The following is a 50,906-nucleotide window of genomic DNA, read 5'->3' on the forward strand; positions in this document are numbered from 1 at the left end:
TGCTAATGCACGCAGCACTCAGCGTCGGCACCTGCTCGCAATCCACCTACTCCATATCGGCGCGCCCCAAACCGATCCAGCGAAGCGCGTCGGCGCGCTTCCCCAATTTGGCGAGCACATCCCGCGGCAGGCGGTCGAGCGTGCATAGCTCCTTCGCGCGCATTCCGACACGGCAGTCTCTTTCAAAAAAGTGAACCGCATAGACGTAGAACCGCTGCAGAAACGTGCCGATTGCTGTAACATAGCCGACATCACCTTGGCTCACGAGGAGTTCACCCAGAGCCATACCGTTGTATGTACCATCGTTGCGGATCACAGTGCGTGCAATCACTCGCTCGCCAACTGCGAAGCGCGGTGGAAAAGCAAGTTCGACTGCATCGTCGCTCTCAACGTCCTTCACTCCCCGCTCATTTAAATGCGGCGATGCACGCTTCACGACACCCCCCGTGGCAATGCATTACCTCCGTGTTCGATCGCGCTGGCATCGATGCGCGAGACGCTCGACTTTCCTGCGCCATCGCGCGCACGCGCCGCGACGCCCAATGCTTGCTTACCCTTGTTAAATGCAAGGCCACACCTGTCTTGTGTTTCGACGAAGTCGACGGTAAAGCCTTCGAGCAACAGCTGACTTTCTGCCGGCAAGAAAATCCGCAGTCCATTGATCTCCGCAGTCTCATCACCGGGCTGCGCATCGGCGGCGGCGCTAAGTTCGGCTTCGTATCCGGAGCAACCGCCGGGGTTCACGCAAATACGGACGCCCGCACCGGATGGCAGGCCGGAAAAGCGCACGATACGGTGCAAGAACTTTTCGGCGGCAGGTGTCATTGCAAAATTTGGCAACATGATATAGACGTCGTCGAATTGAAAAATCGCGGTTACACTGCGCAAAGCACGCGGAACCGCGGCGCTAGGCCGGCACGATGCAGCCATCCACAGGGCACGCCGCCATGCATTGCGGACTATCGAATTGCCCTTCACACACGGTACATTTCTTCGGATCGATTGCGAAGATGCCGCCTCTCTCGCTGATGGCGACGTTTGGGCACTGCGGCTCGCAAGCCGAACAGCCAGTGCAAGCGGACGCAATGATCTTTAGTGGCATACCAAGTACTCCTCATGATGGTTTTCTGTTAGCCGAGTACGTCAGGGTGACTGTGCGACCTGCCGCTCAAACAGGGGCGTCTTCACCTGCCCTCGTCAATCCAATCTGTGGGATCGCCGCGCCGACGCGGTCCGCGTGGATAATTTGGCCAGTCGCGAGACGGCCGCAATAGTCGGTGAACCATGCAAGCGCGGACTTTTCGATTGTTTCGTGGGCGTACGTATCCACGGGTTCGATTCCCGCTTCTAACAGCGAGTTCCGTGGACACAAGCCAATCTTTGCAACCAGCACAGCATGGCAATCATTGATCGCGTCGATAATCGGCACCAAGTCATCCTCATCGCCATCGCCGCCGCGGCAATAGGCGCCCACGCGGCGGTGCGCGACAAGCACGGCTCCAGCAGCGCTGACCTGAAAAATATGGAACTCGGAAACATGGCCGAAATGTGCGTTGACCAGCCCGCCACCCTTCGTCGCAACGGCAATCCGCACCTCAACATCACCTAGCACCTGGCTCGCTCGTGACAAGCTTGGCGTCTTATGTTTCATTTTGCGCTCTATATCGCATTCGGCCTCCATGTGTGGGCGTGTACGGCCATGATCAAGCTTGTCTGCAGCGTCCATGTGCTCAATTCTTGCGAGCGAAAACTCCTGATGGCGGTCTTCGCCCAGAAGGCCTACGGCATCTGCACGGCATTGCCGGCAATGGCGCATTAGCGCCGCGCCGCCCATGCAGGCCTCCTGCACGTCTTTCAGCTCGCGAGCGGTAGGCTCGCGCTGGCCGCGGCCGCCGAAATATGTCCCGTGCGCAGGATCCGAGATCAGCGGCATGATGTTGTGCAAAAATGCACCTCGCCTCTTTACTTCACGATTCACTTCGACCAAGTGTTCGTCGTTGATGCCGGGGATCAGTACCGAGTTGATCTTCGTAAGTACGCCACGAGCGCTCAACATATCGAGTCCTAGCATCTGCCTCTCGTGCAGGATTCGCGCGGCCTCTTCGCCCGTAACTCTTCTGTGATCCCAAAAGATCCATGGATAGATCTTTGTGCCGATGAAAGGGTCGACCATGTTAATAGTAACCGTCACATGATCAATGCCGTGATCGCAAATTTCGCCGACATAGTCCGGCAGCAAAAGCCCGTTCGTCGAAAGACATAGCTTAATGTTCGGCGTGAGTTCGCGAAGCATACGAAAGGTGTCGAACGTTTTCTTCGGATTGGCCAGTGCATCCCCCGGGCCCGCGATACCGACGACAGACAATTGCGGAATCCTCGAGGCGACGGTCATCACCTTTTTCACGGCCTGATCCGGCGTGAGTTTCTCTGATACCACACCGGGCCGCGACTCGTTCGAGCAATCGTACTTTCGGTTGCAGTAGTTGCATTGAATATTGCAGGCGGGCGCCACCGCAACATGCATGCGCGCATAATGGCGGTGAGCTTCTTCCGAATAACACGGGTGATCTCGAATCTTCTCCCGCACCTCCGCGCTCATCTTTTCTGTTGCTTCGGTCGAACAGAAAGTTGAACCGGCCGATGCGCCATTTGAATCGAAGCTGCCGTATCGGGCCATTGCATCCGCGGCCGACATCGATGGCATGGTGGATGTGGTCCTGGCGCCGTCGGCCGAGGTCAGAGCGCCGGCATTCGCGCAATCGTGCATGGATATCTCTCCGCAATGAACAGTGTGGGCGCCTTTTCTTCCAGCAGAATCCATGCCATCGTGAGAGCCACAATGTGCGAGTGGACGACATCCCAGAAGGCCTAATCGTCGAGCGCCGATTCCTGAAGCCAAGAGCAGCGCGGTGCTCCATCGGCATCAAAGGGGGATCAAGCCGCGCTGGCGCGGTGCCCCTGTCTTGGTCACCTGAATTACTCGCGAGAATTACTCGCGAGAAAAGCGACCGCTTGCGCGTTCATTGATACGCCGATCGGCCGAATTTAAGCGCGACCACACTGTTAGAAACGGGACATTCCCGACGCGACTTTCACACCACGAACCCGGATTCCCGACATGATGCCTTTCGGGTTCAAATAGAACCGCCCTCCGCCCGTAGCGTCCAATTGGCACGATGCTTGCATCCCTTTCGACACCTCTCGGGAGACTTGACATGCATGTTCCGATTATCAATGACACGACGCTGCGCGATGGTGAGCAGACTGCAGGTGTCGCATTTCGCGTCGAGGAAAAATGCGCGATCGCAAGCGCGCTGTCGCAGGCCGGCGTGCCGGAGCTCGAAATCGGGATTCCCGCAATGGGCGATGACGAAATGGCGTGCATAGCGGAAATTGCAGGGTTAAATCTCGACTCGCGCATAATCGTTTGGGGACGCCTCACCGAAGGTGACCTCGCGGCGGCATTAAGTTGCAATGCTGATATCGTTCATCTCTCCATCCCTGTTTCGGACATTCATCTGCAGCACAAGCTTCGGCAGTCGCGTACGTGGGTTCTGAATCAAATTGCCCGCATCGTCGACATCGCAGTCGGCTCTCACGCAACGATTTCTCTCGGTCTGGAAGACGCCTCGCGCGCGGACCCTTCGTTTTTGATCGACGTCGCTCAATGCGCAGAGCGGCACGGGGTCCAACGCTTGCGTTTTGCTGACACGGTCGGTGTGCTGGATCCTTTTAAGACATACTACGCGATTGCAGCTCTGCGCGTTGCCGTGGACCTCGAGATCGAAATCCACGCGCACGACGATCTCGGGCTGGCCACAGCCAACACGTTAGCGGCCCTTGCGGCAGGCGCAACACATGCTAGCACCACCGTTAACGGTCTTGGCGAGCGAGCCGGAAACGCGGCGCTAGAGGAAGTCGTGATGGGAGCGCGTCACCTTCTGCGACGAGATACGGGCGTCGACACTAAAGCGCTGCCCGGTATTTCGTCGCTGGTCGAGCATGCGTCGGGCCGAGCCGTCTCCTTTGGAAAAAGCATCGTTGGTAGAGGCGTTTTTACTCACGAAGCGGGAATTCACACGGATGGCCTTGCCAAACACGTCGCAACCTACGAAGGATTCGATCCTGCAGAGGTGGGCCGGCAACGGTCTACCGTACTCGGCAAACATTCTGGGTCTCAAGGCGTGCGTGACGCATATGACGCTTTGGGCCTGAAGGTATCGGAGCGGCTTGTGCCGTTACTGCTCCCTCGCATCCGTGCCTTCGCCTCGCGACATAAGCAGCCGCCTGGCGCAATCGATCTCCGTCGCTTTTTGAGTGAGGCACGGAGCACGCGAGTCAGAGCGTCCTGAAGGCGGCTCATAGCGAGAAACAGACTTAGGAGGAGCAAACCCATAGAAGGACGTATCCGAAACTTCGCCCACTTTGATCTATGGAGGATTTCCGCGTCTCTTTTGCGCTGCCCTTGACATAAGAGTAGTGAAGTTGAGCCGCCTGCACATCACGAAACCTTTTTTCGGTACATCGAACACCCAGGACGACCCGCCGCCCCCCCGCGACGGCTGACCTATCATGGTTTGCTGCCAAAGGCCTGCGACGACTTCGTTGTATCTACGCCCCCTGAACAACGAGTGCTTAAAGCCTTCAGAAGGCGCCGACCGGCATGTCGTCTTCCTCAAAAACCTGTGCGCGTCGCTGTCCGCACGCAGCGGCGTCTGATCAGGAGAACCTCAATGCATATTGTCGTTTGCATCAAACAAGTACCGGATTCTGCCCAGATTCGGGTTCACCCTGTGACCAACACCATCATGCGGCAAGGCGTGCCTGCAATCGTCAACCCTTACGATCTCTTCTCACTAGAAGAAGCGTTGCGGCTAAAAGACCGCTTCGGCGCGTGGGTCACGATACTTTCTATGGGGCCGCCACAGGCAGAGGAGGCACTGCGCAGATGCATCAGCTACGGTGCTGACGACGCCGTGCTTATCACCGACCGGTCGTTCGCCGGCGCCGACACGCTCGCCACTTCTTATGCACTGGCTGCCGCGATCCGCCAGATCGCTAATGAACGCTCAGTGGATATGATCTTCACGGGCAAACAAACGATCGACGGTGATACCGCCCAGGTCGGCCCGGGCATCGCGACGCGCATGGGCATCCAACTGCTTACCTACGTGTCGCGGATTCTCGAGATCGACCTCGGCCGACGCACGATTATGGTCGAACGCCGCGCTGAAGGGGGCGTTCAGGTACTCGAGACTGCGTTGCCATGCCTTGTTACGATGCTTGAAAACACGAACGACCTGCGTTTCGCGACACTGCCCAGAATGATCCATGCCGCCGGCTTTCCCGTACGTAAGTGGAACCGCGAGCATGCCGGAATCGATGACATCAGCAAGATCGGGCTGAAGGGATCACATACCGTCGTACGTAAGGTGTTCGGCGCGACGCCGCGTGAAGAAGACGCCGAGATGATCGAATTCGACGAGTCGAGTCTCCACGAAGCGGCGGCTCAACTGGTGCATAAGATCTTTACTCGTCATCCGACGCTGGAGGCAGACCTGCGGCTCACGGAGAGGAATGCATGAATTCTCCTGTTGCTTCGAAAAGAAAACCGGCTGAGACGATCACACGGGCTAACGGCTGCAACGTGGAACTTCCCGACAGTATGAAAGACTATCGGGGCGTGTGGGTCTTTATCGAGCACGACCGTGGCCGTGCGCACAGCGTATCGTGGGAACTGGTCGGTGAGGGCCGAAAGCTCGCCGACAAACTCGGCAGCACCGTCGCTGTAGCGGTGCTCGGCGGTACTGAAGAGCCACTCGAGCAGTTTGCCGCTGAGGCATTCACCTTGGGTGCGGACAAAGCCTATGTCATCCACGATCCGGTATTACGCGGCTATCGCAATGAACCGTTCACGAAAGGCCTGTCAGATCTGGTCGGCAAGTACTGCCCCGAGATACTGTTGCTCGGGGCGACTTCAATGGGACGAGATCTCGCGGGCTCTGTCGCAACACGACTTCTGACTGGCCTTACAGCCGACTGCACTGAGCTAAATATCGATCCAGCGTCGCGCGCACTAGCTGCGACGCGGCCGACATTCGGCGGCTCGCTGCTCTGCACGATCATGACGCTCGCGTCCCGCCCCCAGATGGCGACTGTGCGCCCACGAGTCATGCCCATGCCGCCGGCGCAGCAAGGCCGCAGTGGCGAGATCGTTCAGGAAACGCTTGGAATGATCGAGGCCAATATTGTAACTAAATTGCTTGACTTCATCCCCGACGTGACGAGCGAACAAATCAACCTCGCCTACGCGGACGTGATCGTGAGCGGCGGCAAGGGGCTCAAGAGTCGTGAAAACTTCCAGCTGCTATTCGAGCTGGCGCGAGTGCTCGGTGGCGAAGTCGGCGCGAGCCGCCCGTGCGTTCAGGCGGGTTGGGTCCGAGCCGAACGCCAGATCGGACAGACCGGCAAAACCGTCAGGCCCAAGCTTTATATCGCCGCGGGAATCTCCGGTGCGATCCAGCATCGGGTCGGAATGGAAAGCTCCGACGTCATCGTCGCAATCAACACCGACGCGAACGCACCGATTTTTGATTACGCACACTACGGCGTTATCGGGGACGCAATGCGCGTAGTACCAGCACTAACACAGGCCTTTAAGCAACACCTGACGCCTCAGGGGCTAGACTCGTAAGGAAAACCGAGATGATAACTTCCCCCAAATTCGATGCAATTGTGGTCGGAGCTGGACCAGCAGGCAACGCCGCAGCCTACGTTATGGCGAAAGGCGGGCTGAAAGTGCTTCAGATTGAACGTGGCGAGTATCCCGGAAGCAAAAACGTTCAGGGCGCCATTCTTTACGCCAATGCACTGGAACAGATCATTCCGAACTTCCGCGACGATGCCCCTCTCGAGCGCCACATCATCGAGCAGCGCCTATGGATGCTTGACGAAACCTCGTTTGTGGGTACGCACGCACGCAGCGAGGACTACAACAATCCCCCACATAACCGCTACACGATCATACGGGCACAGTTCGACAAGTGGTTTTCATCGAAAGTTCGCGAAGCAGGCGCTTTGCTGATCTGCGAGACCACGGTGAATCGCCTGATTATGGACGGAGACCAGGTTATCGGCGTGCAATGCGACCGCGAACACGGTGATGTCTATGCGGACATCGTGGTCCTTGCGGACGGCGTCAATTCGACATTGGCACGTAAGGCAGGCTTTCACAGCGAAATCAAGGCGAGCAATGTCGCGTTGGCTGTGAAGGAGATTCTTTTTATGCCTGAGGAAACAATTTGCCAGCGTTTTAACGTTGCCGATAACGAAGGAGTGGTCATTGAGATGGTCGGGCGGATAACCGACGGCATGGCTGGAACCGGCTTCCTGTACACTAACAAGGAGTCGCTGACAATCGGCGTCGGCTGTATGCTGAGCGACTTCAAGAACAACTCGAACCGTACAAGCCCGTATGTGTTGCTTGAAAAAATGAAGCGTCATCCGTCCATCGCCCCGCTCATCGCCGGCGGGGAAATGAAGGAGTACTGTGCGCATCTGATCCCCGAAGGGGGTTTCAATGCAATCCCGGAAGTGTACGGCAATGGCTGGATGATCGTCGGCGATTCCGGTGGATTCGTCAATTCCGCACATCGTGAAGGTTCTAATCTTGCCATGACGACAGGACGCCTCGCCGCGGAAACCGCGATAGCCGCAAAATCCACCCGAAACCACAGCTATCGGGCTAGCGCCCTCTCCGGCTACAAGGCCGCGCTCGACAACAGCTTCGTGATGAAGGACCTATTCAAGTACCGAGACATGCCGAAGATCTTGCATCGCAATCCACAGTTTTTTACCACATATCCAGATCTGGTCTCTAAAGCGGCCCGAACGATGATTACGGTCGACGGCGTCGACAAGCAGACCAAGAAGGGGGAGGTCATCGCGAGTTTTCGAAAAAATCGCTCACTAACGGGCTTGATGGGCGACGCATACAAACTCTGGAGGGCCTTCCGATGACCAAAATTACTGTGAACATCGACGAGAAGCTATTCCAAAACCGTTACCGCGTTGACGTCGGCCGACCACACGTCCACATAAAAAATCCTGAGACGTGCATTAATGAATGTAGAGATAAAAGCTGTACGTTCGTCTGCCCGGCTTCCTGTTATCGGAATGAGAACAACGGCGCCGTGACACTAATTACCGACGGCTGCCTTGAATGCGGTAGCTGTCGCATTCTATGCACGGAACACCACAACCTTTCTTGGGAGTACCCGAGGGGTGGCCACGGAATCCAGTTCAAGTTCGGATAGACGAATACAACGTCGTCATTTTGGCTTCTGCCTTCCGCACGAAAGGTCAGAAGCCTTATCGTTTCGGAGCAAGTCAATGAATCTCCTTACTGGAATTGAGTCGACAGATCTGTTTGGCGGTGCCGTGCCTCATTCCGTGTTGCGCTTGATCGAGGACACACGCGGCGGCCGCTGTGACGATGTGACCGCTGCATTGTGGACCGCCGTTCTTTCTCACCCGCGCTGCCTGCCACCCTACTATCTGCTATACAAGTTTCATGCGAACCGGGGCGAACTTGGCGAGGCGAAGGAAGTTGCAACCAAGGCTTTGACAGCTGCAGCCAGGGAAGCGTCAATTGACGTTGACTGGAGCGCGGTACAGCCAGGCGACACCGATTTCACGATTCCTGGACCGGCACGCTTTTGGCTCTTCACGCTGAAGGCGCTGGCCTTCATCAGCGTTCGCCGGTGTGAACGCGAGGTTGCCCTAAAGCTCCTTGCCAAGCTGCGCCGGCTGGACCCGACCGACTGCGTCGGCTTCAACGTGGTGGAAGCCCTTCTTGCGCATTCCGGACGCCGATAAGCCCTTCCGGTAGGCCATCCGTGTCCCTCGCGTGAAGCCATACCGCCTACCCGCTTGAGCCGACCAAATTGCACTGCTTTGATTGTGCATTGCTAACACGGAGCTCACGTGACCTCAGCGTGTAGAGCTGATGCCATGCAAAGGAGCCACGCAGCAAGGCGTCCGTGATTGATCTTGCTACTCGAAGAAGGGGCCTCGCGCGCGGCATCGTGACCGAATTGCAATACGATTCGCGCGTTTTATCACAGCAAACACAGTTCGACAGTGAGCGCCCGGCCGGCCTATGCGGCAGACATCCTGCCGATGTGCGCCGCGACCTTGAAGCGGGAACGCTCGACTATGCTGCGGCGTAAGCCGGCCGACGGTTCGCTGCCGCATATCTGGTTGAAGCACGCCGCATCAACTCGAGCCAATTGGGCCCAACGATCCTGTGACCAAGGCCGCCGAATCGGGCTGTGCGTGAGAGCGTGTATCACTTTTGTAAAGAGCTACAGAGTGGACAGCTGTACGCACGCAGAGTACGATGAACTGCAAGCTGCCACGTTTTCGGCGACCATTCTGTATCTGGCCAGTCGGCCGAAGCGATTGGCTACGCTCAAATTCCGCTCAAAGCCAGCAGCACGAACTTTTCTTTGCGTCCGGCAGATCGATGACTCGGGACTCGATGGCGTCGTCGAGTCCCGCCCGCGCAGGCTCTCTTCGCCGGTATCTCCCTGATCCGTAAAGGCTGTGGCCGCTGCCTGTAGCCGGACTGCTGTGGTCGCCGGGCTCCACACGCACGCCAGCGAGGCGCAGCACACGGACCAGCTACCCGTGCCTAATCTCGACACGATCACCGCGCGTTCCTGGCTATCTGGTTCCGGTGAACGCCGAACCGCTGAGCCAGTACGACAAGTGCGCCTTCGCATCGAACCGGAGGCATGCCTACCTTTTCCTTGGGCCGCTGATGAATGCGCAAGCCATCTTGTCATCGCACTGGTTTTCCCCCACCATTCGTGAAGCTCAATAATCAGTCGATCCCCTCCCCCACATGAACTCCCGGGCCATCCCCCACGCGGGGCCACCAATAGAGGTACAGACTCGTAAAAGTGTTCTTCGGGTCCACCCACGTGCATTCCTTATCCGAGGCAGCGGCAGCCAGCGCCGCCGCACCTACCAGCGCAGCGGCCATCACCGCACCGCGGAGCACCACCTTTAACCTTTTCATAACTGTTTCCTGTTCGGCTAACGTTAAAATTGCTAACCACTTTCGATTTATATCATTCACCGTACTGTCAACCACAAACTGCGCCGCCCTTCGTGCAACCGCCAGAAGAGGGCATCAAATATACCTGACTTAATCCGATCCGCTGACCCGCACATTTATTCCAGACCAAAGCAACTGGAATATTCCGAACACTCCCCGCAGCTTGATGCCCGACAGAGGTTCAACCCCTCGCTCCCGCAAACTTCCCTGTAGAGAAATTTCTTCCACTTCATGCCGTAAACGTTCCTTTCAGCAAGCGTCGGAAACCAGTAATTGAGCAGCGCTGACAATTCGCCGCGCGAAGAAAGGCGCAACTCCTGCCACAAGTGTTTGCTGCCTGCGCAAGCGGATGCCAGCGTGTGCGAGATGCAATGGATCTCGGTCGTTGTGCCTGCCGCCGGATTGGCGTGCGCCTTTAACAACACTACAAGAGCAATGTCGTCATAAGACGGTCGTCTTTGTTTGTCCGCAGCGGACGCGCCAAAGTAAAGACCTAGCGAACTCTCGGCATCGGGAAACCAGCGAGCAAGCAGCCAGTGTGTCTCTTCGGCGTCCAGTCCGGGGATAGGCAATCTCTCCGTACCGCCTTCGTCGACCGCCGCTGCGAGAACGCCGGCGACCGCAAGCACCGTCAAGTCATCGGGGTCTGTCGCATGGCGCATCAACGCCGCGTAGTAATCCATAAAGACTCCTCGCTTTCTCACACTTCAGCTGTAGCATGTGTGTAGCACCCTTTCGGACATATCTTCGCACATGCCGTGCAGCCAACGCAGAGACCACGATGTGCAATTGTCATGACCTTCTTTTCATGCTCTCCCTCGTCTTCATCATCGCCTTCATTCAGTGGAACATGCTCGCCCTCCTCATCGACGCCTAACAGTTGAAGTACGCCGCGAGAACACACCCTGAAGCATCGCCCGCAACCGATGCATTTTTGTTCATCGAGTGAATCTACGAAGTGAGGCACCCAGACCTCTCCGCTTGGGAGTACCACACTAAACAGATGGCTCATCTCGAGCTCCGGAAGTTGAATCGCGAGCCGAAACTGCGGTCTGACGCGCCCGCATCAGCGCGGCATGCGCGTCGTGACAGCGTTGCGCGACCACCATTATCTGCTCCCAACCCGTTGGCAGATCTTCTGACAGATCATGCAGATCCATCTTGGCCTGCATGGCCAACGCGTTGAGTTTTTTAAGGCGCGTCTTAAGTTCCCTCGGATCATTAGTCATCCTGTCCTCCTTATCGGACGACGCATTGGAAGCGTCACTGGCAACAAGAACCGCCCATACTACGGAGATCGGTTTTAGCCAGGGGGCAACTCATCGTCGCCTGCAAAGTCGTACGATCTGCCACGTTCCCTGGTGAGAATCTTGCGCAACCACGGAGGCGGCGTTCCATTCAGAACCCCGCGCAGCTTGATCAGAATGTCTTCGATCGGCAACGGCTGCGGCACTTTCACTGGATGGACCTTAAGCGCTACTACGCGCGCAGCCGCAGTACCGCCTATGGCCGCGACATACAACATCGCGCAGTCGCGGATCACTTCGAGCTTCGGCGCAAGTTTCTCATCATCGCCGTCCGGCACCTGCTTCTCGCCGAAATCAAAAACCTGTAAAAGCGTATGCCCTTCCGTCGTCACGTCGTAGACTGCAATGCTTTTCGCCCAGCCAAAATGAGCGTCGATGTGCACTTTGTCCTGTGTCGCAAATGCGATCTTCATGCGCTAGCCACCTCATCACGTTCAAGTTACGGCATATAACATCCTTCTCTTAAACCTAACCCTGAATCGAAACATCAAGGCCGCCCGATGATTGCGGCAGTTTCCAGTCGCCGGGATGAGGTTGCGAGATCCTCTCGATCATGACGTTGGCGATCTCGAAAATAAGATTCATCGTGCCGCGATAACCTATCTGGCAACGATGGGCGTTCCCCACGCGGTCAAATACCGGAAAGCCCGCGCGCATGAGCGGCTTTCCGAGGCGAGCGGCCATCTGCCTGCCGTGCGAATGCGTGATCAGCAGGTCGCAATTACTCGCGCCTCGTTCCATGTCCTCCAAGTCCCCCAATATGACTTCGCTTGCCGGCAAGAGCGCATGCGATGCCGAAGCAGTGGTACTAATGCAAACAGATAGTTCCGCACCCATTTCACGGAGCAGCGAACCGATCGAAAGCAGCAGGTCAGGCTCTGCACCGATCGCCGCCTTGAGACCACCAGTATAAAAATGGCTGTCCAGCATCGCATCCAGTACTTGGCTGCGCTGCCGGAGATATCGCGCCGGGACTGCACGCCCCGAAAGTTGTGCAAGGCGATGCAAGAACCGGTCGTTCGGCTCCAGCCCCGTTAGTCGCTCGAAGATCTCGAATGGCACGCCGGCAATCGCTTCGACCATCTCGGCGGCGTCGCGCGTTTGCTCACCTACGCCAATTGTGAATGACGACGCCCCCGCGGCACGGATCTGATCAACCGTCGTTCCGCCTAGCGTCGTGCCACGCCACACAGAATCAAGGTGGCCGTCGAGGGACCCGGAAACATCTGGAAGCACGATCGGCTCCAGCCCGAATGCGCAAATAATCTCGCGAAGCTCGTCGATGTCGCCGGGCGATAGATGACTGCCCGGCACTAGATTGATCTGCTGACGTACCGTCGGCAACGGCTTCACCAGCGTCTCGACGATCGCGGTTACAGCGCGCCTGTAGCCGTCCTCGAAGGCGCCCACATAGTCCGGTGTCGAAACGAGGACAAGTTCAGTATCGTCGAGTTCACGCTTGCGTTTTCGCACCATCGCAAGATGCCCCTCTATATCTTCGCCGTTCGTCTCAGTCAGGCCCGTCGTGCAGAGCACAATCATCTTAGGCGCCGCGCGCTTGCGAATGTTCATCAGCGCTGTCTCTACGTTCTCGTATCCGCCGAGAATCGCGGTGACCTCGCTCATCGCCGTTGTTTGCAGCGGAATGGCTTCTTTGAAATGGCGCACCAGTAGCACGAGCGCGAACGACGTACAGCCCTGCGAGCCGTGCATTACCGGCATACATGCGTCAAGCCCCATGGCTGCGTAGGTCGCGCCGAGCGGTTGACTCAACTTTAACGGATTAACGGTACAGGCTTTTTGTGACTCGACGACTATCGCCATGATATTTGCCCCACTGTGAAAATCAACTCGATACCGCCGCGCGGAAGTTACAATCGTAGTCCTCGCCGTCTGCTCCCTGACGAACCGGATCGCTGTGCCCGGAAAACCCAAGAATCCCCTCGCGATGCGCTACGCCTTCGTCGTTCCACGGCGCAGGAATACGCACCTGCTGCCAGACCGGGTTATGGATTGCACGGTCGATCTCCTGCATCAATTTGACAATGCCGTCGTAGCCAGCGTATGGATGGTGTCGCTCCTGATTCACATCGAGCCACGGCATGCGCGCCTTCAGCGCAACAAACTGCGAGCGCCCGCCGGACAGCATGATGTCGGCCTTCGCATCCCGGAGCATGTTGTACATCTCGCGTGCCGTCAAATTGTCGATCATGCGTGTGTCATCGCCCATCAGGTCCTTGATTCTTTCCTTGTCTCCCTCCGTGCTCTTCTTCACACTAGTGCCGACGATCTCGAGCCCCGCCTCTTGCAACGCCGCGACCACTGACCATGACTTAACGCCGCCGGTGATGAGCAGCACACGTTTGCCACTGAGCCGCTGCCTGTACGGAGCAACACGCTCCCATACACGGGCCTCTTCAGCCTTGACAAGGTGCTCGGTGCGCACGATGAGATCCTCGGGTGCTCCCTGCTCCACCAGTAGCCTCGCAACCCGGCGCAACGCGTCGCTCATGTCGCCAATCCCATAGAACGAACCCTCGAGGTATGGAATACCGTAGCGCTTCTGCATTTTTGTCGCGATGTTGAGCATGGACTTGGAGCACACCACCATGTTGACCTTCGCGCAGTGCGCGCTCGCGATCTCGTTATAGCGGCCGTCTCCCGAAATGCAGGACAGGATCCGGATGCCGAGCGCCTCGAACAACGGCTTTATCTGCCACAACTCGCCCGAGAGGTTATATTCACCGATAAGATTGATATCGAATGGCGTCTTGTACGCCGGCTCGCGCGTGCCGATCACGTAATCGAGGATCGCCTCCCCTGCGAGCTTGTTGCCTAAGTTTTTGGATCCGGCGAAGCCGGGCGCATTTACCGGTATGATGGGCTTACCGAACTTTTCCGACGCGTGCTTGCATACCGCGTCTATGTCGTCGCCGATCAATGCAGTCACGCACGTCTGATAGACAAACACGGCGGGCGGATCGTATTTTTCGAAGATTTCACGCAGACTCCTGAAAAGCCGTCTCTCGCCGCCATAAATTACATCGAGTTCGTTGATATCGGTTGTGAATGCAGTGCGGTAGAGGGTCGGCCCAGACGATGCCGAATGGCGGTTGTCCCAAGAGTTGCCTTCACATGCAATAGGCCCGTGCACCAGGTGTGCGACGTCGACCACGGGCTGCAATGCGACTCGCGCGCCGTCGAATGCGCATCCGCCAGCGGCCGCCCCCGGCGCAACCTGCTTCGAACAGCCTTGCTTGCGCTCCTTTTCGCTCTTCGCCAGGTTCTTTGCGCAACCCGGTTCGTTGAAGAACTCAACAGCCCTCGTCTTTAGCAACATCGTGGAGTCCCGACAATAGAGTCCACGACCACAGGCAAATTGCGTACCACCATCGAAGCCCAAGTTAGCGGTCATAGCGGCGCTATGCCGAAGCAGGATTTGTCGTCCTTGTTACCTGCGTTGAAGAAGTTGAACCAATCGCTACAGTGATGCGACAGGCAAGAGGCTGCCGGTGGTCTTCTCGCCCAGTCTCTCCAAATTCATGCGCGCAACCGCCGCGGCCGTCAGAAGCGGCGCAGTTTGATGCCGTGCTTACGCAGCGCGTAGCCGATCTGTCGCGGCGTGATATGCAGGAGTCGTGCGGCCTTCGCTTGTACCCACCCACAGCGCTCCATTGCCCACACAAGCTGTTCCCGCTCGCTCCCCGGCATGTCGTTACCGCTTGGCGTCTCGAAGCTACCCCCCTTCCATTCACCGGCACTTACGTTCGCCATGGCATTCGGCATTTCATTGTTTGGAGCGTCCAACGAGCGGCTAGGACGAACAGCGTCTTCTCGTTCGATGTAATGCAATTCCTTGCTAAGGCACCGGCCTCTCTCACACAGGAAGGAAAAACGATCGATCGTGTCATCATCCACCATTGTCGCGGTACGCTCAACGCAATTTTCCAGCTCGCGCACATTACCTGGCCAGTAGCAGCTGGACAGAACCCGAAGCGCTTGCTCACTGAAATGCAGAGACCGACGATTGTCGCGGTTAAAACGATCCAGAAAGTGCTGTGCCATTGCCGGAATGTCCTCACGGCGTTCGCGCAGCGGCGGCAAAAGGACGCTCACGACGTTGATGCGGTAGTAGAGATCCGCACGAAATTCCCCCGCCTTCACCATTTGTTCCAAGTTGCGGTTCGTGGCAACGATCAGCCTAACATCGACTTTTACCGGGGTGGTGCCGCCCACCCGCTCGAACTCGCGTTCCTGCAAAACGCGCAACAATTTGGCTTGGAACGACGGCGAGATGTCGCCGATCTCATCGAGGAAAAGTGTCCCGCCATGTGCAAGTTCGAATCGCCCTTTGCGTTGAAATTGCGCACCCGTAAACGCTCCCTTCTCATGACCGAACAATTCGCTTTCTAGCAGTGTTTCTGTGAGCGCTGCACAGTTCACTGAGATGAACGGCTGGTCCTTGCGCGGGGATAACCGATAAATCGCGCGCGCGATCAACTCCTTTCCAGTTCCGCTCTCGCCGCGCAAAAGCACAGTCGTGCGCGTACGTGCTACTTGATGAACTTGTGAAAAGACGCGTTGCATGGGTGCAGATTCCCCGAGCACATTGTCGATGTGATACAAAGGCCGGTCAGCGTTGACCTCTCGTCTCGTCTCCTGTCGCGCGGTTTGGTGCATCTGACCCGACGCACGATCGAGCAGAATTGCCTGCCCCATCGGCGCCGCGACGACCTTCATGAGTTGGAGGTCGCTAGCGAAGGCGCGCTGTCCGTCAGTATTCTCACAGAACGCAACAAGTACGCCGAGCGGCCGCCCTTCGTACCTGATCGGCGCCCCGAGCAGTGCGACATGCTCCCCTTCCAATTCGTCGAAGATTTCGATGCTGTCCACGAAGAGTGGTTCGTCACGCAATTTCGCCACCACACCGGCCGAATCGTTCGTGTGTATTCGCCCCAGCACCCCGTCATGAGGCAGGAAACGAAGACGTTCACGCCAGTCCGCTGACAACCCCGTGCCACACACGCCGCCCAGATGGCCGTCTGGTTCAGCGACCGCAATAAACGCGGAGCGCCATCCACACGCATATGACAAGTAACGCAAAGATCTCTCCAACGTCCTTTCGGTATCTCTGGACGAGGTCAACGTCTTTACTACTTCGTAGACCACATCAAAACTGAGATGGCTCTCATTGAGATCAATATGTGACATAGATCTGAACTCCGGAAATTGCACGTCAGCGCCGCGGGACCCGAGTCCCAACAAAATGGATGGCGGCGCTACGTTTGCCGCAAGCCACGGTAAATTCCTGCCGCAACGGGCACGAAAGCCGACAAATGAGACAAAGACGACACAATCGCAGTCGCGGTGTCGGAGATGCGACAAAAGACACGATGCATCTTTGTGCGCAGATGGGATACTACCGAAAAAAGACGTAGGTTTTACGACAAAATTAGGTTTACGCTGCAGACTATTTTTAAATGTACGAGTCGTACTTGATTTATGACGAAGTAGCATGACTACGCGTGAATTAGAGTTTACGTCGCGTAGCTTAATGCTCGACTCAAAAGACAGGACGTTTTATCGTCTGCATCTCCATTTGACGCGCCGATGTTCGGCCCTTCGACGCGTTTTGCCTCAGACGCCCATCAGTTGGAACCAGGTAGTGGCAAGCCTGCTGACGCTCCGTCGTGCGCACCGTCTCCGACAGTACTCAGTTGCAGCGAACGGAAGAGAAAACGCTGAAGTGCGTTGACCGCAGACGAGCGGTCTTCTAAACGCCCAGGACTAAAGAGACCGAATTCCGCCACCGGCGGCAACGGCAACCCTACTGCGCGGGGATCGATCGCACGCATCGTATCGCGGCGCACCTGCCAGTCCAGAAGTAGCGCGACGCCGAGCCCGGCCTCAACGGCTGACTGAACCGCAGAGAGGCTCGTGCTTTTGCAGGCCACGCGCCAAGGGATACCTGCCTCAAGCAACGTGGCAAAATAACTCTCCTGCCACCGGCATGCACCGCCGAATGCAACAATCGGCAGCGGGCCGTCTCCGAGATCGGCATTGCGCGTGCGCGCGGTCGCCCAGCGAAGAGGATGTCGCCAGGTGACGAGCGGTTCCACGGGGATCAGGGCGGGATCACCAATCGCGAAATCCAGCGTGTTGCTAATGAGCCGCTGCGATAGGACCGGACTCGCATCAACGACAATCTCCAAGGCCACATCAGGAAACAATGTCGAAAATTGCCGCAATGCATGGCGGAGGTGACTCATGGCGATGTCCTCGGGAATTCCGATCTTCACGGTACCCGCAACTTCACCCGAAGTAAGGGCGGAACGGGCCGCAAGGCCGATTTCGAGCAACTTGTGTGCATAGGGCAACAGAACGCTGCCCGCAGAGGTCGGCTTCACGCCGCGCGGTGAACGTTCAAGGAGGCGCTGACCGACTTCGTCTTCGAGCCGCCGAAGGGCCATGCTGACGGCAGCCTGTGTACGATGGAGCTCCATGGCAGCATTGCTCACACTGCCGGCTTCCACTACTGTCACGAACGTACGCAGTAGCGTGCTGTCGAGATCGCGAATCATCAATTTCCCTCATGCAAACATAAACATTATCAGCTTATACCACGCATACAGCTGCGGTTAGTATCCTTCCGTCGCCCACATAGAGAGTACGGGTGCGCAAAAAAACGAATGAGAATGAGGCCTAGATACGGGTTGCCAAAAGCATTCGCTGTGTTTAAGGAAACGATTTGGTCAGTTGTCGGTTGACAGAAATCATTTCGATGCGATGGGGTTTGCCAAAGCGCACCGCTCTGCAAAGAGCGACCCAATTTCGGGCCACCCAAGCGCGGGGGCCTTCAACGCATACTCGTCGCACGACGACCGGTGCACAGTTCAGAGGCCAATCGTGGAGATTTTCGCAATCCGAGAGAGCCACCATGGCCTCGTAGGACAAGCAGTTCGTGTCTCCGGTTCATTCGCCGCCGACTCGCAACCCAGCGCGCCGCGTTCGCTCGTTCTCATCTTACCCGGAGATCACATGAATACACCCAACGATCGGGTTCGCTTCGAAGAGCTTGCCCAGTACACCATGGACCAGATCCTCGCGGTTTCGCCGGAAACCGCTGCCTTCCACAGAGGCGACTGGATCGACAGTGAGTACTATCGCCGCCATCTCGTCGAAACCGTGTTACGCATCCGCCTCAACAACGAGGTAGGCGCATTCGCGCTATACAAAATCGGCTGCAAGGATAACTCGCTCGCGCAGATGCTCGCGCAGCACCTCGCGCAAGAATATGGGCAAGAATGCCATCTACTGCATGACATCGAGAGGTTCGGCCTTACCGCAGCGAGCGTGGACAGCATTAGACCATTCAATAGCACCGACAAGCTAATCGGATATCTCTACCTAAGCATCGTCCGCGATGGCCCGCTCCCTACGATGCTCTGGAACTGGTTGCAGGCGTGGTATTCGGGCCGCTATAACAAGGTCATCGCGGAATCAGCCGCGCGCGCATTCGGGCACGATCACGTAAAAGGTACGCTCAGCCACATTGAGTATGCCGAATCGCGCAGCCTCGAAGACTCCACATGGATCGCTCTGAGACTGGCGATCGGCGGCTCGGGCGGAATGGGGAAAGCAGAAATCTATTTGAACAACATTGTCGGAATGATTCACGAGTATTTTGAAGAGTTGCGTGTCGCGACCCTGCCCGGGCCGGAGACCGGCACTGAACAGGCAGCATTCAAATGACCGCCATCATCGTGATTGAGCCGCAGTCGTCCGGTGCCGCACTTGTCGCCTCAGCTGTGCGCCTTGGCATGGCCACCCACGTGTTTTTGGCCAACCGCGATGCCCGCTCCCTGTCATGCGAACTGCAGGCCGCTATGGTGCCGTACACGGTGGTAGACACTGACTCCCCGAACGCCGTGGCGGTCGCCGCATGCGCCATCGGCGTCGATGCGATCGTACCCGGTTGCGAATGCGCAACAGGCGTCGCAGCTGAATCGGCGGCGCTCCTCGGTCTTCCACATTTGCAGCCGGAAGCGGCCGCACTCACGCGCGACAAATACCGCAGCCGCATGCATCTCGCCGCCGCCGGACTGGCGGTTCCTGTGTTCGCCCTCATCGCACATCGTCGCGACGTCATGACAGCCGCTTTACACGTAGGCTTTCCGGCCGTCCTTAAGCCTGTCCGCGGCGGCGGCATGCCTGCGACGTACGTCAACTCTCTTTCCCAATTGCAACTTGCGGTCAAGTGCGCCATGCATCACGGCGTTGTTGCTATCGGCCCTAAGGCCGGCAACGCGTTGCTCCTTGAACAGTATCTCGAGGGCCCAGAGTACTACCTCGAAGGCTACGTCAGTAGGAAGCACGGACCCCGCGTCGTCGCCGTAACCGAAAATCTCTCGGGCGCAAAGCAGAACTTCGCAAAAATGGGCCACTATGTCGAAGCCTCATTGGCATCGGACCAGGGAGCCGCGCTCGTCGCTTACGTCGAGCGCGCCGCCGCGCAGATTGGACTGACCCTCGGTGTTTTCCACGCCAAAGTGCGTATAACGCGCGACGGTCCGGTGCTGATCAAGATCGCGGCCTGCCTCCGAGGTGATCGCACCTATCAGCTGATCGAACTCAGCAGGTCAATCTCTCTGGCGGAAATAGCGATACGCAGCCACCTCGGCGATCCTGAGCCAGCCCCCGACGCCGATGCAAAACCTGCCGTGTGTGTTAGCGGCGTACGGTTCTTCGCACCGGTAGGCGACGCGCCCGCCGTCGAACGCGTTCGCGCCATACCGGATTTCCAGGAGGTGGAGGTCCATTCCCATATCGGCGGCACAGTGCCACAACGACCGGCGACGAGCGGCCGTCTCGGGCATGTGTTGTTCACCGCGCCCGATCGCCCGACACTTGATTTGCGGCTTGCCGAAGCGCTGAGAACGCTCGGATCCCGTCGCGCATATAACGATATTTGAGCGGTTTGCACCTCATGACAACCAACTACCCCGCCCCGCGTAGCCGTATAGTCGTGCTTCACCGTTGGTCCGACGGCTTCGCAGCCTACCATCGCTACATCGATCATGCGGCGAATAACGTCGCTTATATCTGCACGCCGAACGGCGCGGCCGCGCTCGACGCCTCTCAAACCGCGCACGTCGAAGAGCTATCTGACATCCTTGACGAAGATGCACTGCATAAGGCCATGAGCTCCTGTCATGAGGCGCTCGGCGGCATCGACAGGCTGATCGCATTGTCCGAATTCGATCTTCTGAAGGCCGCTCGACTCCGCAATTCGTTCAATATTCCCGGCGATCTTCCCGATACCGTCGTGCGCTTTCGCGACAAGGCCGCTATGAAGCATACCGTTGCTGCCGCGGGCCTGCGGGTGCCGCGCGTTGCAGCGTTGGAAGATGTGGCTTTTGCGAATGTGAATTCGCCACCTGTGATGCGCTTTCCGATCATTGTAAAGCCACGTACCGCCGCAGCAAGCCTAGGCGTACGGCGCATCGACACGCGTGCCAGGTTGGATATGCTGTGGCCGACACTACCGCTAGTTGAGTACGAGTGCGAGGAGTACATCGAAGGGTCCGTCTATCACGTTGACGGCTTCATGCGCGACGGCACATGGGTAATTGTGCGCGTGTCCCGCTACATCAACACCCGTCTTCAGTTTGCACAAGGAAAACCCCTTGGCTCGGTGATGCTCGACCCGGGACCGCTCAATGATGCGGTGCTTGAATTCGCGGCCGCATGCCTGCGAGCGCTCGCCCTGAGTAACGGACCGTTTCATCTTGAGATAATCGGAGCTTGCGACGGATTCTATTTTCTGGAAGTCGGTGCCCGTGTCGGCAGTGGGGAAATCCCCTTTCTTTTCCATGAATTGTACGGCGTCGACCTCTTCGACCTCTGGGTCACCCACCAATCAGGTGACGAGGCGCGGTTCGCCGCACGGGCGCAGGCGGCGTCAATCGCGTCAACCTCGTCCACACGCGGGGGATTCCTGATGTTGCCAGAGCCAGTCGGCAAGATATTCCTCGACGCACAATTACCGCACGCTATCCCGGGGCTTTACGAAGCTGTCTTCCCGGCGAGACGTCACGTATTCAACGGTTCCAGCCGCACTGGCAACATCCTCGCACGCTTCCGCTATCGCGGCGCATCTGAGGAAGAAATCGACAAGGCAATTCGTGCGACGTTGCGCGATTTTCGCTACACGCTGGCGGAGAACGCGGCGCTCACCGACTAGCCGTACACGTGACGCGTCACGCTAAGTAAGACTTTTCGCCTCCTCCAGCAATAGCTCGCGCATCCAGATACTTGCAGGATCACCGTTATGCAGCGCAGGCCATTGGATCGCCTCAGTGAAAGTGGAAAGCGGAAGCGGTACTTCGGCGATCCGCAGAGCAGAGGCCTCCCCGAGATGCCTGGCCAGCCTCAGAGGGATCGTCGCAACGCGACCAGTACCCGATAGCACGGACGGAATAAGGTGAAAGGTCGGAACGACGACCTCTTCACGCCGTTTGAGACCGAGGTCCAGTAGGAAAAACTCTTCGATTGAAGGCCTGCGTGCCCGCCCGAACCTCACCGTCACATGTCCCAGTGACATGTACCGGTCGAGCGAAATCTGCTCCGACAACTGCTTGTTGGCAGGACAGCCGACACACACCAGTTTCTCATCGAAGAGCGGCGCTTTCGGGTGAGTATCCCGCAGGAATAGATCAGGCAGAATCAAGAAATCGGCGTCGCCACGCCGCAGCAAATCCCCAGGCTCGTCGTCTGGGAAAAGCAGTTCGAAACTGACCGCCGGAGCCTCGCGTGCAACGCGCTTAATGACCTTCTGGAAATAGACGAGCGTCATGAAATCAGAGAGGCAGACCCTGAACCGGCGATCCGATTTTGCCGGCTGGAAAACGTCGCGCGAGATGATGGAAAGCTGGATATGCGATAGAGCCTCCCGCACCGGTCCGGCAAGCTCTACCGCTCGTGATGTGGGCACGAATTCTCGCCCTCTCATCACAAAGAGGTCGTCGCGAAAATAGTCTCGTAACCGCGACACCGCGGCGCTCATGGCAGGTTGGCTCAAATTGATATCGCGTGCCGCAAGCGTGACGTTACGCTTAGCCATCAATGCGTCCAACGCGACGAGAAGATTCAGATCGAGGCCTTTGAAACGCATCTTTAATTATCCGCTTTGTGGATGACACATATCGAAACAATCGATTGTACAAATTAATTGAGGCACCGCAAAGTTACGGCAATTCAGCTTGACATGCAAGTCATAAATATGACCAATCCCGTCGTTCTACTGAACAAGGCTCGACATCAATTCCCAGATATTGATCTGCTACGTGGCATTTCGCGGTTGCGACTGGGGCTGGTCCCTGGGTAAACGGTGACTCATCCAAAGATGAGTGAAAGACTATGAGAAGACTCTGCGATTGTGAAATGCCGCAATTTATTTCGGAAGTGCTAAACGTGCGTGACCGTAAGGGTGAGTGTCGTAAGGTTTACCTTACCTTTGACGACGGACCACACCCGATATGGACGCCGAAAGTACTAGATCTGCTGGCGTGGCACCAAGTACCGGCGACCTTCTGTGTAGTCGGTGCCTACGCGGCTGAGTATCCGGAACTGATCCAGCGCATGGTTTCGGAAGGCCACGATGTCGCGAATCACAGTCTTTCCCATCGGGACTTGTCGAAATGCGAGCCGGATCAGATACGGCACGAAATAGCAGAAGCGAACTCGCTTATCCAGCGTGCTTGCCCAGCGGCAGCCGTGCGATACATGCGAGCGCCGTATGGAAAATGGACGGACGAAGTTATAGCCGAATCCATGAAAGCGGGACTAATGTCACTCCACTGGTCGGTAGATCCACGAGACTGGTCGAGTCCGGGAGCCGAAGCGATTGTCGATTCCGTACTGACATCGGTGCTGCCCGGCTCGATCGTACTGCTGCACGACGGGTCTCCTCCCGACGAGTGCGACTTACATGATCACGATGCTTCGCGCGAGCAGACTGTCATCGCACTATCACGCCTGATTCCACGTTTGAAGGAAATGGGCTTCGTTATCAGTTCGCTTCCGTAAGTTAAACGGAATATCCCGCTTAATGGGAATCTCTGACCCCGAGCTGATCGGCAAGTAGACGAGATGCTCCATTAGAAACGTCTCACCAATAGATTCAGGTATGCGCGCCGTCTGCGCGCTGGCGATCACGGCTAGGACTAAGGAAATGCTGACCCCGATGCAGGCATTGGCTGATCTGACTTTCAGCCGACGCCGATGGTAGTGTTCTGGACGACCTCGGTACTATGAGGTGCGTCAATGGACATTTTTCTTGTACGCCAAACAGCGTCTTTCCAAACTCTATAGGCACGAGAACACTTGCCCCTCGAATCGTGCGTGACCCTGTAAGGTATTTCCGCGCCTGACTCCCGCGCCATCGCTCACGTCAGGCCTGTACTGAGAATCCCAACGTCTCCTGGCACACTGACCCCGATGAACATTCCTGCCGCAATCAACACGACATCTGTCCTATTATATGCGTCACTTTCGGCCATCTATAAAAGCGCGCAGGTACTTCACACTCTTCCGACTAGCGGCCCACCTTCATGCGTCAACGTAGTCAACACCGAGTATTTGCCTGACATCGACGTCATCGTCCCGTGCTTTAACGAAAACCCCGAAACGCTGCGAGCGTGTCTCGACTCGATTGGCGCCCAGAACTACGCGGGCGCCATCAGGGTTCACGTGGTCGATGATGGATCCGCCAACCGCGATGCGTTGAACGTCGTGTATCGCGAGCACGAGCATGATCCTAGATTCAACTTCCTCCTTCTTCCAGAGAATGTGGGAAAGCGTAAAGCGCAAATCGCCGCAATACGTTCTTCGTCCTCGGAACTCATACTTAACGTAGACTCGGACACCACTCTGGCGCCGGACGCAGTAAAGAAACTCGTGCTGACAATGAGCGACGCAACGGTCGGCGCGGCCATGGGCCAGTTGATAGCCAGCAATCGCAGCGACACGTGGCTGACCCGCCTGATCGATATGGAATACTGGCTTGCGTGCAACGAGGAGCGCGCAGCTCAGGCGCGCTTTGGTGCTGTGATGTGCTGCTGCGGACCGTGTGCGATATACCGGCGCACAGCGCTTCTCCTGCTGCTGGACCAGTACGAAACTCAAATGTTTAGGGGCAAGCGCAGCGACTTCGGCGAAGACCGCCATCTGACAATTCTCATGCTCGCGGCGGGCTATCGAACGGAGTACGTTCGAGATGCAGTGGCCGCTACGGTGGTTCCGGATACGCTGCGACCGTACCTCCGGCAGCAATTGCGCTGGGCGCGCAGCACCTATCGCGACACGCTGCTGGCGCTTCGCCTTTTGCCTCGTCTTGATCGCTACCTGACTCTTGATGTGATAGCGCAGAACATTGGCTCTCTGTTGCTCGCCATTTCAATGATTTCAGGCTTTCTGCAAATCGTGCTCACAGCCACAGCTCCGTGGCAGGCGTGCTTCGTCATTGCTTCAATGACGATGGTCCGCTGCTCCGTTGCTGCCATCCGCGCTCGCGAGCTTCGATTTCTCGGATTCTCGGTGCACACACTCATAAACCTTTTACTCCTGCTTCCTGTGAAAGCATATGCTCTTTGTACTCTGGATAACAGTGAGTGGCTTTCTCGCAGTTCTCCCGTCCAAGACCAAGGTGAGCACCATGTTCACAAGAGCTAGTAATGCGTAGCCTCCCGCGCTCGCCACGGAATCTTCCTCAAACGCTGATGGTCTGTATCCAATTCTGGCTCTATGTCTAATGCAACGATCACGTTCACCCACGTGAAGAAATCCTACGGCGGCAAGCTCGCCGTCGACGGATTGTCCTTCCGCGTAGAGCCCGGCGAGTGCTTCGGTCTGCTCGGGCCTAATGGTGCCGGCAAAAGCACTACCACTCGAATGATACTGGGTATGGCACTGCCTGACGCAGGCGAGATTACCGTCCTGGGAGAACCGGTGCCGGCGCGGGCACGCCTGGCGCGCAGGCGGATTGGTGTCGTTCCGCAGTTCGACAACCTAGAACCAGGATTTAGTGTGAGCGAGAACCTGGAGGTCTTCGGGCGCTACTTTGGGATGAGCAGAGGCGAAATCGATGCGGTGGTCCCATCCCTGCTGGATTTCGCACATCTCGCGGACAGGGCTCACGCACGCGTGACCGAGTTATCGGGCGGTATGAAGCGCCGCCTAACCATTGCACGCGCGCTCATCAACGATCCGCAACTTCTTGTCATGGATGAACCAGCGACTGGACTAGATCCGCATGCGCGCCACCTCATCTGGGATCGTTTGCGCTGCTTACTCGCGCGCGGCAAAACAATTCTTCTGACTACGCATTTCATGGAAGAGGCAGAGCGCTTGTGCGATCGGCTATGTGTAATCGACGGAGGACGCAGCATTGCCGAGGGTGCGCCTGATGCATTAATCGAAGAGCAGATTGGAAGTCACGTTCTCGAGATATACGGCGGCAAGCCTCATGAACTCAAGGCGCTGCTGATTCCGTTTGCGCAGCGTACGGAGGTAAGCGGTGATGCACTGTTCTGCTACACGGCCGATCCGCAACTGGTATGCACGCGACTGCGCGAGCATACGGGTCTGCGTATTGTGCAGCGTCCGGCGAATCTGGAGGACGTTTTTCTTCGGCTGACCGGACGCGAAATGAAGGATTGAATAATGCGCGAAGTGTTTATGATTGCCCTGCCCGGAAACGCCTGGAACTGGCGCACAGTATGGCGGCGTAACTATCTGGCGTGGAGAAAAGCGGCGCTTATCTCCCTTCTCGGCAACTTGGCCGACCCGATGATGTACCTCTTTGGTCTCGGCTTCGGCGTCGGAATAATGATAGGTCACATCGACGGCACTCCTTACGTTGCGTTCCTGGCTGCCGGAATGGTTGCGACAAGCGCCATGACCGCGGCGACTTTCGAAACGATTTACGCTGCCTTCGCTCGCATGCACGTTCAGCGCATGTGGGAAGCCGTGCTCTGCACCCAACTCACCATTGGGGATGTCATTCTTGGCGAACTGGCATGGGCCGCTACAAAGGCCCTTCTCGCGGGCTCCGCCGTGATGGTGGTTGCGGCGATGCTCGGTTACGCACGGCTTTCGAGCATCGTATCTGTGATCCCTATCGTTTTTCTAACTGGCCTCGCTTTCGCGAGCGTAGCAATGGTACTCGTCGCGATCGCACCGAGTTATGACTATTTTGTCTTCTACCAGACGCTTGTGCTTACTCCCATGTTGTTCCTGAGTGGCGTCGTCTTCCCTGTGGGCCAACTGCCTCGGGCGCTTCAATTCCTTGCACAGTTCCTGCCGCTTGCCCACTCCGTCGAATTGATCCGCCCGACGATGCTTGTACGTCCGGTCGGCGGCATGGGGCTGCATCTGGCCGTGCTTTGTGTCTACACAATACTGCCGTTTTTCCTGTCGGCGACACTGGTCCGCCGCCGCCTGATGTCTTGATGCTGACGACGTTCCGCCTCAGCAGCAGTCTTGTGATAAGCATCGGAATGGGCTACATCCGAACCGCCGCTTTCAACCTAATGAAATTCACGCCATGACCCACTTCATGCCGACAACTCAGCCATTCGTGATTCTCGGGATGCCCAGAACCGGCACCCACTATCTGGAAGAACTGCTGAATGCTCATCCAAACGTCTTGAGCAACGGCGAATTGCTCAACACCTACGACACCAATTGGCCTGACAACCGGCTGAAGTACAGCAATCGCGAAATTCTCGAACTGGCTTATCTCCGCTATCCGGTCCGAAAGGGAAAGGCGCACGCCACGCATATCGGTTGTAAGATCAATCAACCGCAGTTTCTGGAACGCACCGGATTCTTTGATCAATTGGCACAGTGGCCGCGCCTGAAAGCGATGCTTGTGGTCCGTAGGAATACGCTGGAATCGCTGCGATCGCTGGTGCAAGCGAGACAAAGTGGTGAATGGCTCAAGTACGGGTCGGACAATGGGTCGGCTCCGCCCCCGCAAGTCGCGTTGACTATTGAATTATGCGAAGCCTACTTCAAAGCTGCAGACGATTTTCATCGTCAAGTCGTCGACTCTTTTGCGCCAGAGAATCTTCTTTCAATAGAGTATGAAAACCTCCTCCATGACCCCGCCGAATGCATGGAGGCGGTGCAGACATTCCTTGGAATTTCCGTGCACCCTTGCTCTCCAAGGACGGCTCTTCAAAGGCAGGAAGTCCGACCTCTGGAGCAGACCGTACTCAACTTCGACGAGTTGAAAGGTCACTTCAGTGGTGGGCAATATGAGAGATTTTTTGAAAAAACGAGAGATGGACTTTCTCGGGATCGCATGATCCATGGAGGCCCGGGTTCATTTCCTTAGAATTAGCACAAAAGCTACCCATCTAGCCATTCTGCCATCTAAAGGGTAATTTTACGATCTTTGCGAACATCCCGAATGCGACGCTTCCGCCTTCTTGGTAAACGCACGCCACGGGTTGCGCGTGAACGCAACTGAAAAAGGTGACTTTCCATGTCCTCAAAGGTGCAGTGGAAACTGTGCTGGGAAAATGAGCTCCAGCTTTCCGATCATCTCGAATTGGCCCAGTTCTTCCGGACAACGTATGGTCCAACCGGATCGTTCAACGCAAAGCCATTCGACGGCGGTCGAAGTTGGGCCGGGGCGAGGCCCGAACTCCGCGCCATTGCCTACGATTCGCAAGGTGTAGCGGCGCACATGGGTTCGTTGCGCCGCTTCATCAAGGTTGGCACAACCGACGTGCTGGTGGCGGAACTGGGTTTGTATGGAGTGCGGCCAGACCTCGAGGGGCTCGGAATCAGCCAATCAATTCGCGCGATGTATCCTGTATTGCAGGAGCTTCGCGTGCCATTCGCATTCGGCACCGTCCGCTATGCCTTGAAGAACCACGTCACAAGGTTATGTCGACATGGAATTGGAACGGTCGTGTCTGGGGTTCGCGTCCGTTCAACGCTCCCCAACGTTCACCTCGATTTGCCGGCAACACGTGTAGAGGATGTACTGGCAGTGATTATGCCGATTGATAGAGCTATGAGTGAGTGGCCGCACGGGACCGAAATCGAACGCAATGGCCCTGAGCTATGACTCTCCTGCATCTGCACCGGACACACGACCAGCGGCTCAATCTGAGCCTGCAATGACATGTGAACGCGCACTCCTCAGGTAAACAAAATTGAAAAACGTAGCGAATTTCGACTTGTTGCGTCGGGAGTTGGATGCGGACGACCCGTGGCAACTGGACACTAATCCGTTCGAGCATGAGCGTCATATGCACATGCTTCGGTTATCACTCTCTGAAGGCCCCGTTGCCCATGCCCTTGAGGTCGGATGTGCGGGAGGTGCGTTCACAGAGAAATTGGCGCCGTACTGTGAGCGGCTCACCGTGATGGATGTGATGCCGCAAGCGCTTGCGAGGACACGCAAGCGGCTAAATCACCCGCCGAATGTTAACTGGATCGTTGCAGATGTCCAGCACTTTTCCAGCGCAGAGCGGTTCGAACTGATCGTAGTCGCAGAGGTTTTCTACTATCTCGCCAACATCGCAGAAGTGCGAGACGCTATCCGCAATCTGGCGTGCGTGCTCGCGCCTGACGGCCAGTTGATATTCGGTTCAGCACGTGACGCCAATTGTCGACGCTGGGGACATATCGCTGGTGCTGAAACAGTGCTGAAGATGCTAAACGAACAGTTCATCGAGATTGAGCGAGTCGAATGCGTAGGCCAGTCGTCCAATGAGGATTGCCTGCTCGCACGCTTCCAGAAGCGAAGCGCAATTTCCCCTTCAATCAGATTTCCCTCGCTAGGTTGAAAGATATTATGCGCATCTGTGGCCTCAAGCTGACACACGACGGAGCAATCGCTGTTGTCGAGGATGGAAAGCTCATTTTTTGCATCGAACAGGAGAAGCGGGACAACAATCCGAGATATCAGGATATACGCAACCTCGATGCAATTGAAACCGCATTAGCCGAGCACGGTCTACGGACAGACGACATTGACGAATTTGTGATTGACGGCTGGGACGGTGAAGTGACGTCGCAGTTTCAGGTGCTGAGCGGCGCCACCTCAATCGTCCTCGAGGGTGGGCCCTATACGGAACGCAAAAACGGCGATGTTCTGGCTTCTGTCGACGGAACTGGGCTGTTGATCGGCGGAAAGTCATATCGGTACAGGAGCTACCCTCACGTGTCCGGCCACGTCGCCGCCGCATACTGCACGAGTCCGTTCGCGCAACGTGGGGAACCTGCGCTTTGCCTAGTGTGGGATGGCGGCATGGTGCCACGGCTGTACCATGTGGGACGCGACGACGTGAGGCTCATTGACCAACTGTTCCCCATCATCGGTCAAATGTATGCGGCGGCCGGACATCATTTCGGGCCGTACACAAAGGCGGCGGGTGCAGAGTGGGACTTGGGGGTGGCCGGCAAGCTAATGGCATATATCGCGCTGGGGTCAGTCGACGAAGACATCGTTGCTACATTTTGCCATCTTTACCTGGAACGCTTTGCAGGCGACGCGGTGCTTGCGCGAAACTATCGTAAGAATCTCCATCTTCCCAGTACATCGCTCGCAGCGATACGCGATTTCTTCCACGCATGCGCGCCGCAGCTGCAGGGTAAAGCTCCCGAAGACGTACTCGCCTCATTCCATATTTTCCTCGAGCGCCTACTCGTCCGCGAAATGGAAATGGCCCTGCGGCGCCATTCTATTCCTGGGCCGCGTAACCTGTGCGTATCAGGCGGATGCGGACTCAATATCAAATGGAACAGTGCATTACGCGCAAGTGGCTTGTTCGATGCTACCTGGATTCCGCCCTTTCCGAACGACAGCGGTTCGGCGATCGGCACCGCATGCTGCGCAATAGCCGCGGACGAGGGCTTCATGCCCTTAGAGTGGTCGGTATATAGCGGCCCCGCAATTAAAACTGGCACGCGAGTGCCCGGCTGGTCTTCGTCGCCTTGCTCCCTAGCTGAACTCGCACAAATACTTGCCGAAAATAGACCCGTCGTTTTCCTTGCCGGACGCGCCGAGCTGGGCCCCCGAGCACTTGGGGCGAGAAGTATTCTCGCCGCTGCGACTTCGCCGAACATGAAGGCTCTTCTCAACGATGTCAAGCATCGGGAATATTTCCGTCCTGTGGCGCCCATATGTCTTGAAGACCGGGCGCGTGCTGTATTCCTCCCAGGCACTCCCGATCCCTACATGCTGTTCGATCATCAAACGCGCGACGAATGGCGGGACAAGATACCTGCCGTCGTGCATCTCGACGGTTCTGCGCGATTGCAGACCATTGCAAGGTCATCCGGGCATCCCGTGGCGCAACTGCTGATCGAATACGAGAAGCTGACAGGCCTTCCCTTGCTGTGCAACACCAGCGCCAATCACCTCGGACGAGGCTTTTTTCCCGATGCTGCGTCGGCGTGTGAATGGGGACGCGTCGAACATGTTTGGTGCAATGGCCAGCTATTTACCAAGACATGCAGAAATGAGATTTCGGCATCAGTCAATGAGCTGGCATTTTTTGGGGCCGCATGAATTGGGTTTTTTACCGCAAGGCCCCGATAAGTGAGCTCACACCTACCCCGACCGCACCCATTTCAGTAGGCAAGTATGGCGAATGAGCCTTCCACTTCAGCGTTGTATGCGTACGGCTTCCGGGTTCCCCCGGAGGCGAGAGCACGTTTGCTTCTTCAAACGCCGGCCATTCTCTGGTTTACCGGCCTATCAGCCGCGGGAAAGTCGGCTATTGCCGACACGGTAGAGGCTCGACTCCATACAGCTGGCCGACTCACCTACATACTTGACGGCGACTCCGTCAGGCTCGGTCTCTGCAGAGACCTTGGCTTTGCCGATGCTGACCGCCGCGAAAACGTACGGCGCGTCGCGGAGGTCGCAAAATTAATGGCCGACGCCGGCATCATAGTGTTGGTGTGCCTCATCTCGCCATTCCGTCGCGATCGGGAACTCGCCCGGTCTACGGCGGGCAGCCATAATTTCGCCGAAATCCATGTTCACGCGAGTTTAGCTGCGGCGGAGGCACGTGACCCTAAAGGGCTGTATCGGCTCGCAAGGAGCGGCGCAATCCAGCGGTTCACCGGCATCGACTCCCCGTATGAGGAGCCGACGGATCCGGACGTTTTCATTGACACATGTCGCAAGTCCATCGACGAAGGTGCCGACATTGTCCTGAATTGGCTCCGCAGTCGCTGACTGTTGCGATCATTCGTAGATTGCATGCGCGCTTCGCAGGAACACCGTTGAAACAGGGGAAGTTCTTCATCCAACAATTAACAACGCTCATCGCTCGCAAGCCAGGTAGATAGATGATTGACGAGGTCCATTGCAGCTCCGGTCGTACACGTTTGCATGCGCAATGGTGCGCGGTAGCTTTTCACTGCACGGCAGGCCGGTTTGTCACGCGTGCCGCAGTAATCGCTGGAGTGCTTTCACTGCTCGGCCCGCTGGCCGGCTGCACGGTCGGCCCCGAATACCACACGCCAGCGCCGCCCGCGACACAGAATTACACATCAACGCCTTTACCTGATCGCACGGCTTCGTCGCAAGGTGCAGCGGGTCTCGAGCAGCGGTTCGCGGCCGGCGGCGACCTGCCTGCTCAATGGTGGACGCTCTATCGCTGTGAACAGCTCAACACACTGATAAGCGAAGCACTTAAAAGCAGCCCAACGATCGCAGCAGCCAGTGCCGCGCTACGCCAGGCCGCCGAGAATCTGCGCGCACAAGCAGGCACTGCCCTCTATCCCTCTATCGACGCCAAGCTCAACGCTATGCGTGAAAAGCTGAATGGCGCGACGTTGGGGCAGCCCAACGTCAACAAGATACTGACTCTATACAACGCATCAGTAAGTGTTTCTTATGATATGGATCTGTTTGGTGGTGTACGGCGCGAGCTCGAATCGCTGGGCGCGCAGGTCGATTTTGAGCGCTTTCAGCTTCAAGGCGCCTACCTCGCGCTGTCGGCAAACATCGTCACTGCGGCGGTAAAGGAAGCGTCGCTGCGCGAGCAGATTGGCGCGACCGAAAACATCGTGGCAGACGAGGACGCGCAGCTTGACGTTTTGCGCAAGCAGTTCGAGTTTGGCGGCGTGGACCGGACTGCCGTGCTCGCGCAAGAAACGTTAGTCGCGCAAACACGAGCGACGCTACCGCTGCTGCGGCAGTCGCTTGATCGGACTCGACACCAGCTTGCCGTGCTTTCGGGCAGGTTACCGAGCGATACAAGTGTGTCCGAATTCACGCTGTCGATGTTCACGCTACCACAAACCTTGCCGGTCAGTCTGCCTTCGTCGCTGGTCCGTCAGCGGCCCGATATTTTGGCCGCCGATGCCGTGCTCCACCAGGCGAGCGCTGAGGTCGGTGTCGCAACGGCCAACCTTTATCCACAACTGATCCTCTCTGCGAATTACGGCCCGCAGTCCTTAACACCGGCTGGCATGCTGAAGTATGCGGACATGATCTGGAACATCGGCGCAGGACTCACGCAACCAATATTTCATGGTGGGCAGTTAAGCGCAAAAAAAAGCGCGGCGGAGGCCGCCTTTGACGAGGCCAACGCGCGATATCGGCAAGTCGTGCTGCTCGCATTCGAAGATGTTGCGGATACATTGCGCGCACTCGATCATGACGCGGATGCTCTTGCCGCGCAAACCGAAGCCTGGCGCGCGGCTCGTAGTTCACTGAATCTGGCGCGTGGACAGTTTCGAGTCGGCGGAGTCAGCTATCTGTCGCTCCTCGACGCACAGCGCCAATATCAGCAGGCCGTCGTGAATCTCGCGCAGGCGCAGGCAACTCGCTATTCAGATACCGCCGCGTTATTCCAAGCACTCGGTGGCGGTTGGTGGAATGACACGGCGTATGACGAGAAGGGGCATGCCAACGACCATCCCCGCTTCCAATGAATGCTCATGACGCGCGCCACATACGTTTCCCAGGCGCCGCGTCAAAGACGCTTGTGCCCGGTAACTTTGCCGTGCAAGGACACTACGATGACGAAGAAAAGACCAACAGCAAAGCGGATGATCATCATGCTGATCTGCGTAGGCAGTCTGCTCGGCATGCTGATCGGCTTCAATCTTTACAAAGCGCATATGATCAAGAAGCTCCTGATGCGCGATGGCCTGGCCGGTGCCACCGTCACGTCAGCTGTGGTCAGCTATCAGACCTGGCAGCCACAGCTTTCCGCCACGGGCAGCCTGCGCGCTGCGCGCGGCGTCGACGTGACGACGGAAGTGGCAGGACTCGTGCGCGAGATCGCATTCAGTTCCGGCGAGGAGGTGAGAGCTGGACAGGTCCTCCTGCGCCTCAACGACGACTCTGACCGTGCACAGCTCGCATCGTTAAAAGCCGCCGCGGAGCTTTCGCAAACGGTTTACACGCGCGACATGGCACAATATGAGATCCAGGCCATCTCAAAAGCGCAGTTGGATGCCGACACAGCCGAACTGAAGAGCAAAAGAGCGCAAGTCGAACAGCAAGCTGCCCTCGTCGCCAAGAAAACCATTCGTGCACCTTTCCCAGGACGCGTGGGAATCACCACCGTTAATCCCGGCCAGTACATCAACCCGGGGGATGCAATTGTTACCCTGCAAGCCATCGATCCCATTTACGTCGACTTTCACCTGCCCCAGGAGCAACTGGGGCAACTCGAGGTGGGACAGCGCGTCGCTGTAAATACGAGCACATTTGCCACCCTCAGCTTCGGTGGCCAAGTCCGCGCGATCAATCCGCGCGTGGACAGCACAACGCGCAACGTCGAGATAGAAGCGGTTTTGGACAACCGCGAGCGCAAGCTATTGCCCGGCATGTACGCGAACGTGAAGATCGATGTAGGTAGCGAGCAGCGCTATTTGACCTTGCCGCAAACAGCGATCGCGCACAATGCGTACGGTGCAACCGTATTCGTCATTAGACCGGGGGACCACAAGAACGCGCGCGGTGAGACGATGCCGGTGGCGCAACAGGTATTCGTGACGCCGGGACCCACGCGCGGCGATCAGGTGGCAATCCTGAAGGGTCTTCACGAAGGCGCGCTGGTTGTCACGAGCGGTCAGCTCAAGCTGAAGAACGGAACACCGCTCATCATCAATAATCGCGTGCTGCCCGCGGACAGTCCTGCTCCGACGCCTCAGGAACAGTGAGAGCCCGCCCGATGAAATTTACCGACATTTTTCTCAACCGGCCCGTCCTCGCGTCAGTGCTGAGCCTGCTAATCCTCGTACTAGGCTTGCGCTCCCTCTCCACGCTGAAGGTCAGTGAATATCCTCAAACCCAGACGGGCGTAGTAACGCTTACCACCTCCTATTACGGTGCGAGCGCCGACACAATGGCTGGGTTTATCACGCAGCCACTTGAAGCCGCCATCGCACAGGTGCAGGGCATTGACTACATGTCATCGAAAAGCAGCACGGGCGTGTCGACGATCAACGCGACGCTACGCATGAACTATGATCCGAACCGCGCACTCACAGAGATCAATACACAGATAGCGTCAGTGCGTAACCAGTTGCCTCGCGAGGCCCAGCAGCCCGTGCTGACGATGCAGGTGGGTCAGACCACCGACGCGATGTATATGGGCTTCTGCAGCGACGTGCTGCCGCCCAACAACGTCACCGACTATCTGCTGCGCGTCGTTAAGCCGAAGCTCGACTCCATTCCGGGCGTGCAGACCGCGGAAGTACTGGGCGGTCGCCAGTTCGCATTGCGCGCATGGCTCGATTCAATCAAGCTCGCAGCGCACAATGTTACTGCTTCCGATGTCTACACAGCGCTCGGCAACAATAACTACCTCGCGACGCTCGGCACAACAAAAGGCCAGATGACCAGCGTCAGTCTAAACGCGCGTACCGGCCTCCATTCGGTGGAGGACTTTCAGAAACTGGCTGTCAAACAAAAGAACGGCGTGATAGTGCGCCTCGAGGACGTCGCCAATGTCGTGTTAGGCGCTGACAATTACGATTCCAGCGTCGCGTTTGGCGGCAAACGTTCTGTGTTTATCGGAATTAAGGTGGCGCCTGACGCAAACGTGCTCGATGTGGCCAGACGCGTTAAAGCCGCGTTTCCCGGTCTGCAGAAGCAGTTCCCGACGGGGATGGCTGGCGACATCGTCTACGACGCGACAGACTTCATCAACAGCGCGATTGAGGAAGTAGTGAAGACGCTCGTCGAGGCGTTGCTGATTGTCACGGCCGTCATCTTCGTCTTCTTCGGCCGTTTGCGTGCCGTCGTCGTGCCCGTGGTCGCGATGCCGCTGTCGCTGATTGGCACCTTCTTCATGATGCAGTTGCTCGGTTACTCGATCAATCTGTTGACGTTACTCGCGCTGGTGCTCGCGATTGGGCTCGTGGTCGACGATGCGATCATCGTCGTCGAGAATGTCGACCGCCACATGACTGAAGGCAAGCCCCCCATGGAAGCTGCGCTAACTGCCGCGCGCGAGCTTGGTGGGCCGATTCTGGCTATGACCGCCGTGCTGATCGCCGCATATCTGCCTATCGGCTTCCAGGGCGGCCTGACAGGCGCCCTGTTCACTGAATTTGCGTTCACCCTTGCGAGCGCCGTCGCAGTATCAGGCTTGATTGCGCTAACGCTGTCGCCGATGATGTGCTCGCGCATTTTCCGGAATGTGCACGAGTCCGGGCGTTTCGCCGTTTTCGTCAATCGACAGTTCGAGCGTGTGCATGCTGGCTATTCGCGGCTCTTGCATGCGGCTCTCGACACATCTTCGGTGTTCGTCGTCATGGGCGTCATGCTGCTATGCGGAACCGTGTATCTCTTTTCGACATCGCAAGCAGAGCTTGCGCCGCAGGAGGACCAAGGCATCGTGCTATCACTGATCCAGGGACCGCCTAATGCCACAATCGAGCAAATGCAGACATACGCCGATCAGGTATTCGAAATGTCGAAGCGCTTCCCGGAGTATGCCCAGATGTTTCAGTTGACTGGCCTGCCAACAATGAATCAGGGTTTTGGCGGGGTGCTCTTCAAGACGTGGGACAAGCGGAAAAAAGGCGCAACCGAGCTACAACAGGAGCTCCAGCAGAAATGGAATGGCATTGCTGGTGCACGCGTCGCCGCGTTCCAGTTCCCGCCTTTGCCGGGCGCGCAAGGTTTTCCCGTGCAATTCGTGATCAGCACGACTGAGCCCTTCGAGAATCTCGACGAAGTGACGAAAACCGTGCTTCAAAAAGCGCGTGAAAGTGGCATGTTTCTCTTTGTCGATAGCGATCTAAGGATCGACAAGCCTGAAACCGTCGTCATGGTTGACCGCGACAAGATAGCGTCGCTCGGCCTCACGCAAAGCGATGTAGGACAGGCGCTAGGCGCTGCGCTCGGCGGTAATTACGCAAACTACTTCTCGATCGCTGGCCGCTCATACAAGGTGATTCCGCAAGTTCAGCAAATAGATCGACTGAATCCGTCACAGGTACTCGACTATTACTTACGCACGCCGGACGGCAGCATGATTCCGGCATCGACGGTTGCGTACCTGAAGCAAACGGTCGTCCCCGAATCGATCAATCGGTTCCAGCAACTCAATGCGGCAACGATCTCCGCTGTGATCTCACCGAGCGTCTCCCAAGGGGAAGTTCTCGACTTCCTTCGTAAATCCACGACCGACGCAGCTCCGGCAGGTTACAACACCGACTACGCAGGGCTATCGCGTCAGTTCATGCAAGAGTCTGGTAACTTCCTGGTCACGCTCCTCTTCGCGACGATTATTGTGTTCCTTGCGCTTTCAGCCCAATTCGAAAGCTTCCGCGATGCCCTGGTCATTTTGGTCTCCGTGCCAATGGCGCTCTTCGGTGCTCTCGTCTTCATCAATACCGGTTTTTCGACGCTCAACATTTATACGCAGGTTGGACTTGTCACGCTCATGGGGCTCGTTAGCAAACATGGGATTCTTATCGTGCAATTCGCGAACCAGCTTCAACGCGTGGGCCGCGGCAAGCGAGAGGCCGTGGAGGAAGCGGCAGCTGCACGCCTGCGCCCGATCCTCATGACGACGGTCGCCATGGTGCTCGGCGTACTGCCCTTAGTCGTCGCCTCGGGCGCGGGCGCAGCAGGTCGCAATGCAATAGGCTTGGTGATCTTCACCGGACTGTCGATCGGGACTGCGTTCACACTGTTCGTCGTGCCGGCGATGTATATGTTGCTGGGTGCGAATCATCAAGGGACGCCAAAGGACCAGTCATGACCTGGTTATCGATCTTCGCTAGCGATCTATCCGTCTATTCCAGATACGCACTCAGCGGGCAGACTCGTGCTTTCGGCAGCATGATTGCCGCGTGATGGCGAGCGATGCGCTGCTTGGCTTTGAATTTCGTGGCGCACGCTTAGCTCATGCTTATACAGTTAAGGCAAGCCAATGCTGGTCGGTGCACCGGTCGTGCTCGTCAAGCGCCATCGAGCTCAAAAGCAATGAGATGGGCAAGAGGCTTTGTTGCATTAATCAGGCGTAGAGACGACATGACCTTTGTGTTTTCTGTCTCAGGTGATACGGACGGATTGCGGGCGTGCGATGGCCGCCATGCGGTTGAGCACGCCTGCACGAATCGAGACCTCGGTTGCCTGGGAGCCAATCTCGCGAGCACACAGGGAGGAGCCCGTAAGGATCTTGAGCCGGTACATCAGGGTCTCTGCCAGCGAGCGACGATGGTAGCCACTCGCCTGCTTCCATTCGCGTCTGCTGCTTGCCGCGATCGCGTCGATGGCAGCATTGCGCCAAAACGCGCCGGGCGTGCTCGCTGGCCACGGCGTCGCGCCCTCACGTGGTGGAATCGAAGGGACCGCTGCGCGCGCCACAATTTGCGCATGGCATGCCTTGGTGTCGTAGGCGCCGTCGCCGCCAATGGTATCGATTGCCACCTCAGCAGGAATCTGGTCGAGCAAATCGGGCAGAACTTCGCCATCGCCTTCGTCTTGATGGGTCATCAGCGCGGCGCAGATCTGGCCCGTGTTCGCATCCATCGCCAGGTGCACCTTGCGCCACGTGCGACGTTTGGACCAGCCATGCTTGCGTACCTTCCACTCACCTTCGCCGTAGACCTTCAGTCCGGTGCTGTCGATCACCAGGTGCAAGGACGCATTGGGGCGCTGCGTTGGCAATACGACCTTCAGCGTCTGTGCGCGACGGCTCAAGGTCGTGTAGTTTGGCACCGGCAAGCCCGGGTAGGCGAGTTTGCGCAAACTGAGCGCGAAGCCCTGCACAGCGCGCAGCGGCAGATGAAAGACCTGCTTGAGGCCGAGCAGGATCTGGATCGCCGCGTCACTGTAGATGCGCGGTCGGCCGCGCCTGCTCACGCCAGCCTCGGATAACTGCGTCAGTACGCTTTCATCAATCCACATGGTCACATCGCCTCTCGCAATCAAGCCCGCGTTGTATTCGCGCCAGTTCTTGACGCGGTACGTTCCTTTGGGCTCGCTTGCCTTGCGTTTGTCCTTGCGCATCTTCCCGGTGAAAAGATCGAGAATCTACGCAGTTCGAAGTGAAGTTAACATCTTGGTCTACCCGAGCGTTGCGCGTAAACGTCACCGCGAAGCGGCCTGATTTCTGCAACAACGCCTGGGCAAGAGGACAATGAAGCGTCAAACGATCGCATGCCACCGGATCAAGGTGCTACCGTCGTGACCCGACGCAATTGCGCTGGCGCGACGAGGTTTCTGACCCGATGAAAAAACCAGCGTTGTGAGCCCGGTTAAGGGTAAGCCGGACGATATCGTCGGATATCATGTATCGCATGTACATTTCATACTATCGACACAACTATCCATATTCCGCATTGCAGACATCAATTTTTCTTGCTTGATTTCGCTACAGCAGATTGCTATCGTCGATTGCATAGACATTCAGATGTGACATTTTCTACTGGCGAGCAACACGTTTTCGCCAACGAAATATAGATCTCGACGTGTTCTATCGAGATTCGCGCGTCACTTCCCGCCATCATCGTCTTTCGCCTCGATGCATTGCCATTACAGGAGAAGAATCCTTGAAAACCTGCGTAGCGCATTCAAAAGGCCCATCGCCGACCGTCGATTTACTGTATGACTATGCTCCGTTTTTGGAGCGGGCCTCATCTGCAGGGGCAATTGGAACGCTTTCCTCGAGTATCGAAAATCCACGCGTTGCTATCGTGGGGGCAGGCATCAGCGGCCTTCTGGCTGCTAACGAACTGATGCGAGCAGGTGTACGTGACGTTACTGTGTTTGAAGCCCGCGATCGTATTGGCGGCAGGTTATGGTCACAGGCGTTTGATTCGAAGCACCCACATCTCATCGCCGAAATGGGCGCAATGCGGTTTCCTCCAAGTGCGACCGGTCTTTTTCATTACCTTGATCGGTATGATATTCCCACCACGGCAGCGTTCCCTGATCCTGGAGTCGTTGATACGGAACTGCATTATCGCGGCGTTCGCCATATCTGGCCGGCCGGAGGTCCGCCGCCGCATCTGTTCAGGCGTGTACACGAAGGCTGGAGAGCTCTCTTGCAGGATGGATGCAAAATCAACGGCATATCTCTCGTCGCGCCGGCTGAAATTACGGCTATGTTGAGATCGGAGCGCTTTAGGGAGGCACGCACCGCGTGGCAAACATGGCTGGATTTATTTCGCGATAGTTCGTTCTATGCTGCTATCGTCACCATCTTCACGGGTCCTTGCCCACCTGGAGGTACTCAGTGGGAAAGACCATACGACTTCGAACTGTTTGGATCTCTTGGGATTGGCTCGGGTGGTTTTCTCCCAGTCTTTCAGGCCGGATTCACCGAGATTCTGCGCCTCGTCATTAACGGCTACATGGACGATCAACGCCTCATCTCGTGCGGAATCTCAACGCTGGCTGAGCGCATTGCAGGCGAGAATGTGTCTGGAAGCACTGTCGCCGAACGGATTCGCTTTGACGGCGTCGGCCGCATCTACAAGGAAGGTGCAGAGATCAAGCTCGTGACCGAAAAAGATGAAATTGCGACATTTGACCGGGTGATCGTCACCAGCAACAACAGGGCGATGCAGATGGTTCATTGCTTGACAGATGACGAAACGTTTCTCAGCCGCGACGTATCCAGAGCGGTCAGAGAAACTCATCTAACCGGATCGTCAAAGCTCTTCATGCTCACCCGAGACAAGTTCTGGATAAACAAGAAGCTTCCCGTCACCATCCAGTCTGACAGCTTCGCACGAGGCGTATACTGCCTTGACTACGAACCTCACAACCCAGATGGTAGGGGTGTGGTTTTGCTCAGCTACACTTGGGAGGACGACGCTCACAAGTTGCTGAGTGTTCTAGACAAGAAGGAGCGGTGCGAGTGCTTCGTCGACGACCTGTCGACCTTCCATCCGGAACTTGCGCGTCACCTCGTCCCTGCAGATGAGGACTATGAACGCTGCGTCCTCCACCATGACTGGCTAACCGATCCTCATTCGTGCGGCGCCTTCAAGCTCAATTACCCGGGTGAGGATGTCTATTCGCAGCGACTGTTTTTTCAATTCCAGACGGCAAACGATCCGGCAAGCGATACAGGGCTCTACTTGGCGGGATGCGGCTGTTCTTTCACCGGTGGGTGGATTGAGGGGGCCGTGCAGACAGCGATCAACAGCGCATGCGCCGTTATACGTAGCGCCGGGGGAGATCTTTTGCCAGGCAACCCCCTTGACGAAATACGCAGTGCCTTCTGCTACTAATAGCGCACTCTCAGACCTCCCCATCTGCAAAATTCTATGCATTTCCAAAACACACTTGAATCGCTTTGCGACCTCATAAGGTCAGGAGCCGTTACAGCGGAGGAGATCCGGGATCGCGCACTAAACGCTGAGGCTCATCAGACACGTCTAAACTGTTTCATACGTGCTCGCAGCCCAGAGGCGCACTTCGCGAGAGCCAATGACACTCTGAGAGGCGCGCCACTCTACGGCATTCCTTTTTCTACAAAAGACAATATCTGCGTCAAGGGACTCCCTGTAACCGCCGGGACACCGGGCATGGAAGATTGTATAGCCACACGCGACGCACTTGTGGTCAAAAAGCTCAAATCCCTCGGCGCCGTCGTCGCCGGCAAGAACAACATGCATGAACTGAGCTTTGGAATCACGTCCGTCAATCCCCATTGGGGAACCGTGGGCAATCCCGTAGCTCCGGGCCATTTGGCCGGGGGAAGCAGCGGCGGCTGCGCAGCAGCTGTGGCAGCCGGTATTGTCCCGATGGCGATCGGAACCGACACTGGTGGCTCGGTGAGGATACCCGCGGCCTTTTGCGGCATAACGGGTTTCAGACCAACAAGTGGCCGGTGGTCTTCAGCCGGGATCATTCCGGTTTCACGCACGAAGGACTCACCGGGGCTGCTGACGCGGACAGCCAAAGACGCATTGTTTCTATATGATTTGCTGAGCTCCGATAGCCAAACCCCGTCAAAACAAACAAATAATCGCTGCCGAATCGGTCTTCCAAGCTCTATGTGGAACGACGTGGACGACGATGTTCGGAAGCATTGCTGGCAGGCGATCAGGCGTCTAACTCGCGCAGGCTTTCAGTGCGTCGACCTCGATGACGCCGTTGTTTCCGAATTGAACAAGTTCGGCACTTTTACTATTCCAGTTTACGAATTTTTCACGGACTTTCCACGCGCACTGCTCTCTTTTGGATGGGGAAGCAGGGTTAATGCTGTGTTCGACAACATCCGTGACAAGTGCGTGAGGAGCATCATTCATCAACACCTTGACGGAAATCTGATCTCCGCAAAAGACTATTCCGCCGCAGTACAGAACGTTAACACGCTGCGGCTAGAAATGAATGCGCTGCTCAACGCCAAAGGGATCGATTTTATCGCTTATCCCACTGTCCCGCGCAGCACTCCTCACGTTAGCGATGCACAGCATCCAGGGCTGTTCGCAGAGGCAATACGCAACACCGACCTCGCCAGCAATGTCGCAATGCCCTCCATTACCTTGCCTGTGGCGCCGAACGATGCATTACCCGTGGGATTGAGCCTTGATGCCGCACGCGGCCAAGACCGCCGGCTCCTCTTGATGGCATCCGCTGCGGAGGAGATTCTTGCTTCATAGCGTACGCGACTTTCCGCCGCGCCGGCACTGGACTTCCAAATGCTCACGCACTGCTCGGAGGTAAACAATTCATGCAGATTTCGTTGCAAAGAATAAGTATGCTTTTTGACGCGGGTAGCTTTGTGGACCATGCTCCAGGAGCGGAATCCCACTTCCTCTGCGGCGATGGACTAATCAATTCGGTCAAGTCGTTTCTGGTCATGAATCGCGGACAAGACTGTACGTTCAAGGGATCCGGACAAAGGCGTACCGCCGAGCAAATCATAAGCACAGTGACTCAGGCCAGGGAGCAGCGGGCTCCGTTGCTCTACGTCCAGGATCATCCGGGAGAGGTGTGCAGTTTCGATACAACGAAAGTAATTTCATCGGATATGTCGAGATTGCTTTTGTCTCCAACAGGTATGGGCAGGGTCAGCGCGTCGCTCGCAGAGTTCGCAGAAACCAATCTGCTGATCTCAGCAATACTTGGACCGACGTCAGGCCCGTTGGCTCTTCCGATCATGCTCGCCGATCTGGTGTTGATGACTAAGAAAGGGGCCCTATGTATGGGCCGTCCGGATATGGTGAAGGCGATGCTGGATGAGCAGTCAGATCTGTATTCGCTGGGCGGAACAGAGGTTCACTGCAGGGGCTCGGGGTCAGTTCATCTCGCGTTCGAAGATGAACGCCGCTTATTTGAATGCGTAAGAGATTTTCTACGCTGCCTCGTCAAAGACACGGCGTCGGCCACGCTTGAATATGAGGAACCTGACGCAGTCGATTTTAAAAATCTGATTCCGTCAAATCACCGCACCCCTTACGACATGCATCATTTGCTGCTCTCTTTTGTCGATAAAGGCAGCTTCACTGAAACAAACGCCGAATACGCACGAGAAGCATTGACGGGCTATGCGCGCATCAAGGGACACTTCGCGGCAATCGTAGCAAACAACCCGCGATTCAACAGCGGCGCCATCCACCGAAAATCCGCGGCCAAGATGGCAAAAATGATAAACATTGCTGCAAAGACCAGCATGCCAATTGTCTTCCTTGCCGACATTCCCGGGTTTATGATAGGCAGGGAAGCTGAGAATAGCGGCATATTTTTGGCAGCAGCGGAGTTGTTCAGAGCGCATGTCAGATGCCACGTACCCAAGCTACTGCTCGTCGTCCGAAAAGCCTACACCGGCGGCGTGTATGCGATGAGCGGCCCCGGATTCGATCCAATAGCCGTGCTAGCGTACCCGCAGGCACACATCGGCGTTTTTAGCCCGGACACAATGAACAAAGTGATGTCTGGCGCCGACGACGCTACTAAAGACGCGATGCGAAAGCTAGCGGAGGAGATCCAGAATCCTGATCTGTTGAAGGCTGATGGCCTGATTACAGACGTAATAGGAATGGAAGCAACCAGACAAGAGGTTGTCAGATATTTGTTTCCGACGTGACACGGTCGTCCGACGATGCGCAATCACCCATTCGCTCATCATACCCAGACTGCCGCCGCGTGACTTGGAAGGAGATCGCGAGAGACTCAGGTGCTCACGTGAAGTTTCGCGCCTGCGCCTTACTGCCCTCGCGACGGCCCCTTGGTTTCCCGGATCGTCTGTCGGGGACAACGTGGCGAAGACCGTCGCGCGTGATGCCACCGAATTTTGCTATCAGCCGCGAATATGATGTAGGGTAACATCAGTGCGTCAGCCACGAAAATCAAATCGTTGAATGCCAACTGTCGTTTCTCGTGTCTCCTAAGTGCCCGGATGTCTTTGAGAGACCAAACTCGCCGGTGTGTGTTTCGTGCCACGCCAACCCCACTGTGACGGCAAAAGAAGGACAGTCGACCTCGATTAGATTCCCGTCATGTCCGTCGAAGAGCACGGTCGGTGAACGGTGTAGGCAATCAACTCCTGCGACAAATCAGTTGTGGCTGAATGCCACCAATACTTTCCCCTGGAAGCACAAGCGGCATTTAGAATGCGGATGCCTCCTATCCAAACAATCTATTTTCGCAATGGCGCGGAGCAATGCATACTCAATCCTGCCGTCTAGTCGGCACCGTTACAGTTGAAGTACTACGGTACCGATGTTGCTTGATCTGCTAGGTGCAACCCGCGCACTACCGCGCGCACTTCGAATGGCATGCCGAGCCGGCATTTATCAGACGCGCTGGACCAATAGTTTCGGGCCTGTGAACCGACAGCTGTTACGCGGGTGGCTGACGATTACCGCTTTAACCCCTAAGCTCGCGCATAGAACGCCGATTCGCCGGAGCAAACGAATGCACGTTGCCGATATTGATCAGATGGCCCTGTTCTTCGTGAACTCATTTGAACTCGTTTTGGTCTTCGCTAACGTCTGCGTCGTACTTGAGCTGATCTTCCCGGCCTACCGCTACAGCTTTTCGTCATACATTCGGGGCGTGCGGAACTGGATAATCCGCATTGGTTTTGGTGCATTAATCTGGCACCTTTACGCTATGGGGCTGCAATGGTTAGGGGTGAAACCACTCCTGACTGTCGATTTTGGGGCGTTCCTCGATTCCGGCAACAGGATTGTCGGGGTGTTTATGGCAGTGCTTTCTGGCGTTCTGGTCGCAATTGCCGGCGACTTCTTTTACTACTGGATGCACCGCGCACAGCACGCAATTCCGTTCCTGTGGCGTTTGCATGCGACTCATCACTCGATTCGCGAGTTGACCGCATGGAACTGTAATCATCACATTTCCGAACCGATTGTTTACGCGGTGTTTGTAGCACTGCCACTCGCGCTAATCCACTTCAAGTCCGGTGTCGTGCCCGCGGTTGCCATGACGCTAATTAGCTTCCAGGCGCATCTTTCCCACTCCAGCACCCGTGTGAATCTCGGGCCGCTCCGATACATCATCGGCGATAACCAGTTTCACCGCATTCACCATTCAATGGAGTCGCATCACCGGCACCAAAACTACGGGTTCTTCACTACCATCTGGGACACTGTCTTTCGCACGGCATACTGGCCGGAAAAAGAGGAATGGCCGGAAGTGGGTCTTCGCAACCAACCAGAACCGCATACGGTTCGCGACTACGTTCTGTTCCCGTTTGACCAACGCCGCTGGTTCCGACCGGCTGTCAAAACTGGCAATAGGAAGTGACTGACAGTTCGACAATGTTATCGCTCAATTCGCCGCTAAAAGCCAATGGAGACCAATCCCGACTAACGTCATCCACCCTATAGGAGACAGCAACCTTATGCAGCGAATGCCAATCCTCGCCGGCTGTGCCGCCACAGCTTTGATGGTTTGCAGTACAGAAGCACAGGCCCAGGCTTGGTCTGCAACTTCGCCCGAAGCCTCGTCCTGCTATCCGTCCGATCTCCTTTTTGCTTCTAAGTCCGACGGTAGCTACACGTTCAACAATGACGTCTGGTCGCCCTGCCAAGGTGTCCCTGTCGCCGCAGGCGAGCAGACGATCTGGGCCAACAGCAACCTTGACTGGGGCGTTTCTTCAAATCAACCGGACACCGGCCACATCAAGTCCTATCCACACATCGGATATGCGGTCAACAAGTCCCTCAGTTCGCTTAAGTCGCTGACTGCTGTCGTCTCAGCGATCACCCCTTCTAGCGGCGCGTGGGAATCGACCTTCGATATCTGGGCCGGAAACAAGGCGTACGAAATCATGGTCTGGCTCAACTATACCGGATTCCCTAATGGCTGCGGCAACGTTAAGCCGATTTCCGCGAGCTGGACGTTTTCCGGCTGTGCGATCCCAATTCAGACCAAAGTCCAGCTGTCGGGCGGTTCCTGGAATGTCTACGAGGGTAGCAACGGCAGTAACACGGTCTATTCGTTTCTTCGCACAGAAAAGACCAACCAGACCAAGCTCGACGTGCTGGCGTTCATGAATTACCTTAAGTCGAAAAATTATTTCGATGACGTCGTGCTCGGCGATGTTGAGTACGGCTTCGAAATAACGTCGTCGCCTGGCGGTCTGTCTTTCGCGTCCAAAAACTTCTCCGTCACCGCCGAGTGATATCGGCCGCCTCCCGTCCTCGCGTGGATATTTGTATCCGCTGGTAATGCAGACTCCCAGGAACCGGCCAGCCAGGCTGATCGTCGTTCTCCCAACGGCGAACGTTTGATTGACGTCAAGCGATCCGTGCAGGGGCGCAGGAGCGGGAGCACCCCTTCTGGGCGGAAGCACCTGAACACTGTTCGGGCATCGGCGTCGGTTGCTTAAAAGTGGATTCGATTTGTGAGACCGGTGAACTCGCCGTGGTAAATACCGGTGACCAGTCAACTCGCCAGGTCTTTACGATGAATGATCGCGGACCATGGATTTGCGCCGCGCTGGCCACCAGCACGCTAAGTTCACGCGGAACGATCACCGACGGCGAGAACGCTCGCCTTCGATCGGACCCACGCCCGAGTTTAGGGCTGAGCATCCCTGCGTGTCTCAAGGCAAGCCAGTACTGTCGTGCCAGCCGTATAGAGCACCGGTGTCACGGGACGGTTCCATCGACCACCCGTGAACCAAGCTCGCGCCTGACATGTCGTCGGCCGTATAGCCCGGTGTATCGGTTCCAATGCGCCAAAGCATCGCGCCGCCCTTCAAGGTAAGCCGCTGCGCGGCGACTAAATGCAACAACGCCGATAAAGGTGGCAAAAATCCTTGCCCCTGAGGAGCGAGACATGCAGACGGACCCGAACGAACTGAGCTGCTGGACCCAAGCCCGCGAGTTGGGCTTGGGCGCCGCCCCGGCCGACATGATGCCGACGAAGGCAAGCCGGAGGCCTGAAATGGGCCTCGCGAACCACCACTTTCCCCGATCCCAACATCCCTGAGAGGACTAGATCCCTGATGAAAATCCTACCACTGCAAAAGCGCGTGGCATCCCACGCAATGGCCATCGCCACCACCCTCGTATCCTCGGTCGCCACGGCGCAAACCCCGGGCGTCGTGGAGCCTCGCAATCCCGACCGCGCCGTCCTGCCGGTCATCTCTGGCTCGAAGGTCAGCGTTCCCTTTGGATCATGCAGCGTAGGGGCGGTGTTGGTCCCCAAGAGCTTCTTCCACAGACTGACGCCTTACCAACGTGCCACACGATGGCTCGTGCTTGCCAAGCACTGCGCGCCGATGGACGCGACCATCCACGTGGGTACCGTTGCCATCGGCAATGTCGTGTGGCAGTCGGCTAAATCGGACATCGAGCTTGTGCGGGTATCGCCGAAGCCGAATCCTAGGGCCTTGCAATGCGCCTCCACTCATCACAGCGCAGCATTCTGCAGTCCGGTCCAGACTTATACGCCCCTTGCGAATAACCAGGTCTTCATGCCGAGCGCGGGGCGGGAAGCGCGCCTTGCTGTTACCGGGTGGTCGGAAGCGCCGTATGGACAGTTCTGCACAAGCGGTTGGCGCACCGGCGTGCGCTGCGTGTGGCAAGGCATGTCTGTCGAGGCGGGAGTTTATAAACCGAGTTATGAGCACATCAATGCCGCGCACTCGTCCGAGCTCGAGAGCATTGCAAACGGCGACTCCGGCGGACCGGTCGTCACGTACGAAAGGCAACTGATCGGGATCATCTCCTCCGGCGAGCCTGTCGGCCGCTCCATCGTCTACTACACGCCAATGCAACAGGTGCTGTACGAGCTTTACAGCTACAGCCTCGCCCCGGCCGACCTACCCACCGATGTCGGCGAGGACAATCAGCTATCCCGCAACGGTGAAAACGCCGGTTGGGAACTGGCGCCGACCGACGACGAGTGAGGTGCCCGGTCGCGACCCGCCACCGGATGAAGGCGAGCTAGTCGGCGTTCATGACGCAGGCCTGTGTCGTCAGCATTCCGCGTGGGTAGTGGGAGTAGCTTTTCAGTCAGCAAAGCGCCGCCTCCGTGCGGCGCTTTGCTAGGTGGTTGAGTCGCCCCTGAAAAACCCAGCAGTCCCTTACAGAACAAGGTAAGCCGCTACGCGGCGACTAGAACCGTCGGTATGCGAAGGCCAACGCCGCAGGCAGGCAACCCCGACGTTGGCCGCGAGCGGGGGATGGTAGCGTCGGAGGTGTCGCGAACGGGAGGTACTGATTATCAGAACTGTCAGTCGGATCAAACAGCTGCTGCAGACCGGCGAGGCTTGGTGGCGGTATTTCAAAAAGCATGGGCATGAGATCCGCTCGGCGGTGGTGGACAACGTGGTGCGCCTGCAGGCTTGCGGACTGGAAGTAATGGGCTACGCGAGCCACTGCTGCTCGAACGGAGCCTGCCCGCATCGCAAGAAGGTGTGCTTCAGCTGCAAGAGCCGGTTCTGCCCCACGTGCGGCAATAGGCGACGGACCAATGGATCGCCACGCAAAACGCGAGGCTGCCGCAAACGCGCTGGCAGCACATCACGCTGACGATGCCCTCGGCGCTGTGGGAGGTATTCAGGCTGAACCGCGCGCTGCTGGAGGCGACCAGCCGGCCGGCTGTGCGCGTCATCAAAAAAACGGCGGCCCGCAAAGGCATCCTGCCGGGCATCTTCACGGCGCTGCACACGTTCGGGCGCGACCTGCAATGGAACGTGCATGTCCATCTGAGTATGACCTCCGGGGCTTAACGCCCGACGGCGAGCAGTGGAAGTCGATGTATTTAGTGAAGGTACAGGTCATGCCGATGTGGTGCTACGCAATCATCGATCGATCTGTTGCGGCAGTCGTATGACGCGCTGGTTATGCCGCAGGAGCTGACCGACAAAAGTGGCATGGAGCCGCTGGCTGGATGGTCACTACGGCAAGCCATGGATCGCCCATTTTGCGCCACCGTCGGACAGCCATATCCGTGAACTACCTTGGCCGGTATATCAAACGCCCGCCGCTATCGCAGTCGAGGCTGAAGCATTACGACGGCAGGACGGTGGCGTTCGACTATCTGAACCATCGGGACGGACGGCATCGGGTCGCACAGTTCGAGATGGAAACGTTCATCGACCGGCTCGTGCAGCACATCCCGGAGAAGCACTTCCGTGCTGATCAACTACGTCCTTCCGATGCGTCATAGCGTACACTCCACTTTTCGCGATTGCGAGAAGCCGCCAAACCGACTCCGTGCCTCTGCGGCATCCATGCAGCCCTGATTGACCGGGATTTGCCCATGGCAGGAATGTCTGGGTCCTCTGACGTGCCCCGCCCCCACGGATCCATCAATCAATCTCGGCCGACGACCCGACACCCTACTGGATGCCACGCCGCCCGCTTCCCGGTCTTTAACCGGACCACTCTTAAATCCTTCATTTGATGATTCGTGATAGCTCAGTTGGGGATAAATGGAGGCACCAACGTCCGGGCTCTATTGAATGCCATGCTGCCCGACAGGTCGTCTGGCACCGTAATACCCAAGCTGCTATTTCACTCGCCCCGTAAGCACAAGAAGTGAAAACGTATCGACGTCGACGCTTCGCGTCGCCCCCTTTCGGCAAGCCCCCGGCTCTCAGGCAACCCGGGTGACCGACGCTCAATGCCATACGCGCGCGCCTCGACCTCAACGGCGATCCGTGTGTGCACCTATCAGGTAGCCTCTCGAGCTGAACAGCGCTTTTCTGCCGCCGGAAAGGCGCCTACCCTTGATGACCATGGTTGGCGGTTAGTTGCGATAGTCCTCAGTGACTTCTGGATCCTCCCTGTGGGGCCCGCGTAAAGCGTCATCCGTCGCTTCCGCCACGTACGGCATCCAGCAACTTCCCTGCTCCCGGGACGTTGTACTGATTGCGGGACGAAGTAGCCGATTCTCTTGACCCTTGCGCAAAGCCTTCAACACGGCATTACGACGTTTATCGACCGGCGCCCACAAGAAGCGCTATCGATCCTTGCGTCCGACGTCGGCGGCCGCGCCTGCGAATTCCCTGTTTCTACCGATGGCGCGAAAGGAAGCTGCAGATCTCGCGCTGCGTGCACCGATCGCGCTTGAGTGTCTGCGTCGTGGTGAAGCGGACCGCCCGCTCATCATCTCCTCTCGCACGTAGCCATCATCGCGAGCTTCGTCACCAAAATGCTGCGCTCTCCCGCGCTAGACTGCCTGCAGAATCCTGCACCGCCCTGCGCAAGCCACATGCGCTTGCAACAATTACTCCCCGAACGCAATAAAGCTTGGCCTCTGCGCGGGAGGAATTCATCGCTCAGGTGTAGACGATGAAGCGTTCCGTGATCAGGGACGTGCGTGGGTCAGCGCCAAAGACGATATGAAGCCTGCACGACAACACCCATACGCAGCGATACTCAGTGTGGCGTGATGGTGAAAGCCACGCCAGCCTCGCCCTTCATAATGACCGAGCCCGAACTCCTGCTTCAGGTCCTGATAGTCGCGCTCGATGCGCCAGCGCATTTTGGTCACGAACACAAGCTGCTCGATGGTGGCTTTGTCC

Annotated in this window: 45 protein-coding genes and 2 pseudogenes; 31 read left to right on the forward strand and 16 right to left on the reverse strand. The window is 57.0% G+C overall.

Annotated elements, in window-relative coordinates:
* Positions 1-46: 46 nt before the first annotated feature.
* The 4 genes from BMI01S_RS26845 to nifB form a co-directional block, all read right to left on the reverse strand.
* Complete coding sequence (locus BMI01S_RS26845) at positions 47-400, reverse strand: nitrogen fixation protein NifZ (protein WP_028232043.1); 354 nt, start codon at positions 398-400, stop codon at positions 47-49.
* 32 nt (positions 401-432) lie between these two features.
* Complete coding sequence (locus BMI01S_RS26850; RefSeq protein WP_306303738.1) at positions 433-978, reverse strand: HesB/IscA family protein; 546 nt, start codon at positions 976-978, stop codon at positions 433-435.
* Positions 908-1,102, reverse strand: a complete 195-nt coding sequence (locus BMI01S_RS39390) for a 4Fe-4S binding protein (RefSeq protein ID WP_081723518.1) — start codon at positions 1,100-1,102, stop codon at positions 908-910. Before BMI01S_RS39390 ends, BMI01S_RS26850 begins: the two co-directional genes overlap by 71 nt.
* Before the next feature lie 66 nt (positions 1,103-1,168).
* Positions 1,169-2,767, reverse strand: a complete 1,599-nt coding sequence (gene nifB, locus BMI01S_RS26855; protein WP_042291070.1) for a nitrogenase cofactor biosynthesis protein NifB — start codon at positions 2,765-2,767, stop codon at positions 1,169-1,171.
* Positions 2,768-3,215: 448 nt separating this feature from the next.
* Between nifB and nifV the strand changes: the two genes are divergently transcribed.
* The 7 genes from nifV (at position 3,216) to BMI01S_RS41095 (ending at position 9,230) form a co-directional block, all read left to right on the forward strand.
* Positions 3,216-4,352, forward strand: a complete 1,137-nt coding sequence (nifV, locus tag BMI01S_RS26860) for a homocitrate synthase (protein ID WP_028232041.1) — start codon at positions 3,216-3,218, stop codon at positions 4,350-4,352.
* Between the two features lie 381 nt (positions 4,353-4,733).
* On the forward strand, positions 4,734-5,585 hold the full coding sequence (locus tag BMI01S_RS26865; protein WP_028232040.1) for an electron transfer flavoprotein subunit beta/FixA family protein: 852 nt from the start codon (positions 4,734-4,736) through the stop codon (positions 5,583-5,585).
* Entirely contained in the window at positions 5,582-6,694 is a 1,113-nt protein-coding gene (locus tag BMI01S_RS26870; RefSeq protein WP_028232039.1) for an electron transfer flavoprotein subunit alpha/FixB family protein, read from the forward strand. Before BMI01S_RS26865 ends, BMI01S_RS26870 begins: the two co-directional genes overlap by 4 nt.
* Before the next feature lie 11 nt (positions 6,695-6,705).
* A complete protein-coding gene (locus tag BMI01S_RS26875; RefSeq protein WP_028232038.1) occupies positions 6,706-8,019 on the forward strand; it encodes an FAD-dependent monooxygenase in 1,314 nt (437 codons plus the stop codon).
* Positions 8,016-8,315, forward strand: a complete 300-nt coding sequence (locus tag BMI01S_RS39395; protein WP_081723517.1) for a ferredoxin family protein — start codon at positions 8,016-8,018, stop codon at positions 8,313-8,315. Before BMI01S_RS26875 ends, BMI01S_RS39395 begins: the two co-directional genes overlap by 4 nt.
* Positions 8,316-8,391: 76 nt before the next feature.
* Positions 8,392-8,877: a hypothetical protein gene (locus BMI01S_RS26880; protein ID WP_028214805.1), complete on the forward strand. Its 486-nt coding sequence runs from the start codon at positions 8,392-8,394 to the stop codon at positions 8,875-8,877.
* A 164-nt stretch (positions 8,878-9,041) separates the two neighbouring features.
* A complete protein-coding gene (locus BMI01S_RS41095; RefSeq protein WP_154671356.1) occupies positions 9,042-9,230 on the forward strand; it encodes a hypothetical protein in 189 nt (62 codons plus the stop codon).
* A 1,009-nt stretch (positions 9,231-10,239) separates the two neighbouring features.
* Here BMI01S_RS41095 and BMI01S_RS26890 read toward each other — a convergent pair.
* From BMI01S_RS26890 to BMI01S_RS26920, 8 genes are all read right to left on the reverse strand, one after another.
* Positions 10,240-10,806, reverse strand: coding sequence for a nitrogen fixation protein NifQ (locus BMI01S_RS26890; protein WP_028214803.1), 567 nt, complete (start codon positions 10,804-10,806; stop codon positions 10,240-10,242).
* 17 nt (positions 10,807-10,823) lie between these two features.
* Positions 10,824-11,135 carry a ferredoxin III, nif-specific gene (gene fdxB, locus BMI01S_RS39400; protein ID WP_081716235.1) on the reverse strand — a complete coding sequence of 104 codons (312 nt, stop codon included), beginning with the start codon at positions 11,133-11,135 and terminating at the stop codon, positions 10,824-10,826.
* Positions 11,119-11,352, reverse strand: a complete 234-nt coding sequence (locus BMI01S_RS26895; protein ID WP_028214802.1) for a CCE_0567 family metalloprotein — start codon at positions 11,350-11,352, stop codon at positions 11,119-11,121. The genes fdxB and BMI01S_RS26895 overlap by 17 nt, the downstream gene beginning before the upstream one ends.
* Positions 11,353-11,426: 74 nt before the next feature.
* A complete protein-coding gene (nifX, locus tag BMI01S_RS26900) occupies positions 11,427-11,843 on the reverse strand; it encodes a nitrogen fixation protein NifX (protein ID WP_028214801.1) in 417 nt (138 codons plus the stop codon).
* 55 nt (positions 11,844-11,898) lie between these two features.
* The gene (gene nifN, locus BMI01S_RS26905; protein WP_028214800.1) at positions 11,899-13,254 is read right to left on the reverse strand and encodes a nitrogenase iron-molybdenum cofactor biosynthesis protein NifN; all 1,356 of its coding nucleotides are present in this window, start codon (positions 13,252-13,254) and stop codon (positions 11,899-11,901) included.
* 22 nt (positions 13,255-13,276) lie between these two features.
* A complete protein-coding gene (gene nifE, locus BMI01S_RS26910) occupies positions 13,277-14,770 on the reverse strand; it encodes a nitrogenase iron-molybdenum cofactor biosynthesis protein NifE (RefSeq protein WP_081716234.1) in 1,494 nt (497 codons plus the stop codon).
* 224 nt (positions 14,771-14,994) lie between these two features.
* Positions 14,995-16,641, reverse strand: a complete 1,647-nt coding sequence (nifA, locus tag BMI01S_RS26915) for a nif-specific transcriptional activator NifA (RefSeq protein ID WP_028214799.1) — start codon at positions 16,639-16,641, stop codon at positions 14,995-14,997.
* 437 nt (positions 16,642-17,078) lie between these two features.
* Positions 17,079-18,011 carry a LysR family transcriptional regulator gene (locus tag BMI01S_RS26920; protein ID WP_028214798.1) on the reverse strand — a complete coding sequence of 311 codons (933 nt, stop codon included), beginning with the start codon at positions 18,009-18,011 and terminating at the stop codon, positions 17,079-17,081.
* Positions 18,012-18,468: 457 nt separating this feature from the next.
* On the opposite strand from BMI01S_RS26920, the gene BMI01S_RS26925 reads away from it, so the two are divergent.
* The 3 genes from BMI01S_RS26925 to BMI01S_RS26935 are packed head-to-tail and all read left to right on the forward strand — an operon-like array spanning position 18,469 to position 21,673.
* Positions 18,469-19,182, forward strand: coding sequence for a hypothetical protein (locus tag BMI01S_RS26925; RefSeq protein ID WP_028214797.1), 714 nt, complete (start codon positions 18,469-18,471; stop codon positions 19,180-19,182).
* On the forward strand, positions 19,179-20,402 hold the full coding sequence (locus BMI01S_RS26930) for an ATP-grasp domain-containing protein (protein ID WP_028232037.1): 1,224 nt from the start codon (positions 19,179-19,181) through the stop codon (positions 20,400-20,402). Before BMI01S_RS26925 ends, BMI01S_RS26930 begins: the two co-directional genes overlap by 4 nt.
* A gap of 14 nt (positions 20,403-20,416) precedes the next feature.
* Positions 20,417-21,673 carry an ATP-grasp domain-containing protein gene (locus BMI01S_RS26935; protein ID WP_036021133.1) on the forward strand — a complete coding sequence of 419 codons (1,257 nt, stop codon included), beginning with the start codon at positions 20,417-20,419 and terminating at the stop codon, positions 21,671-21,673.
* A gap of 21 nt (positions 21,674-21,694) precedes the next feature.
* Here BMI01S_RS26935 and BMI01S_RS26940 read toward each other — a convergent pair whose 3' ends face one another.
* Positions 21,695-22,603: a LysR family transcriptional regulator gene (locus tag BMI01S_RS26940; RefSeq protein WP_028232036.1), complete on the reverse strand. Its 909-nt coding sequence runs from the start codon at positions 22,601-22,603 to the stop codon at positions 21,695-21,697.
* Between the two features lie 269 nt (positions 22,604-22,872).
* On the opposite strand from BMI01S_RS26940, the gene nodB reads away from it, so the two are divergent.
* The 12 genes and pseudogenes from nodB to BMI01S_RS27000 all read left to right on the forward strand — a co-directional run bounded on the left by nodB (position 22,873) and on the right by BMI01S_RS27000 (position 37,697).
* Positions 22,873-23,517, forward strand: a complete 645-nt coding sequence (gene nodB / locus BMI01S_RS39405) for a chitooligosaccharide deacetylase NodB (RefSeq protein ID WP_154671355.1) — start codon at positions 22,873-22,875, stop codon at positions 23,515-23,517.
* Positions 23,518-23,928: 411 nt separating this feature from the next.
* Positions 23,929-25,161, forward strand: coding sequence for a chitooligosaccharide synthase NodC (gene nodC, locus BMI01S_RS26945; RefSeq protein ID WP_042291076.1), 1,233 nt, complete (start codon positions 23,929-23,931; stop codon positions 25,159-25,161).
* Positions 25,162-25,230: 69 nt separating this feature from the next.
* Positions 25,231-26,148: pseudogene (nodI, locus tag BMI01S_RS26950) on the forward strand (nodulation factor ABC transporter ATP-binding protein NodI); the annotation flags it as partial.
* A gap of 3 nt (positions 26,149-26,151) precedes the next feature.
* Positions 26,152-26,940, forward strand: a complete 789-nt coding sequence (locus tag BMI01S_RS26955) for an ABC transporter permease (RefSeq protein WP_028214793.1) — start codon at positions 26,152-26,154, stop codon at positions 26,938-26,940.
* Positions 26,941-27,034: 94 nt separating this feature from the next.
* Positions 27,035-27,829, forward strand: coding sequence for a sulfotransferase (locus BMI01S_RS39410; protein ID WP_051391160.1), 795 nt, complete (start codon positions 27,035-27,037; stop codon positions 27,827-27,829).
* Positions 27,830-27,979: 150 nt separating this feature from the next.
* Positions 27,980-28,570, forward strand: a complete 591-nt coding sequence (locus BMI01S_RS26970) for a NodA family N-acyltransferase (RefSeq protein WP_028214790.1) — start codon at positions 27,980-27,982, stop codon at positions 28,568-28,570.
* 88 nt (positions 28,571-28,658) lie between these two features.
* On the forward strand, positions 28,659-29,294 hold the full coding sequence (gene nodS / locus BMI01S_RS26975; protein WP_028214789.1) for a nodulation methyltransferase NodS: 636 nt from the start codon (positions 28,659-28,661) through the stop codon (positions 29,292-29,294).
* Positions 29,295-29,302: 8 nt separating this feature from the next.
* Positions 29,303-31,021 carry a nodulation protein NodU gene (gene nodU / locus BMI01S_RS26980; protein WP_028214788.1) on the forward strand — a complete coding sequence of 573 codons (1,719 nt, stop codon included), beginning with the start codon at positions 29,303-29,305 and terminating at the stop codon, positions 31,019-31,021.
* A 75-nt stretch (positions 31,022-31,096) separates the two neighbouring features.
* Positions 31,097-31,696 (forward strand): adenylyl-sulfate kinase, encoded by a 600-nt coding sequence (gene cysC / locus BMI01S_RS26985; protein WP_028214787.1) that lies wholly within the window; start codon positions 31,097-31,099, stop codon positions 31,694-31,696.
* Positions 31,697-31,809: 113 nt separating this feature from the next.
* Positions 31,810-33,402, forward strand: coding sequence for an efflux transporter outer membrane subunit (locus tag BMI01S_RS26990; protein WP_036021119.1), 1,593 nt, complete (start codon positions 31,810-31,812; stop codon positions 33,400-33,402).
* A gap of 87 nt (positions 33,403-33,489) precedes the next feature.
* Entirely contained in the window at positions 33,490-34,641 is a 1,152-nt protein-coding gene (locus BMI01S_RS26995; RefSeq protein ID WP_028232034.1) for an efflux RND transporter periplasmic adaptor subunit, read from the forward strand.
* An 11-nt stretch (positions 34,642-34,652) separates the two neighbouring features.
* A complete protein-coding gene (locus BMI01S_RS27000; RefSeq protein WP_028214784.1) occupies positions 34,653-37,697 on the forward strand; it encodes an efflux RND transporter permease subunit in 3,045 nt (1,014 codons plus the stop codon).
* A 293-nt stretch (positions 37,698-37,990) separates the two neighbouring features.
* Here BMI01S_RS27000 and BMI01S_RS27005 read toward each other — a convergent pair whose 3' ends face one another.
* Positions 37,991-38,950, reverse strand: coding sequence for an IS5 family transposase (locus BMI01S_RS27005; protein ID WP_042291080.1), 960 nt, complete (start codon positions 38,948-38,950; stop codon positions 37,991-37,993).
* A 542-nt stretch (positions 38,951-39,492) separates the two neighbouring features.
* On the opposite strand from BMI01S_RS27005, the gene BMI01S_RS27010 reads away from it, so the two are divergent.
* The 5 genes from BMI01S_RS27010 to BMI01S_RS27030 all read left to right on the forward strand — a co-directional run bounded on the left by BMI01S_RS27010 (position 39,493) and on the right by BMI01S_RS27030 (position 46,547).
* A complete protein-coding gene (locus BMI01S_RS27010) occupies positions 39,493-41,181 on the forward strand; it encodes an NAD(P)/FAD-dependent oxidoreductase (protein ID WP_028214783.1) in 1,689 nt (562 codons plus the stop codon).
* 36 nt (positions 41,182-41,217) lie between these two features.
* Positions 41,218-42,558 carry an amidase family protein gene (locus BMI01S_RS27015; RefSeq protein ID WP_028232032.1) on the forward strand — a complete coding sequence of 447 codons (1,341 nt, stop codon included), beginning with the start codon at positions 41,218-41,220 and terminating at the stop codon, positions 42,556-42,558.
* Positions 42,559-42,629: 71 nt separating this feature from the next.
* The gene (locus tag BMI01S_RS27020; RefSeq protein ID WP_028232031.1) at positions 42,630-43,985 is read left to right on the forward strand and encodes a carboxyl transferase domain-containing protein; all 1,356 of its coding nucleotides are present in this window, start codon (positions 42,630-42,632) and stop codon (positions 43,983-43,985) included.
* Between the two features lie 830 nt (positions 43,986-44,815).
* Positions 44,816-45,667, forward strand: coding sequence for a sterol desaturase family protein (locus tag BMI01S_RS27025; protein WP_028215429.1), 852 nt, complete (start codon positions 44,816-44,818; stop codon positions 45,665-45,667).
* A gap of 97 nt (positions 45,668-45,764) precedes the next feature.
* Positions 45,765-46,547, forward strand: coding sequence for a GH12 family glycosyl hydrolase domain-containing protein (locus BMI01S_RS27030; protein ID WP_028232030.1), 783 nt, complete (start codon positions 45,765-45,767; stop codon positions 46,545-46,547).
* A gap of 398 nt (positions 46,548-46,945) precedes the next feature.
* Here BMI01S_RS27030 and BMI01S_RS44090 read toward each other — a convergent pair whose 3' ends face one another.
* On the reverse strand, positions 46,946-47,020 hold the full coding sequence (locus BMI01S_RS44090; RefSeq protein WP_341809846.1) for a hypothetical protein: 75 nt from the start codon (positions 47,018-47,020) through the stop codon (positions 46,946-46,948).
* Between the two features lie 355 nt (positions 47,021-47,375).
* On the opposite strand from BMI01S_RS44090, the gene BMI01S_RS27035 reads away from it, so the two are divergent.
* From BMI01S_RS27035 to BMI01S_RS27045, 4 genes are all read left to right on the forward strand, one after another.
* Positions 47,376-48,281, forward strand: coding sequence for a trypsin-like serine protease (locus BMI01S_RS27035; protein WP_028232029.1), 906 nt, complete (start codon positions 47,376-47,378; stop codon positions 48,279-48,281).
* 346 nt (positions 48,282-48,627) lie between these two features.
* Entirely contained in the window at positions 48,628-48,906 is a 279-nt protein-coding gene (locus tag BMI01S_RS44095; RefSeq protein WP_409372323.1) for a transposase zinc-binding domain-containing protein, read from the forward strand.
* Between the two features lie 2 nt (positions 48,907-48,908).
* Positions 48,909-49,106 (forward strand): transposase, encoded by a 198-nt coding sequence (locus BMI01S_RS38230; RefSeq protein WP_028215432.1) that lies wholly within the window; start codon positions 48,909-48,911, stop codon positions 49,104-49,106.
* A 221-nt stretch (positions 49,107-49,327) separates the two neighbouring features.
* A complete protein-coding gene (locus BMI01S_RS27045; RefSeq protein ID WP_161635546.1) occupies positions 49,328-49,546 on the forward strand; it encodes a transposase in 219 nt (72 codons plus the stop codon).
* Between the two features lie 1,197 nt (positions 49,547-50,743).
* On the opposite strand, the pseudogene BMI01S_RS27050 reads toward BMI01S_RS27045, so the two are convergent.
* Positions 50,744-50,906: pseudogene (locus BMI01S_RS27050) on the reverse strand (transposase); the annotation flags it as partial.

This window comes from Paraburkholderia mimosarum LMG 23256 = NBRC 106338, assembly GCF_000739815.1.
Classification (GTDB): Bacteria; Pseudomonadota; Gammaproteobacteria; order Burkholderiales; family Burkholderiaceae; genus Paraburkholderia; species Paraburkholderia mimosarum.

What these genes read in the sequence shown, in the direction of transcription:
- BMI01S_RS26955 (WP_028214793.1), top strand. Translation starts at nt 26,152, where the DNA reads ATGCGCGAAGTGTTTATGATTGCCCTGCCCGGAAACGCCTGGAACTGG.
- BMI01S_RS26865 (WP_028232040.1), top strand. Translation starts at nt 4,734, where the DNA reads ATGCATATTGTCGTTTGCATCAAACAAGTACCGGATTCTGCCCAGATT.
- BMI01S_RS27020 (WP_028232031.1), top strand. Translation starts at nt 42,630, where the DNA reads ATGCAGATTTCGTTGCAAAGAATAAGTATGCTTTTTGACGCGGGTAGC.
- BMI01S_RS26970 (WP_028214790.1), top strand. Translation starts at nt 27,980, where the DNA reads ATGTCCTCAAAGGTGCAGTGGAAACTGTGCTGGGAAAATGAGCTCCAG.
- nifB (WP_042291070.1), bottom strand. Translation starts at nt 2,767, where the DNA reads ATGCACGATTGCGCGAATGCCGGCGCTCTGACCTCGGCCGACGGCGCC.
- BMI01S_RS26880 (WP_028214805.1), top strand. Translation starts at nt 8,392, where the DNA reads ATGAATCTCCTTACTGGAATTGAGTCGACAGATCTGTTTGGCGGTGCC.
- BMI01S_RS26930 (WP_028232037.1), top strand. Translation starts at nt 19,179, where the DNA reads ATGACCGCCATCATCGTGATTGAGCCGCAGTCGTCCGGTGCCGCACTT.
- nifE (WP_081716234.1), bottom strand. Translation starts at nt 14,770, where the DNA reads ATGTTGCTAAAGACGAGGGCTGTTGAGTTCTTCAACGAACCGGGTTGC.
- BMI01S_RS26940 (WP_028232036.1), bottom strand. Translation starts at nt 22,603, where the DNA reads ATGCGTTTCAAAGGCCTCGATCTGAATCTTCTCGTCGCGTTGGACGCA.
- cysC (WP_028214787.1), top strand. Translation starts at nt 31,097, where the DNA reads ATGGCGAATGAGCCTTCCACTTCAGCGTTGTATGCGTACGGCTTCCGG.
- BMI01S_RS38230 (WP_028215432.1), top strand. Translation starts at nt 48,909, where the DNA reads ATGCCCTCGGCGCTGTGGGAGGTATTCAGGCTGAACCGCGCGCTGCTG.
- BMI01S_RS26920 (WP_028214798.1), bottom strand. Translation starts at nt 18,011, where the DNA reads ATGATTCGCGATCTCGACAGCACGCTACTGCGTACGTTCGTGACAGTA.
- BMI01S_RS27000 (WP_028214784.1), top strand. Translation starts at nt 34,653, where the DNA reads ATGAAATTTACCGACATTTTTCTCAACCGGCCCGTCCTCGCGTCAGTG.
- BMI01S_RS27030 (WP_028232030.1), top strand. Translation starts at nt 45,765, where the DNA reads ATGCAGCGAATGCCAATCCTCGCCGGCTGTGCCGCCACAGCTTTGATG.
- nifV (WP_028232041.1), top strand. Translation starts at nt 3,216, where the DNA reads ATGCATGTTCCGATTATCAATGACACGACGCTGCGCGATGGTGAGCAG.
- BMI01S_RS27035 (WP_028232029.1), top strand. Translation starts at nt 47,376, where the DNA reads ATGAAAATCCTACCACTGCAAAAGCGCGTGGCATCCCACGCAATGGCC.
- BMI01S_RS26895 (WP_028214802.1), bottom strand. Translation starts at nt 11,352, where the DNA reads ATGACTAATGATCCGAGGGAACTTAAGACGCGCCTTAAAAAACTCAAC.
- BMI01S_RS39410 (WP_051391160.1), top strand. Translation starts at nt 27,035, where the DNA reads ATGACCCACTTCATGCCGACAACTCAGCCATTCGTGATTCTCGGGATG.
- BMI01S_RS39390 (WP_081723518.1), bottom strand. Translation starts at nt 1,102, where the DNA reads ATGCCACTAAAGATCATTGCGTCCGCTTGCACTGGCTGTTCGGCTTGC.
- nifN (WP_028214800.1), bottom strand. Translation starts at nt 13,254, where the DNA reads ATGGCGATAGTCGTCGAGTCACAAAAAGCCTGTACCGTTAATCCGTTA.
- nodC (WP_042291076.1), top strand. Translation starts at nt 23,929, where the DNA reads ATGAACATTCCTGCCGCAATCAACACGACATCTGTCCTATTATATGCG.
- BMI01S_RS27005 (WP_042291080.1), bottom strand. Translation starts at nt 38,950, where the DNA reads ATGCGCAAGGACAAACGCAAGGCAAGCGAGCCCAAAGGAACGTACCGC.
- BMI01S_RS27015 (WP_028232032.1), top strand. Translation starts at nt 41,218, where the DNA reads ATGCATTTCCAAAACACACTTGAATCGCTTTGCGACCTCATAAGGTCA.
- BMI01S_RS26995 (WP_028232034.1), top strand. Translation starts at nt 33,490, where the DNA reads ATGACGAAGAAAAGACCAACAGCAAAGCGGATGATCATCATGCTGATC.
- nodU (WP_028214788.1), top strand. Translation starts at nt 29,303, where the DNA reads ATGCGCATCTGTGGCCTCAAGCTGACACACGACGGAGCAATCGCTGTT.
- BMI01S_RS26875 (WP_028232038.1), top strand. Translation starts at nt 6,706, where the DNA reads ATGATAACTTCCCCCAAATTCGATGCAATTGTGGTCGGAGCTGGACCA.
- BMI01S_RS26890 (WP_028214803.1), bottom strand. Translation starts at nt 10,806, where the DNA reads ATGGATTACTACGCGGCGTTGATGCGCCATGCGACAGACCCCGATGAC.
- nifA (WP_028214799.1), bottom strand. Translation starts at nt 16,641, where the DNA reads ATGTCACATATTGATCTCAATGAGAGCCATCTCAGTTTTGATGTGGTC.
- BMI01S_RS39395 (WP_081723517.1), top strand. Translation starts at nt 8,016, where the DNA reads ATGACCAAAATTACTGTGAACATCGACGAGAAGCTATTCCAAAACCGT.
- fdxB (WP_081716235.1), bottom strand. Translation starts at nt 11,135, where the DNA reads ATGAGCCATCTGTTTAGTGTGGTACTCCCAAGCGGAGAGGTCTGGGTG.
- BMI01S_RS26925 (WP_028214797.1), top strand. Translation starts at nt 18,469, where the DNA reads ATGAATACACCCAACGATCGGGTTCGCTTCGAAGAGCTTGCCCAGTAC.
- BMI01S_RS26870 (WP_028232039.1), top strand. Translation starts at nt 5,582, where the DNA reads ATGAATTCTCCTGTTGCTTCGAAAAGAAAACCGGCTGAGACGATCACA.
- BMI01S_RS27025 (WP_028215429.1), top strand. Translation starts at nt 44,816, where the DNA reads ATGCACGTTGCCGATATTGATCAGATGGCCCTGTTCTTCGTGAACTCA.
- BMI01S_RS26990 (WP_036021119.1), top strand. Translation starts at nt 31,810, where the DNA reads ATGATTGACGAGGTCCATTGCAGCTCCGGTCGTACACGTTTGCATGCG.
- BMI01S_RS26935 (WP_036021133.1), top strand. Translation starts at nt 20,417, where the DNA reads ATGACAACCAACTACCCCGCCCCGCGTAGCCGTATAGTCGTGCTTCAC.
- nifX (WP_028214801.1), bottom strand. Translation starts at nt 11,843, where the DNA reads ATGAAGATCGCATTTGCGACACAGGACAAAGTGCACATCGACGCTCAT.
- nodB (WP_154671355.1), top strand. Translation starts at nt 22,873, where the DNA reads ATGCCGCAATTTATTTCGGAAGTGCTAAACGTGCGTGACCGTAAGGGT.